This window comes from Micromonospora sp. NPDC005174 (genome assembly GCF_040608495.1).
GTDB lineage: Bacteria > Actinomycetota > Actinomycetes > Mycobacteriales > Micromonosporaceae > Micromonospora.
Window position 1 is genome coordinate 1 of sequence record NZ_JBEXIJ010000029.1, and the last position, 55,986, is coordinate 55,986.

Genomic DNA, 55,986 nt, shown 5'->3' on the forward strand with positions numbered 1-55,986 from the left:
GATCACCGCCCAAGCCTCGTCAGTCAGCTCACCACGACGTACCACCGGCACATCGTCAACGATCAACCACTACAAGATCGGCAGGACACGCCCTAGGCTGGCGATCATGCGGATTGGCATCGTGATCCTGCCGGACCAGCGCTGGGCGGAGTCGCAGCACCGCTGGCGGCAGGTCGACGAGTGGGGCTTCGACCACGCGTGGACGTACGACCACCTGGGCTGGCGGGACCTGGTCGACGGCCCCTGGTTCGACTCCATGTCCACACTGACCGCCGCTGCCACGGTGACCAGCCGGATTCGGCTGGGCACGCTCGTGGCGTCGCCCAACTTCCGGCATCCGGCGGCGTTCGTCCGCCAGGTCACCACGGTGGACGACGTCTCGGGAGGTCGGTTGCTGCTCGGCCTGGGCGCGGGGGGCATCGGCTTCGACTCGGCGGTGCTGGGCGGCGAGACGCTGCCGCCGCGTCAGCGGGTCGACCGGTTCGCCGAGTTCACCGAACTACTCGACCTGATCCTGCGCGAGGACGGCACCACCTGGCGTGGTGACTGGTTCGCCGCGGTGGACGCCCGCAACAACCCCGGCTGTGTGCAGCAGCCCCGGGTGCCGTTCGTGGTGGCCGCCAACGGGCCGCGCTCGATGCGGCTGGTGGCCCGCTTCGGGCAGGGCTGGGTGACCACCGGCACCGGCGACGACAACGACCTGGCGAGCTGGTGGGCCAGTGTGTCGAAGCTGTCGGCGCGGATGGACCGGACGCTGGCCGAGGCTGGCCGTGACCCGGCGACGCTGGACCGCTACCTCTCGCTGGACTCCGCGCCGGTGTTCTCGCTGAGCAGCGCGCAGTTCTTCGCCGACCAGGTCGGCCGGGCCGCAGAGCTGGGCTTCACCGACGTGGTGACGCACTGGCCGCGCGCGAGCAGTTGGTACGCCGGCGACGAGGCCGTCCTGGCCGACGTGGCGACCCGACTGCTGCCCGAGCTGCGCCGATGACGCCGGCTCAGGTGCCCAGGTCGCCGGTGGCCACGCCGCCCGCGCCGCCGGACACCAGTCGCAGGCGCAGGCAGACGATCGGGGTGTCGTCGTCGACGGGTGTGCCCAGCCGCGCCCAGTAGGCCGAGTGTCCGGCCCGCCACTCCTCGATCGAACGGTCGCCCTCGCCCTCGGCCCGGGCGAAATCCCAGGGCACGTCGCCGAAGCGGACCACCTCCACGCCGGTGATCTCCACGACACCGGCCAGCGCGTCGTCGTCGTCGACGAGCGCCAACCGTTCGCCGACCCGCTCCAACTCCTCGCCCCCCTGCGCGTACTCGGCAAGCCGACCGGCGGTCGCGGTCTTCACGCCGGCCAACACCAGCGTGTTCAGGGTCGTCCGCAGTTCGCCCGGTGTGCCGAGGGCGAGCGTGCGCAGGTCACCGATCCGAGGCCACATCCTGCCGAGGCTAGGCCAGCGCGGCTGGGCGCGCCGCGGTAATTCGTCCGCGTGGCTCAGATCAGCTGCACGGCGTAGCCAGCGGCGTCGAGCAGCCGTCGGTCACCGGTCGCCGCGTGGGCGTCGAGGACCGCGTCGGCCAGCTTGACCACGTGCGCGTCGCCGTGCCGTGCCGCCCGGGCGAAGACCTCCTCCGGTGTCGCGTCGGTCACCGACGGCGGCGCCACCGCGTCGCTCGGGGCGTACACCGAGGTCACGGCCGCCGTCGCGGCCCAGGCCGCGGCGAGGCTCGGCGCCCAGAGCGCCCGGTCAAGTGCCGGCAGGGTACGCAGCACGGCCGTCGGCGCCGTCACCGCGTGCACCAGCATGACCGGCTCGGCGTGCCCGAAGCGCAGGTAGTCGAGGCCGGCGTGGTGCACGAGCGTGTGGAGCCCACGCTCCGCCTCGGTCGGCGTCCGCGCGGGGCGCAGCGCCGCGAGCGCCGGTTCCCATCGGGGTACGCCCACCAGCCGCCCCAGCCGCTCCCGGATGCCCCCGGTCCGGTCGTCGATCCGGGGCAGCCCGGCCAGCGCGGCGACAACATCCGGGGCGTCGTGGTCAGCGTCGGTGACCGACGGGGCCGGGGCGAGCAGTCGGTCCGCGCCGGTTACCTGCTGCCAACGGGCCGCCCAGTACCCGAGGGCCTGGCCCAGTTCGGTGAGCCGGGGCGGGTTCGCACCGTGCAGGTGCAGGGCGCGTACGGCGTGCCCGACCCGGATCACCCCGTGGGTGGCCCCGGCGGCGATGCCGGGCAGCAGTCGTGGCCACCAGGTGCCGAGCACGTCCCGCCACGGCTGCTCGCGCAGGTGCTGGTCGAAGTACGTCAGCCAGTCTCCGGTCCGCTTCGCGTCGCCCAGCGCCGCCCGCCAGTCGTCGATCGGGCGCAGCCCACGGGGAAGCTCGTCGAGCCGGCCGAGGTAGTCGTCCAGCCAGCGGTGGACCTGTCGCTCGTGCCCGTGCCGGGCCAGCGCCTCGACCGCCATCGGGCCGTGGTTGGAGAGCCAGCCCTCGTATTCGGGGCCGGTGCGGTGGAGCCGTTCGTACGCCTCGTCGAGGATCCCGTCGCTCATCCGTCGATCGTCGAAGATGAAGTGGACTTCAGGTCAACCCGGCAGATCCGTCCCCGCGATCAGGCCGGTGATCCGCAGCGCGGTGGTGGTTTCGGGCGGGCAGTCGACGGCCACCACCGCGGCACCGAGAACCTGTGCGCCGCGCCGGGCGCAGATGTCGTAGAGGGCGTGGATCTGGGCGCCGGTGCGTACCCAGTCGTCCACCACGAGGACCCGGTCCTCGGGGCCGAGGTGCCGGTCCCGTACGGCCAGGTCGACCTGTCGGCCCCGGTAGTCCGGCGGGCTCTGTGCCCAGGTCAGCGGGCCGGCCGGCAACCTACCGTCGCCGGGCTTGTGTGCGGCCACGAAGCCGACCCCGAGGGCGGTCGCGGCCAGTGGTCCGAGCAGCAGGCCGGTGACCGCCGGGGCGAGTACCACCGTCGGCTCGGCTTCCCGGTACGGAGCTACCAGGGCCGGTCCCAGTTCGGCCAGCACGCCCGGATCGCGCCACCAACCGGAGATGTCGCTGACGAGGTGGCTGGCGCCCGGTCCGGGGTCGATCCAGCGGAACAGGGCGGCCAGGCGGCCGGTCAGCTCAGCGGGCATTCGTCCATCGTGCGACACGGGCGCTCGGCGCGTTCGCACCTGGGCCGCTCGACCCACCCCACCTCGGATGATCGGCTATAGCTACCGGGGCAAATACTGGCATACCACCATGATCACGTTGACTTCGGAAGTGCTTCTCTCGTTACGGTCCGACCGGTTTGTTCAGTCGACGAAAGGAACCGGACCGGTGACAGGTAGGCACTCCCGTACCCGCTTCTTCTCCTCTCCGGCGGGCATCGCGGCCACCGCGGCGGTCGGCGTCGCCCTGGCCGTCGGTGGCACGGTCGGTGCCGTCCAGCTCACGTCCGGCTCCGGGCAGTCGGGGCAGGCGGCCCTGGACTTCACCCCGACCACTGCCGGCAGCCCCACCCCCAGCTCCCCGACCGCCTCCCCGAGCGCCAGTGCCACCGCGACGCCGAGCGTGACGGCCAGCCCGTCCGCCAGCCGCTCGCCGCAGGCCGCCTCCCGGGGCAAGGCCCGTACCGCGTCGCCCAAGCCGAGCCCCACCCGGGCGAAGAAGACCACGCCCGCGGTGAAGGTGCTCGACAGCGGTTCGTGCGGCGCGTCCTTCTACTCCGACGGGCAGCTCACCGCCAACGGCGAGTCGTTCAACCCGAACGAGCTGACCGCGGCGCACAAGACCCTGCCGTTCAACACCAAGGTCCGGGTGACCAACCCGAGCAACGGCAAGTCGGTCGTCGTGCGGATCAACGACCGTGGCCCGTTCATCGACGGCCGCTGCCTCGACCTCTCCCGTGCCGCGTTCGCGACGATCGCCTCGGTGGACGTCGGCGCGCTCACCGTGCGCTACGAGGTGCTTGGCTGAGTACATTCGGGAACGCCGATCCGGCCGGAAGCGTGGGCCGGCCGGACAGAACATCCTCGGACGACGGGCCAGGTTCATTCACCCGTTCACGTCGATCAGGCATGCTGTCCCTCGTACCCACGCGACTCCTCCAGTCGGGCCGTAGCCCGCTGAGCCCCGGATCCCGCGCCGGCCTCGGCGCGGCCGTCGTCCTGCTCGCGATCGTCTCGATGCTGGAGCTGGCCGACGGTCGCCGTGCCCACTACGTCGCGCTCCTGGTGGCCGCCCCGCTCCTCGCCGCTGCCCTGGCCGCCTGGCGGGTGGTGCTGGGTGTGGGTGCCGCAGCGACCCTCATCGGGATCGGCTTCGCCCTGACCGACCCGAGAATGGTGCTGGTGACCTCGGTCAACGTGGTCGCCGTCGGGCTGGCGAGCGGGCTGGCCGTGGCGGTGGCCTCGGTACGACAGCGGCAGGCGGAGCAGATCGCCGAGCTGACCAAGCTCGCGTCGGTTGCCCAGCAGGCGGTGCTGCGTCCGCTCGGGCCGCAGGTCGGCATGCTCTCGGTGGCCGGTCGCTACATCTCCTCCACCGCCACGGCCGAGATCGGCGGCGACCTGTACGAGGCGATCGACACGCCGTACGGCGTCCGCATGATCATCGGCGACGTACGTGGCAAGGGGCTGGACGCGGTCCGCCTGGCCAGCATCGTCCTGGGCTCGTATCGGCACGTGGCCTACGAGCGGGCCGACCTGCGTGCCATCGTCGCCGACCTGGACCGCGCGGTGGCCCGCAACGTCGGCGACGAGGATTTCGTGACCGCCGCGCTGGTCGAGGAACGGGGCGGGACGCTCACGATCGTCAACTGCGGCCACCCGTCGCCGCTGCTGCTGCGCCGGGGCGCGGTGATCCCGCTGGAACCGCCCGCGCCGGCCCCGCCGCTCGGGTTCATGCCGGTGGTCCGTCCCCGGGTCGAGCGCCTGGAGCCCGGCGACCGGCTGTTGCTGTTCACCGACGGTCTCGGTGAGGCCCGGCGGGACGGTGAGTTCTTCCCGACCGCCGACCGGGCGTGGCGGCTGCTCGGGCACGGCACGGTCGCCGACGGGCTCGCCTCGCTAGAAACGGCCCTCGTCGAGTGGGTGCACGGACGCCTGGACGACGACATCGCGCTGGTCCTCATGGAGTACGTCGGTTCGCGCACGGGAGTGACGCCGGCCGTGCCGAGCTGGGAAGTCGGCGCCGCCGAGAGCTGAGCGGGGCCAACGCGCGGAAACTGTGTAATCGCCGTCACTCGGGTGATCGGCTTGTCGCTGCCTACCCGCGAGTAATACAGTCGGGGTTACTGATCGGTAACACCTGTCCGGAAGCGGGGCCAGCGAGCATGACCCACTACAAGAGCAACCTTCGGGACCTCGAGTTCAACCTGTTCGAGGTCTTCGGGGCGGACCGGGCGTTCGGCCAGGAGCCGTACTCGGAACTCGACACCGACACGGCCCGGAGTTTCCTCGCCGAGGTGGACCGCCTCGCCCGCGAAGATCTGGCCGCCAGCTACACGGACAGTGACCGCAATCCTCCGGTCTTCGACCCGACCACGCACACCGCGCCGCTGCCGGAGTCGTTCAAGAAGTCCTACCAGGCATTCATGGACTCCGAGTTCTGGCGGCTGGACCTGCCGCCGGCCCTGGGTGGCACCAACGCCCCGCGCGCCCTCTGGTGGGCCCTCGCCGAGTTGGTGCTCGGCGCGAACGCGCCGGTCTGGATGTACTCCTCCGGCCCCTCCTTCGCGCACGTGCTGCACGTCGAGGGCAACGAGCGGCAGAAGGGCTGGGCCAAGCTCTTCATCGACAAGCAGTGGGGCTCCACGATGGTGCTCACCGAGCCGGACGCCGGCTCGGACGTGGGCGCCGGCCGCGCCCGCGCCGTGCAGCAGCCGGACGGTACCTGGCACATCGAGGGCGTCAAGCGTTTCATCACCTCGGCCGAGCACGACCTCAGCGACAACATCGTGCACTATGTGCTGGCCCGCCCGGTGGGTGTGGAGGGCGTGGGCGGTCCCGGCACCAAGGGCCTGTCCCTCTTCGTGGTGCCGAAGTTCCACTTCGACGAGACCACCGGCGAGCTGGGCGAGCGCAACGGCGTCTACGCGACCAACGTCGAGCACAAGATGGGCCTGAAGGTCTCCAACACCTGCGAGGTGACCTTCGGCGAGCACGGCGTACCGGCCAAGGGCTGGCTGCTGGGCGACAGGCACGACGGCATCCGTCAGATGTTCATGATCATCGAGTACGCCCGGATGATGGTCGGCACCAAGGCGATCGCCACGCTCTCGACCGGCTACCTCAACGCCCTGGAGTACGCGAAGAACCGGGTGCAGGGCGCCGACCTGGTCCAGCAGGCCGACAAGACCGCCCCGCGGGTCACCATCACCCACCACCCGGACGTACGGCGCTCGCTGCTGCTGCAGAAGTCGTACGCCGAGGGTCTTCGCGCGCTGGTCCTCTACACGGCCAGTTGGCAGGATCGGGTCGCCATCGCCGAGGCGGCCGGCGACGAGAAGGCCACCAAGCTGGCCAAGCGGGTCAACGACCTGTTGCTGCCGCTGGTCAAGGGCGTCGGCTCGGAGCGGGCGTACGAGCTGCTCGGGCACGAGGCTCTGCAGACCTTCGGCGGCTCCGGCTTCCTCCAGGACTACCCGCTGGAGCAGTACGTCCGGGACGCCAAGATCGACACCCTGTACGAGGGCACGACCGCCATCCAGAGCCTGGACCTGATCTTCCGCAAGATCGTGCGGGACAACGGCAAGGCGCTGATGGCGGTGTCCGGCGAGATCCAGGAGTTCATCTCCAGCGAGGCGGGCAACGGCCAGCTCAAGGAGGAGCGGCAGGCGCTCGGCAAGGCGCTGGCCGAGATCCAGAACATCCTCGGCGTGTTGACCGGCTGGCTTGGCGAGGCGCAGGCCGGTGACGCTCGTGCGCTCTACAAGGTCGGCCTGAGCAGCCGGCGGTTCCTGCTGGCGATCGGTGACCTGGTGGTCGGCTGGCTGCTGCAGAAGCAGGCCGACGTCGCACTCAAGGCCCTCGCCGGCGAGGTCTCCGCCACCGACAAGGCGTTCTACACCGGCAAGGTGGCCGCTGCCCGGTTCTTCGCCCGTGAGGTGCTGCCGCGCCTCGGCGCCGACCGGCGGATCATCGAGGGTGCCGACCTCGACATCATGGACCTCCCGGAGGAGGCCTTCTGACCGTGCCACGGCACGCCTGAGCGGTTCCGGGTCGCACCACCCGGCACCCTCTCGACGGCCGGCGAGGGTTTGCGCCCGCGCCGGCCGTCGTCACGTCTGCGGGCTCTCACGGTCAGCGGTATTCACCAGCCCCGGTCGGGTATGCCGCCGCCGTGGCGGGTAACCCGCCTCGACCACGAAGGGGAACGCCCAGAGCCACCGCACGGGGGAGTGCAGCGCACATGGGTGTAGGAAGCGGCATCTTTCTCATCGCGCTCGGCGCGATCATGACCTTTGCGATCCGGGCCAACGTCTGGTGGATCGACCTGCGCGCGGTCGGCTGGGTGTTCATCCTGGCCGGGCTGGCCGTGCTGCTGACCACCCTCTGGTTCTGGCAGGACCGGCGCAAGCGGGCCCGGACCCTCATCGTCGAGGAGAACCGGCTGTCCCATCCAACGGCGATGATGCCTCCGCCGCCGGACCCTCCGCCGCCGACCGCGCCACCGTCCTGAGCAGGTACGCCTGAGCCACCCGTCGCCGTCCGGCGGGTGGCTCAGCCGCGTGCCGTGTGCCGGTGGGCGATCGGTGCCCCGCCCCGGCCCCACTGGCTCCAGATGGTCGCGCCGCGGTGTACCGCCAGCTCGGCGGTCCGCAGTCCCTCCTCGTCGGCCGTCTCCGGGTCGAGGAACGCGGACAGCAGCGAGACGCCCGGATTGTGGGCGATCAGCAGTACGACCCGAGCCGCCGGATCGGCCGTCCGGACCAGCGCCAACAACTCCTCGGGGTGGGCGTCGTACGCGCCGGGTTCGTAGCGCACGGTCGGGCGGGGACCGGTCGGCCCGCCCTCCGGCGGCGTGCCGGCCATCCCCATCGCCACGCCGTGCCAGGTCTGGCGGGTACGCCGGGCGGTCGAGCAGAGCACCACGTCGGGCAGCAGGTCGTGGTGCGCCAGCCAGGCACCTGCCGCCGCCGCGTCGGCCTCCCCGCGGGCGCTGAGCGGGCGCTGCGCGTCGTCCGTACCCTCGCTGCCCGGCTCGGCCTTCGCGTGCCGGAGCAACACCAGTGTCCGTGTCTCGGCGTGGCTGTCCGTCATGCTCCCAGCTTGCCCGATTGGCGATCTTCCTGCCGGGGTAAGTCGAGGGATGCCGCACCCGCTACCAACGGCCGCGGCGGGCCGTACGCCAGGTTGAGAGCCGAGGAGCGAGACATGGGTATTGGTGCCAGCATCTTCCTGATCGCGCTGGGCGCGATCTTCGCATTTGCCGTGGAGGCCGACCTGGGATGGCTGAACCTGGCCGTGGTCGGCTGGGTGCTGATGCTCGCCGGTGTCGCCGGCCTGCTCACCACCCTCTACTTCTGGAACAGCCGGCGTCGTCCCGTGGTCGCCCCGCCGGTCCGCGAGGACGCCGTGGTGGTCGACCGGGTGGTGCCGGTCCAGGGCGACCAGGTCGTGCAGGAGTACCGCGAGGTGCGTCGGCCGGGTCGCCCGGTCTGACCTGTACCGCGCGAGAGCCGGGGTCCGCAGCGTGGCGGTGCCCCGGCTCTCGCGTCTGCGCGGCGCGACAGAGTCGCGGCATCGGTGGCAGCAGCGGCGCGTCGGGCGGGTCGGGCGGGTCGGGCGGCAGGGCGACACTGCCGCAGGCGTCCTTTGCTCTGCTTCAACAGAGGAAACAGGCGGTGTCCGATTATCGGACGCCGAGCGCTTCCTGGGTTGAAGCAGAGCAAAGGACGCACCAACCATCCTGCGGTGCCCCGGCAGCCCCGGTCGCCCCGGCAGCCGGGCGCAGTTGGGTCGCTGTCCGACGGCTCGCCGGAACGGACTGGCTCAGGCGAACAGCGCGAAGTAGATCGCGACGTGGTGGCACAGCGCGGCCAGCAGCGTGCACGCGTGGAAGAACTCGTGGTGGCCGAACACCGTCGGCCACGGGTTGGGTCGGCGTAGGGCGTAGAACACCGCGCCGACGCTGTAGATGGCACCACCGACGATCAGCAGGACCAACGCCGCGACGCCGCCGCCGTGCAGGATGTCCGGCAGCATGGCCACCGCGACCCACCCGAGCGCCAGGTAGAGCGGCGCGGACACCCAGCGCGGCGCGTGGGGCCAGACGAGCTTCAGCGCCACACCGCCCAGGGCCCCACCCCAGACCAGGGCCAGCATGACGGTGGCCTGCCGGGTCGAGAGCAGCATGGCGCAGAGCGGGGTGTACGTGCCGGCGATGAACACGAAGATCATGCAGTGGTCCATGCGACGCATCACCTGGTAGCCGCGCTCCGACCACACCCGACGGTGGTAGAGGGCGCTGGTGCCGAACAGCCCGCAGACCGTCAGGCTGTAGATGCCGCAGCTCACGAGGGGTGCCCAGCCCGGTCGGCTGGCAGCGATCGAGCAGAGCACGATGCCGGCAACCAGGGCGACGAAGAAGGCGTACGTGTGCAGCCAGCCGCGCATCCGGGGCTTGCCGATGTCGACCGGCTTCAGGCGAAGCGGGGCGGAAGTCGTCACGACCTCAGGTTACGGCACCGTAGGTTACTTTCAAGTAGTCCCGTCGGTGACGCATGGCACGCGCCGATCTTGCAGTTTCGGTGGCTGAGATGAGTGGATAGCTCCTTTTGCCGCCACAGAAAGTGCAAGATCGCGAGGGGTGGAAACGACGTCTGTCGGTGAAGATGAGGCGATGCGGATTCGGCCCGTTGGGGCGCACGCCCTTCTGATCGAGTGCGACGCCTCCACCGGACTGCCCGCGGCTCACCTGGTCGAGGCCTGGCGGGCCGAGTTGTGGCAGCGCCGCGAACGCGGAGACCTGACGGCGGTCGAGATCGTCCCGGCTGCCAACACCGTCCTGCTCGACGGGCTACCAAACCCCGCCGCCACCGCCACCCTGCTGTCCCGCTGGGCACCCACGGTCACCGCCGCCGCGCGCGAAACCACCCGCGCCCACTCCGCCGATCTTGCACTTTCTGTCCCGACAAAACGGCCTGATCGGGTCATGTCGACGGCAGAAACTGCAAGATCGACGCACGGGGCAGGCGCGGAGATCTTCGTGGAGGTTGCGTTCGACGGGCCGGACCTGCCGGTCGTCGCCGAGCACTGGGGCGTCGACGTGCCGGCGGTGCTGCGCCGCCTGACCGGCACCCCGTTCCGGGTCGCGTTCTGCGGCTTCGCCCCCGGCTTCCCCTACCTGACCGGGCTCCCCGCCGAGCTGGCGCTGCCCCGGCTGCCCACCCCGCGCCCCCGGGTGCCGGCCGGCTCGGTCGCCCTGGCCGGCCCGTACGCCGGCATCTATCCCAGCCCGTCCCCCGGCGGCTGGCTGCTGGTCGGCCGGACCGACCTGGCCCTCTTCGACGTCGACGAGGACCCGCCCGCCCGGCTCGGTCCCGGCACCCGCGTGCGGATGGTGGCGGCATGACAGGTGACGCCGAGATCGAGGTGCTGCGTGCCGGGGCGCTCACCACTGTGCAGGACCTCGGCCGGCCCGGCTGGGCGCACCTCGGCGTACCCCGGTCCGGCGCTCTCGACCTGGCCGCCCTGCGGCTCGCCAACCGGCTGGTCGGCAACACCGAGGAGGCCGCCGGCCTGGAGATCACACTGACCGGCTGCGCGCTGCGGCTGACCCGCGCCACCACCGTCGCCATCACCGGCGCGGAGGTGGCCGTCCGGGCCGGGGAGCGGGTGGGTGACACCGGACGCCCGCTCAGCGTGCCCGCCGGCACGGTGCTGCGCGTCGGTCCGGCGCGTCGGGGCGTACGGAGTTGGCTGGCCGTGGCCGGTGGCATCGACGTACCAGCGGTGCTCGGCAGCCGGGCCACCGACACCCTCTCCGGGCTCGGCCCAGCCCCGCTGCGCGACGGCGACCGTCTTCCGCTCGGCTCACCGACCGGAGAGCCCGCGCCGGTGGACGTGACCATCGGCGTGCCACCCGCGCCGGAACTGCGCCTGGCCGTACGCCTCGGTCCCCGCGACGACTGGTTCACTCCGACCGCGCTCGACCGGCTGTTCGGCAGCGCGTACACCGTGAGCCCGGTCAGCAACCGGGTCGGCGCGCGGCTCGCCGGCGCGGCTCTGCCCCGCGCGGTGGCCGGCGAACTGCCCAGCGAGGGCATCGTGCTCGGCGCGGTGCAGGTGCCGGCGGACGGCCAACCGCTGATCTTCCTCGCCGATCATCCGACCACCGGCGGATACCCGGTCATCGGGGTGGTCACCGACGTGACCCCGCTCGCGCAGGCCCGGCCAGGTACTACCGTCAGATTTTATGGACCTCAACGCTGACCTCGGCGAAGGATTCGGCATCTGGCGGCTCGGCGACGACGACGCGCTGCTGGCCCTGGTGACCAGCGCCAACGTGGCCTGCGGTTTCCACGGCGGTGACCCGTCGACGATGCGGCGGGTCTGCGAGGGCGCGGTACGGCACGGCGTCGCGGTGGGCGCGCAGGTCGGCTACCGGGACCTGGCCGGCTTCGGCCGGCGGCGGATCGCGTACGACTTCGCCGAGCTACGCGACGAGATCACCTACCAGTTGGGTGCCCTGGACGCGTTCTGCCGGCTCTTTCGCACCCGGGTGCGATACCTCAAGCCGCACGGCGCGCTGTACCACGCCGCCGCCACCGACGAGTCCCAGGCGGCGGCGGTGGTCGCCGCCGTCAGCGGCCACAATCCCGACCTGCCGGTGCTGTGCCTGCCCGGCTCGACACTCGCTCAACTCGCCGTCGGCGCGGGCCTGCCGGTGGTCGCCGAAGCCTTCGCCGACCGCGGTTACCTGCCCAACGGGTCGCTGGTGCCGCGCGGCACGCCCGGGGCGCTGATCAGCGACCCGGAGGAGGTGGCCACCCGGGCGGTACGGATGGCCACCGAACGGACCGTCGTGGCAGTGGACGGCACCGTGATCCCCTGCCCGGTCGAGTCGATCTGCGTCCACGGCGACACTCCGGGCGCGGTGTCCGCCACCGAGCTGGTACGCGCCAGCCTGATCGACGCCGGCGTCACGGTGGCGCCGTTCGCCTGAGCGCCGGGCGTCGAGCCCGCTGCCCTATGCGTCGAGGCCGCGCAGCACCAGGGGCAGCCGGGTCGCGGCACCGTCGACCACGCGCACCGGAATTCCCCAGTCCTGCCGGGTCAGATGGCAGGCCGCGTGCTCGACGTCCGCGTCGCAGGTCGCCGCCTGGGCCGTGACCTGGAGTACCCCGGCGGTCACGTCGCCGTTGAGCACCAGCCGACGGGACAGCTCGGTGCCCGTGCCACCGCCGTCGAGCAGCAGCTCCGGCGGGGACGCCGACACCACCAGCCGGGTCGACGGCCCGAACGTCTCGTCGAGCTTCTGCCCCGGCGCGGGGGTGAAGACGATGTCCAGCGTGACGTCGCCCGCCGCCACGTCGGTCGGCTTGCGCTCGGTACGGTGCCGAGGGCCGTCCACCGTGCTCGCACCAGCCGCAGACAGCGCGCCGGGTGCGAGTCGGGTCAGCCGGTGCGCGGCCGACTCCACCACCAGCACCTCACCGGACGGGGTGAGCACCAGGTCGCTCGGCTCGGCCAACCCGTCCGCGACCGTGGACACCTGGTTGCTGGCCGGGTCGAAGCGGCGCACCGCGCCGTTGTACGTGTCCGCGATCAGCACCGAGCCGTCCGGCAGCGCACAGACGCCCAGCGGGTGCTGGAGCAGTGCCGACTCGGCCGGCCCGTCCACGTGCCCGAAGTCGAACAGGCCCTGCCCGACGGCGGTTCCCAGCACCCCGTTCTGGACGTACCGGATCGCGCTGGTCTCGCTGTCGGCCACCCAGAGCCGGGAGCCGTCGGCCGAGACGGAGAGCCCCGACGGCTGCGCCATCCAGGCCTCGGCCAGCGGCCCGTCACGCAGCGCCTCGACGGTGGTGCCCGCGTACATGCCGGCGGTCCGCTTGATCGGGTCGAACCACCAGAGCTGGTGGATACCCGCCATCGCGATGATCAGTTTGTCGTCGTACCAGGCCAGGTCCCACGGGGACGAGAGGTCCACCGAGAGCGCGTCGTGGGCGTGGTCGTCGACCGAGGCGCGCCACTGCCGCCCGCTGCCGGCCACGGTGACCACCTCGCCGGACTCCAGCCGTACGCCGCGCAGGAGGTGGTTGACGGTGTCGGCGACCACCAGGTCGTAACCGGCCACCTCGGCGACGTGCGTGGGCAGCAGGCACAGGCCCTGCGGCTCGGAGAAGGTCGCCGAGCCGACCGGCCCGTCGGCCCGACCCCGCTCGCCCGAGCCGATCCGACGCACCAGCGTCTCGCCGTCCGGGGACACCTCGACCAGTGAGTGCCGCGCCGAGTCGGACACCAGCAGGTTGCCGTCCGGCAGCAGCGCCGCCTTGCCCGGGAAGCGCAGTGCCGTCTCCGGCGCCGGCGGCGGAACGTACGGCCCGTCACCCCGGTGCAGGGTGCCCTTGGCCTCGTGGGTCGCGATCAGCTCGTCGATCAGCCGGGCCAGACCCTCGGCGTGACCCTCGCCGGCCATCGTGGCCACCACGTACCCCTCGGGGTCGATCACCGAGAGGGTCGGCCAGGCGCGGGCCGCGTACTGCTGCCACATGTCCAGGTCGGGATCGTCGAGTACGGGGTGGTGCACGCCGTACCGCTCGACGGCGGCGACCAGCGCGTCGGCGTCCTTCTCGTGCTCGAACTTCGGCGAGTGCACGCCGATCACGACGAGCACGTCGCCGTACTTCTCCTCCAGCGGGCGGAGCTCGTCGAGTACGTGCAGGCAGTTGATGCAGCAGAAGGTCCAGAAATCGGCAAGGACGATCTTGCCGCGCAGGTCCTGCAGGGTCAGGTCCTTGCCGCCGGTGTTGAGCCACTGCCGGCCCCGAAGCTCAGGTGCCCGTACGCGCGCTGTCGTTCCCATGCCTGCCAGCCTGCCACGCCCCGCAGCCCCGGCCACGGGCACCGCCCCAAACCGCTCAGCGCCAGCGGATCATGCGTTGGGCCCCGGACGCGGAGCGGCGGGGCCACGGTTGTCCGTGACCCCGCCGTCGGCGGTCCTACTTGGTTGCCGGCTTGAGGCAGAGCACCCGGTTGGTGCCCTCGCCGGGCAGCACCACGTGGGGCTGAGCCGGGTCGGCGCACTTGTCCTTCGCGTCCACCTTGGAGACGATCGTGAACGCCCCCGCCTCGGTGCAGTTCACCGCCGAGGCGCCCTGGCCGACCTGCTTGACGCAGGTGCCGACCGCAGGGTCGAAGGCCGGCGTTTTGTCCGCCCCACCGAACTTGCCGAGCAGCATCAGCAGGCCGAGCGGCACCGCCAGGATGAGCACGGCGGCGATCAGCACCGCGGCCAGAACCCGTCCGTTGCGCACCTTCGGCACGGGCGGCTCGGCCTTGGGCTCCTCCTCCGCGTCCGGCTTGAACGCGTCGAACCGTCCCTGGTCCGATCCGGTGGCCTCCTGACCCCAGGCCGGCGCGGACTGCGGCGGCGGGAAGGCCGGGAACTGCGCGCCCGGTGCCTGCTCGCCGGCCGGCCCGCCGAAGCCCGCAGCGCCGCTCACCGCAGCGACCCCGGAGGCCGGTGCACCCGGGCCGAACGGGTCGGCCGGACGTTCACCGCCGGACTGCGGTCGAACCCCGTTCATCGGCCGGTTGTTGCCCGGTGCGTCGACGAAGGAGGGCACACCGGGCGGGAACGCCGGCGGCGCGGCGGCGGCCGCGGAGGGCTCACCGAAGGCGTTGGGCGCGGACGACCGGTCGGACTGCGAGTCGTCGCCCCAACCGGGGAAGCCTTGCCGCTCCGACCCGTTCTGCCAGTCCGGCGGACCCTGACGCTCCGGCGCCTGCTGCCAGTCCGGTGCGCTCGGGCGACCGGCGTCCTGCTGCCAGTCAGGCATGCTCGGGCGCTCCGGCGCCTGCTGCCAGTCCGGTGCGGCCGGGCGGCCGGCATCTTGCTGCCAGTCGGGGGTGCTCGGGCGGCCGGCGTCCTGCTGCCAGTCCGGTGCGCTCGAACGGCCGGCGTCCTGCTGCCAGTCGGGCATGCCCGGGTGCTCGGGGCTCGGGTCGGCCTGGAACGCCTCCGGGCCCGCCTGCTCCGGCTCGTCGTCCTCGGGCCGGGCCGGACGGCCGTACACCCGGGGTTGGGGCGTGGCGGCGCTGGCCGGCCGCATGGCCTGGTCGGTCGGGGGCATCACCCGGCTGGCCAGCGGCACCGAGGCGCTCGCGGAGGCACGGCCCGCCGCTCCGGCGGCCGATTCGGCGTCCGACACCGGTACGACCGCGCGGCCCGCGCCGGCCTCCGGGGACGTACGCGGAGAAGGCACCACGGCGGCACCCGCCGACGCCTCCTCGGCGCGGCCCCAGGCGGCGGGCTCGGCGGCGTCCGGGGTGTCCCGCTCGGGGTATGCCGGCTGCTCAGGGATCGGGGCGTACGGCGTCGAGGGCACGAAGTCGGCCGGCGGGGCGGCGGCGAGGCTGGCACCCGGTACGCGCTGCTCCTGCGGGGGCAGCGGCACGGCGTTGGCGGGTGAGATGCCGGGTGCGGGTGCGGGCTGGTAGACCGGCGGCTCGTCGCCCCGGTCGGCGTCCCAGCCGCCGCGTGCCTGTGCGGAGGCCTCCGCCTCGGCGCGGCCCCACACCTCGCCCGGTGACCACGGCTCGATTGCCGCGACGCCAGGGCTGGCCTGCGGCGGGTTGTCCGGGCCGGCGGCGGCCCACCCGGGCGTCGGGTCGCTGCTGGGCACGCTGACGCTGGCCCGGGCGGACGCGGGGCCGGACTGCTCGGCCTGGGGCCATGCGGTCGGTTCCGGACGCTCGGCGGGCTGGTCCTGGGGCGGGAGCACCCAGTCCGGCTGCTGCGGACGGCTCTCCGCGCCGCCCCACGTCGTGGGCTGCGGGGCATCGTCCTGCGCCGGCCAGTTGGCGGCCGGGACCTGGGCCGCGCCGCGCGCCCCGGCCGACTCGGCCTGCGCCCAGCCAGGAGACGCCTGCTCGGCGGGCTGGCCCCAGGTCTGGGGTGCCTGCTCGGCCGGCGTCCACACGGGCTGGTCCTCCCGTGCCGCGGCCGCTCCGACGGCCCAGCCGCCCGACCCCGACGGGTCGTCCTGCTGGGCGGGTACGCCAGCGCGGCCGGCGGGCTGCGCCGGCTCGGGGTGCCACTCCGGGGCCGGCGGGCTGGCCTGGCCTGCGCCGGCTGCCCATCCGCCGGAGCGGGACGGGTCGTCCTGGGCGGGCCACGCGGTGGTGGCCGGGGGCACCTGGGCTGCGCCTCGCGCGGCCGGCTGGGCCTGCGCCCAGTCGGGCTGCTGCTCGGCAGAGGCGGCGGGCCAGGCGGGGGCGGCCTGCTCGGGCGGCGTCCAGCCCTGCTGCGGCGGAGTCCACTGGGCGGGTTGGGCCGGCTCGGATGGACCACCGGCGGCCCACGCGGGCTGCGCGGGATCGCTGAGCTGAGGTGCGGCGGCCGCATCCCAGGCGGGATTCGGCTGCTGCTCGGCCTGGGTGGCCCAGGACGGGTTCGGCCGGGCGGGTGGCGGGGGTGGTGCCCAGCCCAGGTCGGGGCCGGTGGCGTTGTAGCCGTTGTCCGGCTGCGCCGGGCGGTCGCCGTACGGCGCCGGTCCGCCGGCGCCCGGCGACACCTCGTCCGGCTCCTGGCCGGGACGGTGCGGGCCCTCGGACGTCATGGGTGCGCCTCCTCCATCACATGTCGGCCGCCGGTGCCGATCGTCTCCTCGGCATGGTTGCCGGCGTCACCGGCGTACCGCCGTGCCGGCTCCCCGCACCGTATCCGGTGGCCCCTTGGGGCGTCCAAGGAGCACCGGTCGTCACTGCCCGTCGCCGGCTGGCGTCGAGCAGCTTCTATCGGCTCGGCGTCGGCCGGGCCGGCGGGCGGCGACCGAAGCCCACCGTACCGGGCGCTGCGGCAGGGCGGAATCCCGGTGTCACGTGCTGGCGTCCCGGTGTGAACTGCGGGCGGAATGCCGATGGCCCACCCGGTGAGCCGGGTGGGCCATCGATCTGGAGGAGGTGAGGAAAGTCGTGGAGCGTCAGCTCATGTGACGCTGGGCGATGACGAGAAGCTCCTCGCGAACGGCCGGCGAAGTCGCCGAGCGCAGCGCGTGCTCGATGGCACGCGCGCGGCGGTTGGCGTCGCGGTGGTTGCGGATTCGCTCGATCATGCTGCTCATTGCTGGGTCCCCCTGGCTATTCGGTTGTCGGCCCCTGATGTGTCTATTCAACAGCAGAAGCCGGCCAACTTCCATCGATTATTAGGTGAGCTGAGACACTTGCCTAACAATCAAAGGTCAACAGGGCTCGCGGCCGACGGTTCCGTCGCCCAACAGACACGGCCGGTGTGCCGGGCGTTAACCCGTGGCACACCGGCCGTGGCTGGCGTTGCGGACCGGTCAGGTCCAGGCGAGCAGCGCCGCCTCGGGGTCGGCGAGGAAGTCCCCGATGTCGCGCAGGAACTTCGAGCCCAGCTCACCGTCGATGATCCGGTGGTCGAAGCTCAGCCCCAGCGTGGTGACCTGACGGGGCTTGACCTTGCCCTTGTGCACCCAGGGCATCTCCCGCACCGCGCCGAAGGCGAGGATCGCCGACTCACCAGGCGGCAGGATCGGCGTCCCGGTGTCCACCCCGAACACCCCGACGTTGGTGATGGTCAGGGTGCCGCCCGACATGTCCGCGGGCGAGGTGCGGCCGGACTTCGCCGTCTGCACCAGGTTGTTCAGCGCGTCCGCCAACTCCCGCAGGGGGAGCCGGCCGGCGTCCTTGACGTTCGGCACGATCAGACCGCGCTCGGTGGCCGCCGCGATGCCGAGGTTCACGTACTCCTTGACCACGATCTCGTCGCCCGCCCAGGTCGAGTTGACCATGGGGTGACGCTTGACGGCCAGCAGCACGGCCTTCGCCACCAGGAGCAACGGCGAGACCCGTACCTCGCGCCACTCCCGCCGGCCCCGCAGGCGCTCCAGGGCCTTCATCGCCCGGGTCACGTCGACGGTCAGGAACTCCGTCACGTGTGGGGCGGTGAACGCCGAGCGGGACATGTTCTCGGCGGTGAGCTTGCGGACCCCCTTGACCGGGATGCGCTGCTCACGGTCCGCGCCGAAGCTCGCGGCGCTCGTCGCGGTCGAGGTGGCGATGATCGGCTCGGCCGCCGCCGTGGCCCCGCTCAGCGCCTGCTGTACGTCCTCCCGGGTGATCGAGCCCAACGGCCCCGACCCGGTCAGCGTCCGCAGGTCGACCCCGAGATCCTTGGCAAGCTTGCGCACCGGCGGCTTGGCCAACACCCCCGCCGCGACTGCCCCGACCGCCCCGCCGCGTCGATCATGGACGTGTGGTGCCGGAATCGTGGGAGTACCAGCCGGCTTGTCACCCACCACAACTCCATGATCGACCCCAGCGGGGGCCACGGTGGTCGCGGTCTGCGCCGGAACGGCGCCCTTGCGGGGGCGGCGCTTCGCGCTGGTCGTACGCGGGCCGTAGCCGACCAGCACCGCCGTCCGCCCGCCCGGGGCCGCACCGCCGATCAGGCCGGGCTCGATCATGCCCTCGGCCGGTGCCACCTCCACCGCCGCCAGCGACGCCGCCGACGGAGTGGGCAGGTCACCGTCGGGCGTGGCCGTGGTGGACGGGGTGTCCAGCGGGCCCGCGCCCGGGTCGGTGTCGATCGCGATGATCGGCGTACCGACCTCGACCGTGGTGCCCTCCGGGTGGTGGATGGCCTGCACCTGCCCGGCCCACTTCGCCGGGATCTCCACCGCCGCCTTGGCCGTCTCGACCTCGACGATCGGCTGGTTCAGCTCGATCGTGTCGCCGACCTTGACCAGCCAGGCCAGGATCTCGCCCTCGGTCAGCCCCTCGCCCAGGTCGGGCAGGTTGAACGTCTTGATCCGGGACATGTCACTCACCAGCCGAAGGTGCGGTCGACAGCGTCGAGCACCCGGTCGAGGTCGGGCAGGTATTCCTCTTCCACCCGAGCGGCCGGGTAGGGGGTGTCGAACCCGGTAACCCGTAGCACCGGCGACTCCAGCGAGTAGAAGCACTCCTCGGTGATCCGCGCGGCCAGCTCGGCGCCCAGACCGATGTTCGACGGCGCTTCGTGCACCACCACCGCGCGTCCGGTGCGCTTCACCGACTCGTACACCGCGCCCAGGTCCAGCGGCGACAGCGTGCGCAGGTCGATGACCTCCAACTCCCGGCCGTCCTCGGCGGCGGCCGTCGCCGCCTCCAGGCACGTGCGGACCATCGGGCCGTACGCCAGCACCGTCGCGTCCGTGCCGGGCCGCACCACCCGGGCCGAATGCAGGGGGTACGCGTCGGACAGCGGCGCGTCCAGGTCGACCTGGCCCTTCTCCCAGTAGCGCCGCTTGGGCTCCAGGAAGACGATCGGGTCGTCCGAGGCGATGGCCTGCTGGATCATCACGTACGCGTCCTGCGGGTTGGCGCAGGACACCACCTTCAGGCCGGCGGTGTGCGCGAAGTACGCCTCCGGCGACTCGGAGTGGTGCTCCACCGCGCCGATGCCGCCACCGAACGGAATTCGGATGACCATCGGGATGCTGAGCTTGCCGCCCGACCGGTAGTGCATCTTCGCCACCTGCGACACGATCTGGTCGTACGCGGGGTAGACGAAGCCGTCGAACTGGATCTCGCAGACCGGCCGGTAGCCGCGGATGGCCAGGCCGACGGCGGTGCCGATGATGCCGGACTCGGCCAACGGGGTGTCGATCACCCGCTGGTCACCGAAGTCCTTCTGGAGCCCGTCGGTGATCCGGAAGACGCCGCCGAGCTTGCCGACGTCCTCGCCCATGATGATGACCTTGGGGTCGGTCTCCAGGGCGCGGCGCAGGCCGGTGTTGAGGGCCTTGCCGAGGGTGAGCGTCTCCGTGGCCATCAGTGGGCGCTCCCCTCGAACGACTCCATGTAGCGGTTGAACTGCGCACGCTGCTCGTCGAGCAGCGGCGACCCGTTGGGGTAGACGTGGTCGAACATCGTCACCGGCTCCGGGTCGGGCATGGTGAGTACGCGCTCGCGCAGGTGTACCGCCTCGCGGCGGGCCTGCTCGTCGACCTCGGCGAAGAAGGCCGCGTCGGCGATCTGCTGCCTCTCCAGGAAGGTCCGGACCCGGAGGATCGGGTCCTTCGCCTGCCACGACTCCACCTCGCTGGCGATCCGGTAGCGGGTCGGATCGTCGGAGGTGGTGTGCGCGCCCATCCGGTAGGTGTACGCCTCGATCAGGCTCGGCCCCTGCCCGTGCCGGGCGTTGTCCAGCGCCGTGCGGGTGACCGCGTACGACGCCAGCACGTCGTTGCCGTCCACCCGTACGCCGGGGAAGCCGAAGCCGGCGGCCCGCTGGTAGAGCGGGACGCGGGTCTGCCGCTCCAGCGGCTCGGAGATCGCGTACTGGTTGTTCTGGCAGAAGAAGACCAGCGGCGCGTTGAACACGCTGGCCCAGACGAACGCCTCGTTGACGTCGCCCTGGCTGGTCGCCCCGTCGCCGAAGTAGGCGATCGCGGCCTCGCCGTCGTCGGTGCCGACCTTGCCGTCCATGGTGATGCCCATGGCGTACCCGGTCGCGTGCAGGGTCTGCGCGCCGATGACGATCGTGTACATGTTGAACTTGAACTCGTTCGGGTCCCAGCCGCCCTGGTCGACGCCGCGGAACAGGCCGAGCGGCATGATCGGATCGATGCCCCGGCAGTAGAGGACCCCGTGCTCCCGGTACGTCGGGAAGGCCATGTCCTGGGTCCGCAGCGCGCGTCCGGAGCCGACCTGCGCGGCCTCCTGGCCGAGCAGGCTGGCCCAGAGGCCCAGCTCGCCCTGCCGCTGGAGCGCGGTCGCCTCGGCGTCCAACTTGCGGACCAGCACCAGGTCGCGGTAGAGCCCGCGGTACTCCTCGTCGGAGAAGTCGACGCGGTACTCGGTGCCGTCCGGCCCGGTGGCGCTGTCGATCCGCTCGCCTTCGGGGGTGAGCAGCTGCACCAGCTCGGGATCGCCGGTCGCGCCCTTCTTGGAGCGGGAAGCTGCCCGCCTGCTGCGGGTGGTGCCCCCGGGGTCGCCCTTTGCCATCGGTCTCTCCCTGTCGTGTCTGCGTCGGCACCGGGGGGTCACCCGGCCACGCAACTCGTGCGCCTGTCCGGCTGCTGCCGGACCGGTTCCTGGCGGCCGCGCCTAGCCCGGGTGGGGGTTGCCGCGCGGCGTGAGCCGGGTTCTGGCCGAACCCGGATCGGGAGCGCCGGCGCCGGGCCGCGTCTGCCGCAGGGGTGCGCGGAGGTCGCGGCTGCGTTGCCGTCGTGTTCCATATTCGCAGAGCAGGTGAGCGCGCCCACAGTACGCCCGGCCCGCATTCCGACCGTCCACGGTTTGCTGGCGTTTGTCGTCATCGTGCCGTAGCGCGTCCACCGGGAGTTCCGGTACTGATTCGTCACCGTTCGGTCAGTGTCGCGTGTCGACACGCGGTGGGTGTTGGCTGACGGACGGTAACTGGACGAGGCTGATTACCGCAGGATCGTGCCGATCGGGTGATTGGCCGGGATTGACCCCCGGCCGTCACCCCGTGCGACCTCCGACAGTGACCGCAGGGGCCGACGACAAGGGGTGTGTGGTGGACGAGTCAGGTGACGGCCCCGGCACACCCGCGCTCGGCCGCCACCGCTCGCCGGGCGGCTACCGCCGGGTGATCGGTGCGCACCGGGCACCGGGTGCGGGCGGCCCCTCCCGGGGCTACCTGCTCACCGTCGCGCTGCTGGCCGGCACCGCGTCGATGCCCGTCCTGGCGGCGATCAGCGCCGGCTCGGCCACCCCGGGTACCTCCGCGTTGCCGGACACCAGCACCCCGTTCATCCCGACCCCGTCGGTCGGGCCGGTGGTCATCCCGATGCCGGTGACCAGTCAGCCGCCGCCCGTGCTCCCGACACCCGACACACCCAGTGCCGGCCCGACAGCGACCGCCGACTGGCTGCCCGCCGCGCCCCGGCGTGTCCCGGACGACTCGTGGTACGGCCCGAGGGTGGACGACCGGGTGCCCACCCGCCGGGTCGTTTCCGCGCCGCCAGCCCCCCGACCCACGCGGAGCACGCCGCCCGCCGCGCCACCGCCCAGCCCGTCGCCGGTGCCGTCGCCGACCGGCCCACCGGACCCGACCGAGACGTCGTCCACACCGAGCCCGTCGCCAACCGATCCGGCGACACCCACCACGACCGACCCGTCGACACCCACCACGACCGACCCGTCGACACCCACCACGACCGACCCGTCGACACCCACCACGACCGACCCGTCGACACCCACCACGACCGACCCCTCGACCGCCACCGCAGTCCCCACCAGCACCCTCTCCGCGCCGGCAAGCACACCTCCCCCGTCGCCCACCCCACGACCGTCCGCCACCCCACGCCCGTCGCCCACCCCACGCCCGTCGCCCACCCCACCCGAGCCCACAACGGCGCCGCCACCAACGCTCGCGCCCAGCCCCACCGCCGCGCCCGAGCCCGCCGCGCCCGAGCCCGCCGCGCCCGCGCCCGAGCCCGCCGAGCCCCGAGTCCGCCGCGATCTTGCACTTTCTGTCGAGACATAAGGTTCGATCCGCCTATAACGACAACAGAAACCGCAAGATCGGCGCGATCGTGGAGGCCGCCACCCGGAACCGACGACGCCAGGGTTCCCTCGGGCAGGCGCCAACCCCGCGCAGCCACGGGCCTTCGGTGATCAAGAGGTTTGCGTCAAGAATCGTGGTCGCGGTGACGCGAACTTCTTGATCACCGCGAGCGACCGTAGGGGGGTGGGTGCGCGGGGGGCGTGGGGGGCGACCGTTGGGATGGCGTGTCGGTCCGTCGGTCGGCGGCCGGACCCGTGCATTCGAGGGCCTTCCCGGCGGTACGGTGACGGGCAGGTGTCGCCGAGGCGGCGCTGGTCGGTGGTGGGCGCGTACCAGAGGGGGTGGCGTGGGCGGCGGTGCGGAACCCCGCCCGGTCGCTGCCCGCCCCGGACCGGGGCTGCGGGTGGCCCGACTCGTCACCGAGCTGACCGCCCCGGCCGTGCTGGTGTCGCTGCTGATCGTCACGGTGAGCTGGCACAGCACCCGGGGCAGTGCCCGGGGCCTGGTGTGGGGCCTGCTCGCGACGGTCTTCGTCACCGGCATCCCGTTCGCCTACATCGTCGGAGGGGTTCGTCGAGGACGGCTCACCGACCACCACATCGGTCGTCGGGAGCAGCGGCGGGTACCCCTGCTGGTCGGTCTCGGCTCGGTCGCCGCCGGCCTCGCGCTGCTCCTCGTCCTCGGCGCGCCGCGGCCGTTGCTGGCGCTGGCGGTGGCGGGGCTGGTCGGACTGGTGGTCGCCGTATCGGTGAGCCACTGGTGGAAGATGTCGATCCACTCGGCGGTGTCCGCCGGCACCCTGGTCATCCTGGCGCTGACCTTCGGGCGTGGGTTCCTGGTCGCCGCGCCGCTGTTGGGCGTGGTCGGCTGGTCCCGCGTACGTCTGCGGGACCACACCATCTCTCAGGTGCTCGCCGGCGGAGTGCTCGGCGCGTTGATCGCCGCGATCGTCTTCGGCCTCCTGCGCTGAGCGACCGCGCCGACTGCGCTGGGCGACCGCGCCGACCGTGCCGAGTGAAGGACCGCGCCGACTGCGACTCCACCTCGCCCCGCTGCGCCCGGCTTACAGGGCCGCGCCGCACCGGACCGCGCCGCACCGGACCGGACCGCTCACAGCACCGGACCGCTCACAGCACCGGACCGCTCACAGCACCGGACCAGACCGGGCGGGCGGCTCTGCGCCACCCGCCCGGTTGCCGTCAGGCGCCGTCGTCGGCGAGGCGGTGCCGGTTCGCCTCGATCCAGGCGTCCAGCGCGGCCGGGTCGTCCGGGTCCACGCCGTCGGCCATCAGTTGAGCGACCGCCGCGGTGGCCGGGCTGCGCCGCTCGCCGGTCGAGTAGAGCCGGGCGAACTCCGCGACCATCTCCTCGATGGCCTCGTCGGTCCGCTCGGCGGCGGCCTCGGGAAGCCCTCGCTGGCGCGACGCGTACCGGGCCCAGGCGCGCAGGACCCGGGGCAGCATCGCCGCGTCGTCCATGTCGAGCACGGCACGACGGTGCACCCAGTCGAGCAGGAAGAGGCCGGACACCGCCGGGCTCCACCGCATCGGGTCCGAGTCGGGGAAGGACGCGGCGTGGTCCAGCAACAGGCTCAGGCAGAAGTGCAGCGACGCGAGCTCGGGACCGTCGACGCTGTCGAGCCCGAACCGGGCGGCCTCCGGCGACGCCAGGAAACGCCGGACCAGGTCGGTGCGCTCGGCGGCGGAGAGCGGTTCGACCTCGGCCGGGCCGGTCGGCACGGCGGCCATGGGCAGCACCGCGAGCCGGGCGCCCACCAGCGCGCGGTCGGTGGCGAGTGAGCCCTCGCCGGGCAGCTCGCTCAGGTCGTCGGTGACGGAGAGGTGACGGGCCACCTCGCCCCGCAGCCGGGCCGGGTCCTCGGTACGGAACCAGGTCAGCTCGTCGTCGGCGCACATCTGCCGGACCTGGTCCAGGATCCGCTCGGCGGGCCCGCCGACGAAGATGTCCTTGGTGATCCCGATGTTGTGGTCGATGAGGGCCACCAGTGCGTGCTCCGAGCCCCCGGCCGCGTCGTCGTACGCGAAGGTGGCGAGGTAGGAGGTCTGGTCGCCGTACACGTCCCCGTACGCCCAACTGCCGGTGAGGTGCACCCGGCCGAGCTGACCGGACCAGGCGGGCGCCTGGCTGCCGGGGCGTACCCGATCGGCGCCCTCGGCGCTCGGGACGAGCGTGGCGAAGACCTGCCGGATGGTGGTCGCCGCCGCGATCCGACGGCGGGCGGTGGCGGCGAGGAATCCGGTGACGAACTCCCGCACGGCGGTGTCGCGGTCGGTTTCCGCGATGGCGTAGACACTGCCCAGCAGCGCGCTGCCGAGCATCTCGGCGTCGAGGGCGGACTCCAGCTTGGTCACGTCGCGTGCGGCGTACAGCACCGCGTCGTAGGGGGTCTGAGGCGTGGCCATGCTTCGACCCTACGCCGCTCGGGGCGTACGCAGAGGCGTCAGCGGCGGGCAGCCTCGCGGAGCGCGTCGCGCGCCTGCGCGTACGAGGCGAGCACGACCCGTACCGGAGCGAGCACGTATTCCTCGCCGACCTCGGCGACGCGGACTGTCAGCCGCTGCCGGGCGCGGGCCCGCGCCCGGCGGGCCGCCCAGCGCACCACCGGCCGGGTCAGCGCCGCCACCAGCAGCCCGGCCAGCAGACCACCGAGCAGCAGCACGGTCGGCACCGGCACCTGCCCGACCATCGGGTTGTCCAGCGCCGGCAGGCCGAGCGCCCGCAGGGCGTAGCCGAGCGCCAGCCAGCCCAGGCCGACCACGGCAGCCAGGGTGACCAGCCACTGCACACCGCCGACGACGCGCCACCACACCGGCTGGCGGTCCAGGCCGAGGTCGGTGCCGGCGATCGCCCGGTCCAACGCGTCCGGCAGGTCGTCGAGGCGGGACCGGGCCGCCGAGGTCACGGCCGTCGGCCAGGCGGCGGGCAGGTCGCCGGCGGCCCGGTCGGCCACCGCACGGATCGCCAGGCCGAGCGCGGATCGCTGGGCGGCCGTCGGGTCGGGCACCGAGGTCGCCGCGACCAGGCTCTCCGCCGGGTCGGCGTCCGCGCCGGCCGGACCGGGCAGGTGCAGTCGGCGCAGCGGGTCGGGCCGGAAACGCCGCCAGCCCCGAACCACCGGCCAGCCGGTGGCCGCTACGGCCCGATGCCGGTACGCCCGCTCGACCGCCTCGCTCACCGTCGGCACACCGGCGGTGTCGGCCAACGCCCGTTTCAGCGCGGCGACGGTCGCGTCGTCCGGACCACCCGCCGGCCGGGCCGAGCCGATCATTCCGTCCAGCCCGGCGACCACCGTGTCGACGTCGCCGGCCAGTCGACGCAGGGCAGCCTGCCGTTCGGCGACCGTACGTTCCAGCGCGGTGCGCAGCCCGACCATCCCGGCCGGGTCGATGGCGGTGGTGGCGAGCAGTGGCACGCCGGTCAGCCCGTCGGAGTCGAGCAGTCGGCGCAGGTCGTCCAGGACGCGGGGCAGCTCGGCCGCCGGCAGTCGGTCGGCCTGGTTGAGCACGACCAGGGTGACGTCCCGGTGCCGGTGGAACTCGCGCAGGTAGCTGTCGTGGATGACCCGGTCGGCGTACTTCTGCGGGTCGACCACCCAGACCACCTGGTCGACCAGGCCGAGCAGCCGGTCGACCTCGAGGCGGTGGGACCGCTGTACCGAGTCGAAGTCCGGCAGGTCGAGCAGGATCAGCCCGTGCAGGGGCGTCTCGTCGTCGCCGTCGAGCGCGCTCTCGCGTACGAAGCGGTGCCGGGGCAGCACCCCGATCCAGTCGAGCAGGCGGTTGGCGTCCTCCAGCGGGCCCCACACGCACGCGTGCGTCACGCCGGTGGTCGGTCGGCGGACACCGACGGGCGAGAGTTCCAGTTGGGCCAGCGCGTTGAACAGGCTGGACTTGCCGCTGCCGGTCGCGCCGGCGAGGGCGACGACGGTGTGGTCGCGGGACAGCGCGAGCCGGGTGCCGGCCCGCTCGACCAGGGTGTGCGCGGGCACCAGCTCGGCGTCGGGCAGCAGGCCGTCGACGGCGGTCAGGAGCCGGCGTACGGCGCCCAGGCGGGTGATCAGCGCGTCAGGGTCGATCCGCTGGTCGCCGCGGAAGACCTCGCGTACCCGGCCGGCGATGTTGCTCACCGTGAACCCTCCTCGTCGCCGGCCGGCAGGGTGTCGGTGGCCAGGCCGCTGTGGTGCCGGGCCAGCTCGACCCGTCCGGCCGCCCGGCGTAGCGCCTCGCCGGCCGCGTCGGCGGGCCGGGCGTCGGCGGTGCGGGCCAGGAAGCGGTCGGCCTCCGCGTCCAGCAGCGTCCGCACCCGGGCCAGGAGGTCGACCCGGGCCTTGGCAGCGAGGGTACGCACCGCCTGGTCGCCGAAGATCGCCTGGAGTACGGCTTGCGCGGCGACGGTCGTGCCGGCCCCCGTGGCCACCTCCAGCCCGGTGGGGATGAACGCGGTCGAGGCGAATACGGCGATCATGACGGCCAGCCCGGTGGCGTTCACCGCGTACGCGGCGGTACGGGCGACGAACCTCTTGTCGGCGCCCTCGACCCGAACCAGCTCCAGCACGGCGCGTTGCCAGTCCCGGACCATCCGTTCGGCGCGCTCGGGCAGGTCGTCGCTCGGATAGGCGAGCCCCGGTTCGAGCAGATCCGCGCCCGCCGGGTGCGCCTTCCACCCGGTGTACGCGGATTCGGCGGCCTCGGACGCCACACCCCGCAGCAGGGTGACGAGCTGCGACTCGATGGCATTGCGCAGTTCGGAGGAGGGCGCGGGACGGCCGGTGACGGCTGCCACCATCCGGTCCCGGAGACGCCCGATGCGGGCCTCCAGCGTGCGGAAGAACTCGCCGGTGCCGACGAACTCCTGCCAGCGGGCCAGCACCTCGCCGCGCAGCAGCCGCCCGTCCCGCAGACCCTGCTCGACGGTCCGCTCGGCTCCGCGGTACGCGGCCCGGACCCGTTCGTCCAACCCGTCGGCGGCGGTCACCTGCTCGTCGGCGGCGTCGGCCAGTTCCTCGACGGCGGGGTGCAGGGCGGCCAGCGCACCGTCGAGCGTCTGGCGGACCACGGCGGCGCGGGCGTCGGCGTCGGCGGCCAGCCGGGCGAACCATTCGGCCAGCGGAGCCGTAACCCCCTCGGGGAGCAGTCCCTGACCGTCGACCCAGGTCTCGGGCAGGACGAACAGCGGCGCGCGGCCCAGATCCTGGGCGGCGAGCATCTCGGCGAGGTGCGCGGCGATCTCGTCGCTGGCCTCGGCGGGGACCCGGTCGAGCACCATGGCGATCACGGCCCCCCGGCTCCGCGCGCTGCGCAGCAGCTCCCACGGCACCGCGTCGGCGTACCGGGCGGCGGTGGTGACGAAGAGCCACAGGTCGGCGGCGGCGAGCAGTTGGCTCGCGAGTGCGCGGTTGGCGTCGACCACCGAGTCGATGTCCGGTGCGTCGAGGAAGGCCAGCCCCGGGGGTAGCGCCGGGGCGGTCACCAGGTGCAGGGAGCGCGGGTCGTCGCTCGGCTCGGTGGTACGCGTCAACCCGGGCAGCAGGTCGCCCTGCCGGAACCAGGCCGCGTCGGCCGGGTTGCACACCAGCACCGGGGACCGGGTGGTGGGCCGCAACACACCGGCGGCGCTGACGCGGGCCTTGACCAGGCTGTTGACCAGGGTCGACTTGCCCGCGCCGGTGGAGCCGCCGACCACCACCAGCAGCGGGGCGTCCAGCCGGGCCAGCCGGGGCAGCAGGTAGTCGTCGAGCTGGTCGGTCAGGGCGCCGGCGGCGTGCCGGGCGGAGCTGGCCGAGGGCAGCGCGAGCGGATAGCGGGTGGCACCGATCGCGGCCCTCAGGCCCGACAGCGCGCCGGGGAGGCTGTCGTCCCCGGTCGTGACGGACGGCTCCTCCGCGGCGTCCGGAGGGACGGTGCGGGCGGCGACGGCGGGCGCGCCGGAACGGGTGGCGGAATCGCCGTGCGTCGTCACCGCTAAAGCGTGCCCGACCGATGCAAGGGAAGACAACCGGACGGTAATAACGTCTGGGTTGCGTCGGGTCGGCTCAACTCGACTTGACGATTGGCGAGTGCGTGGCACTATTGAGTCAAGTTCACTCAACTTGTGGTGGGGCCCGCTGCGGGCGGTGCCCGCCGAGCAGCCGCGGGCGGTGCCCGTCACCTGCACAACCTTACGAAGCGAGGAAGCGAAGATGGCACGTGCGGTCGGTATCGACCTCGGCACGACGAACTCCTGCGTCAGCGTTCTCGAGGGCGGTGAGCCCACCGTCATCGCCAACGCTGAGGGCTCGCGGACGACCCCGTCGATCGTCGCGTTCGCCCGCAACGGCGAGGTGCTCGTCGGTGAGGTCGCGAAGCGCCAGGCGGTGACCAACCCGGACCGGACGATCCGTTCGGTCAAGCGTGAGGTCGGCACGAACTGGTCCGTCGACATCGACGGCAAGAAGTACACCCCGCAGGAGATCTCGGCCCGGACCCTGATGAAGCTCAAGCGGGACGCCGAGGCGTACCTGGGTGAGCAGATCACCGACGCGGTGATCACCGTCCCGGCCTACTTCAACGACAGCCAGCGTCAGGCCACCAAGGAGGCCGGTGAGATCGCCGGCTTCAACGTGCTGCGGATCGTCAACGAGCCGACCGCGGCCGCCCTGGCGTACGGGCTGGACAAGGGCTCCAAGGAGCAGACCGTCCTGGTCTTCGACCTCGGTGGCGGCACCTTCGACGTGTCGCTGCTGGAGCTGGCCGAGGGCGTCATCGAGGTCAAGTCGACGAGCGGTGACAACCACCTCGGCGGCGACGACTGGGACCAGCGGATCATCGACCACCTGGTCAAGACGTTCCGCGGTGAGCACGGCATCGACCTCGGTCAGGACAAGATGGCTCTCCAGCGCCTCCGTGAGGCCGCCGAGAAGGCCAAGATCGAGCTGTCCGCCGCCACCACCACCAACATCAACCTGCCGTACATCACCGCCGGCTCCGCCGGCCCGCTGCACCTCGACGTGACGCTCAGCCGCGCAGAGTTCCAGCGGATGACGCAGGACCTGCTGGACCGTTGCAAGGGCCCGTTCGAGCAGGCCGTGAAGGACGCCGGCATCAAGATCTCCGACGTCGAGCACGTGATCCTGGTCGGTGGTTCGACCCGGATGCCCGCCGTGACCGACCTGGTCAAGCAGCTCACCGGCCGCGACCCCAACAAGGGCGTCAACCCGGACGAGGTCGTCGCCGTCGGCGCGGCCCTGCAGGCCGGCGTGCTCAAGGGCGAGGTCAAGGATGTCCTGCTGCTCGACGTGACGCCGCTGAGCCTGGGCATCGAGACCAAGGGCGGCATCTTCACCAAGCTCATCGAGCGCAACACCACCATCCCGACCAAGCGCTCCGAGGTGTTCACCACCGCGGACGACAACCAGCCGTCGGTGCTGATCCAGGTGTTCCAGGGTGAGCGGGAGATCGCGGCCTACAACAAGAAGCTCGGCACCTTCGAGCTGACCGGCCTCCCGCCGGCGCCGCGCGGCGTGCCGCAGATCGAGGTCGCCTTCGACATCGACGCCAACGGCATCGTCAACGTGCACGCCAAGGACCTGGGCACCGGCAAGGAACAGAAGATGACGATCACCGGCGGCTCCTCGCTGCCGAAGGACGACATCGAGCGCATGCGCCGCGACGCCGAGGAGCACGCGGAGGAGGACAAGCGCCGCCGCGACGACGCCGAGACCCGCAACGTGGCCGAGGCGCTCCAGTGGCAGACCGAGAAGTTCCTCGCCGAGAGCGGTGACAAGCTGCCCAGCGAGAACCGCGAGCAGCTCAACGAGGCGCTCGGCGAGCTGCGGGGTGCCCTGGGCGGCCAGGACATCGAGAAGATCAAGTCGGCGCACGAGAAGCTGGCGCAGGTGTCCCAGCAGGCCGGCTCGCTGCTCTACGCGCAGCAGGCCGAGCAGGGTCAGCCCGGCGGCGAGGCCGGCCCGGGTGCGACCGGTGCGACCGGTGCGCCGGGTGGCGCGCAGGCCGGCGGGGCCGACGACGTGGTCGACGCGGAGATCGTGGACGAGGACGGCAAGAAGTGACTGCCCACCTCCGACACGTGTCCACGGCAGGGATGAGGTAGCCCCATGACGCAGAAGCCACGAGCCGCCGACCCGGGCGACACCGGGTCGACGCCGGGTGGCTCCGCGCCCACGGAGTCGACCACCGGCGCCGAGGAGCGGGTCGTCATCCGCAACAACCGCAAGCTCAGTGACGCGACGGAGCCGGAGGGCACCGCCGCCGACGCGGAGACCGGCGTACCGGCCGAGGGTCTGGTCGAGGACGCCGAGATCGTGGTCGACGAGATCGAGGCCGAGGTCAACGCCACCGATGGTCCGGAGCCCTCCGGTCCGCCGGTGGTGGACGCCCCGGCGCAGCCGGTGGACGGCGGTGGCCCGGGCACCTCGCTCGGCGCCGAGCTGACGGCCCTCCGGTCGGAGCTCGACGAGCGGACCAGGGATCTGCAGCGGGTGTCGGCGGAGTACGCCAACTACCGCAAGCGGGTCGACCGCGACCGTGCCCTGGTGCAGGAGCAGGCGACCGGCTCGGTGCTGGCCGCGCTGCTGCCGATCCTCGACGACCTGGACCGGGCACGGGAACACGGCGACCTGGTCGGACCGTTCGGAACGGTGGCGGACCAGCTCACCGCCGCGCTGGGCAAGTTCGGTCTGACCGCCTTCGGCGAGCAGGGCGACCCGTTCGACCCGACCCGGCACGAGGCGGTCGCGCACCAGACCTCGGCCGAGGTCAGCGAGCCGACCTGCGTGCAGGTCATGCGGCGCGGCTACCAGCTCGGTGAGCGGCTGCTGCGCCCCGCGCTGGTCGCGGTCGCGGATCCGGAATAGTGCGAGACGGTGACCGGGCCGTCCCGTCCCCCCTCAAGGGGTGGACGGGGCGGCCGGGCCACGACGGTCGGAAGGAGGTGGACCGGTGAGTTCGAAGGACTGGCTCGAGAAGGACTTCTACGCCGTGCTCGGCGTGGACAAGGCCGCCTCCGCGGATGACATCAAGAAGACCTACCGCAAGCTGGCGCGGGAATCGCACCCGGATCACAATCCGGGCGACCCGAAGGCCGAGGAGCGGTTCAAGGCCGTGTCCGAGGCGTACAACGTGTTGTCGGACGCCGGCCGTCGCCGGGAGTACGACGAGATGCGTTCGCTGTTCGGTTCGGGTGCGTTCCGGCGCAACGCCCGGGCCGGCGGTCAGCCGGGCGGGATGCCGTTCGACGTCTCCGACCTGTTCGGCGGTGGCGCCGGTGGCGGTGACCGTCGTTTCGGCGGTGGGGCCGGCTTCCAGGACCTGTTCAGCTCGATCTTCTCGGGCGGGCAGGCCGGTGGTCAGGCCGCGGCGCGCGGTCCGGCCCGTGGCCGGGACGTCGAGACCGAGGTGGCACTGGACTTCGGCGACGCGGTGCGCGGGGTGACCCTGCCACTGACGTTGCGCGCTCCCGGTGTCTGCGACACCTGTCACGGCAACGGCGCCAAACCCGGCACCCAGCCACGTACCTGCCCGGTCTGCCACGGGGCCGGTGTGACGAACCGCAACCAGGGGTCGTTCAGCTTCTCCGAGCCGTGCGGTAACTGCCAGGGCGTCGGAACCGTGGTGGAGGAGAAGTGCCCGGAGTGCCACGGCAGCGGCGGAGTCACCAAGACCCGCACGATGAACGTGCGCTTCCCGGCCGGGGTGGCCGACGGCCAACGCATCCGGTTGGCCGGGCGCGGTGAGCCGGGTGAGCGCGGTGGCCCGACCGGCGATCTGTTCGTGCACGTCAAGGTCCGGCCGGACGAGTTGTTCGGGCGTACCGGAGACGACCTGACGTTGACCGTGCCGGTGACCTTCGCGGAGGCCGTGCTCGGCACGGACCTGCGAGTGCCCACGCTCGACGGCGCGGTGACGCTGCGGGTGCCGCCGGGTACGCCCAGCGGCCGGGTGCTGCGGGCCCGGGGCAAGGGCGTGGTCCGTCGCGACGGGCAGGCCGGCGACCTGCTGGTCACCCTGGACGTGGTGGTGCCCGCCCGGCTGACGGACGAGGCGCGGGCCGCTCTTGAGGCGTTCGCCGAGCAGAGTCCTCCGGCGGCGCGGGAACATCTCGACGCGCGGGTGCGTCGGGTCGGTTAGTCCGGTGGGATGGACGCGGAGGTGAGCGGGATGTCGGGCGAGTTCCTCGGTTCGGGTGACCCTGCCTACGAGGCCAAGGTGCTCATGATCTCGGTGGCGGCACGGATGGCGGGGATGCACCCGCAGACCCTGCGCCAGTACGACCGGCTGGGGCTGGTGCAGCCCGGCCGGGCGGCCGGCGGTGGTCGTCGCTACAGCGTCCGGGACGTGGTGCTGCTGCGCGAGGTGCAGCGGCTCAGCCAGGACGACGGGATCAACCTGGCCGGCGTCAAGCGGATCATCGGGCTGGAACGGCTGCTGGAGCAGGCGCAGCAGCGGGTCGCGCGGTTGGAGGCGGAGTTGGACGCCGCGTACCGCCGGGTGGCCGAGTTGGAGTCGCTGGCCCGCTTCCCGGGTCGGGATCTGGTGCCGACCAACCGCACGTCCACCGCGCTGGTGGTCTGGCGTCCCCGCCGTACGACCGACCGCTGACCCACGTACCGCCCTCGGCCCGGCCCGCGCTCCGATTTTCCGGCGCGGACCGGGCCGCTTCCGTTAACCTGTCGATACGGGGTCCAAACGGCTTAATTCGGGCCTACCGGCATGGCGAGGGGGAGCGATGGCGGAGCCGGCGAAGAAAGTCGCTCAGCAGACGGAGGAACGGCTGGAAGGCTTGGCCGACACCGTCCGCGAGAAGTTCGACAAGGTCACCGAGGGAACCTTCCGCGACCGGATCAAGGAAGGGCGGTTCGCCGACCAGAGCGACCAGGCCCGACCAGAGACGGACCGCGAGCACTGAACCGGTGACCGACGTGCGGGCCGGGACCCACGGGGGGTCCCGGCCCGTTCGCCCTGCTGTGTGGCCCCGCGCCGAGCGCCTACCCCCGCGCCGATCTTGCACTTTCGCACGGTGAAATGTTCCGGTTCGTGCAGTAAGTCGGCGCAGAAAGTGCAAGATCGGCGCAACGGGAGGGCGGGGTGACGCGCGGCGTGGTTCAGCCGAGGCGGCGGTTCTCGCGGACCAGGCCGCCTTCGCACCAGTCCCGGTAGACGAAGAGATCCGGCCGGGCCAGCAGCACGCGGCCGTTGTGCGCCCAGATCTTCATCAGCTCGTCGCCGTCGCGCTCCGCCTGCTCGACGAGCTTGCGGAAGCGGCGCTTGGGGTGAGCCCGGAAGTTCGTCCGGATGCCGTCGGCGGCGTAGATGTAGAGGCAGTGCAACGCGAAGCGTCGGGCCGGGCAGGTCGGGTCCATCGCCAACTCGAAGAGCGTCAGCACCAGCCGGTCACCGGAGACCAGCAGGTCCCAGTCGGGTGGCATGGACGCCAACGGCACCGAATCCGGTTGGTACGCCCAAGCTCGCAACTCCGCCGGCGTCGGATCGACGGGGTTCGCGAAGCCGTGAAACGTCGACTCCTGCACGCTCACCGGCCAACCTTCCGCTCTCGCCCGCGGGTGGCAACGCTGCCTGCGGACCGTGGCTGCTGGGGCGAAACGGTAACCCGCCGTCGGTTACGGCGGTAGTACCCGCAGGGCGCAATTCGGCATCCGTCGGCCGGCCAGCCCGAACGGCCGTTCGGGTGTCCTGGCCACCGCCGTTGCCCTGCCTCCCATCAGCAGGACAACGGCGGTGAGCGTCAGTCGTGGACCGGGACAGCTTCCCGCCGCTGGGCCAGCGCGCGGGTGCGCAACCACCGCTTGAACCACGGGAAGTCGGGCAGCCGGGCCAGGATCGGGCCGGTCACCACGGTGATCAGGACGTACGTCGCGGCGAGCGCGGCCAACCGCGGCTCGACGCTGCCGGCGGCGACGGCGAGCCCGGCGATGACGATGGAGAACTCACCCCGGGGTACGAGCGCCAGACCGGCCCGCCAGCGACCGGGTTCGGCGATGCCGACCCGACGGGCCGCCAGGTAGCCGGTGAGCGTCTTCGTGCCCATGGTGACCACGGCCAGCGCGAGCGCCGGCAGCAGCACCGGCGGGATGTCCTGCGGGCTGGTGGTCAGGCCGAAGAACACGAAGAACACGGCCGCGAACAGATCCCGCAGTGGGGACAGCAACTCGGTGGCGTGGTGGGCCACCGGACCGGAGAGCGCGATGCCGACCAGGAACGCGCCGACCGCCGCCGACACCTGGAGCGACGCCGCGATGCCCGCGATCAGCAAGGTCAGGCCGAGTACGCCGAGCAGCAGCGCCTCCGGGTCCTTCGCCGACAGGGCGGACGAGATCAGGTGGCCGTACCGGATGGCGACCACCAGCACGATCAGCACCGTGCCCACCGCGACGGTGAGCGCGATCCCGCCGCCGAGCAGGCCGGTGCCGGCCAGTACGGCGGTGACCAGGGGCAGGTAGAGCGCCATCGCCAGGTCTTCGATGACGAGCACCGAGAGGATCACCGGCGTTTCCCGGTTACCGAGCCGACCCAGGTCGGCGAGGACCTTGGCGATCACCCCGGACGAGGAGACCCAGGTGATGCCGCCGAGCACCAGGGCGGCCACCCAGTCCCAGCCGAGCAGCAGGGCGAACCCCGCGCCGGGCAGCGCGTTGAGCACCCCGTCGATCAGGCCGGCCGGCGCCGCCGAGCGCAGGTTGCCGACGAGTTCGTTGGCCGAGTACTCCAGGCCGAGCATCACCAGCAGGAGGATCACGCCGATCTCGGCGCCGACCGCGAAGAACTCCTCGCTGGCGTCCAGCGGCAGCAGCCCACCGTGCCCGAACGCGAGCCCGGCGAGCAGGTAGAGGGGGATGGGAGAGAGGCCGAAGCGTCGACTGAGCCGGCTCAGGAGCCCGAGCAGCAGCAGCAGCGCACCGACTTCGATGAGCAGAGTGGTGAAATCGTGCATCCGCCTCAGCCGTCCGGGTCACTGTCGGCGAGGATGGCGGACACACCGTCGAGACCTCTGCGGGTCCCGACGACGACCACCACGTCACCGGCGGCGAAGCGGAACGAGGGGAGCGGCGAGACGATGACCTCGCCGTCGCGCAGCACCGCCACGATGGAGGCACTGGTGCGGGTACGCGCCTTGGTGTCGGCGAGCGGCCGGTTGACGTACCGCGACCCCGCCGGAATGGCGATCTGCTCGGTGAGCAGCCCAGCGGCCTGCTCGCGCAGCCCGGAGAGCTGACCGAGCATCAGCGACGCGCCGAGGATGTCGGCCAGCGCCTCCGCCTCGTCGTCCGTCAGCGGTATGTCCGCCTGGCAGGCGTCGGGATCGTCGGGGTCGTAGAGGACAAGATCACGGCGGCCATTGCGGTGGGAGACGACACCTAGGCGGCGTCCGGACTCCGTCACCAGATCGTGGCGTACCCCGATCCCGGGTAGGGCGGTCTGCTCGACACGTACTCGCACCCGACCAAGGCTACCGCCACGTGAACAGCGCGCAGATCTTGGACGCAGAGACAGCGGTTGCGGCCTTTGATCGACACGACATCGCCGAAGTGGGGGCATCCAGCGAGCGGGACACCCCCACGTCGGCGATCCGGTGTGGATCAAAGTCGGCGGCCCGCCAGTCGAGCCCGTCCCGCCAGCGGTCGACGGGCGCGCGGACCCGGGCGGTGCTCAGTAGCAGACCGGAACGATCCGTTCCAGTGCTAGTCTCAGGTCGTGTCGACGAAACCCCTGGCTGGTCGCCGGGCACAGGCCGCCCGCAACGACGAGGTGATCCTCGAAGCCGCCCGCGCGGTCTTCCTCGACGATCCGAAGGCGCCGATCGCCGCCGTCGCGGACCGCGCCGGCGTCGGCATCAGCGCGCTCTACCGGCGGTACGCGGGCAAGGAGGCCCTGCTGCGCCAGCTCTGCCACGACGGGCTGCGCCGCTACGTCGCCGTCGCCGAGGAGGCGCTCGCGGAGCCGGACGACTGGGCCGCCTTCGCCGGGTTCCTGGCCCGGGTTGTCGACGCCGACGTGCACTCGCTCACCGTGCACCTGGCCGGCACCTTCACGCCGACCGAGGAGATGGGCCGGGACGCGGTACGCGCCGGCGAGCTGGCCGCCACGCTCGTCGAGCGGGCGCACGCCAGCGGGCGGCTGCGCCCCGACGTGGTCGTACAGGATCTGGGGTTGGTGTTGGAGGCGTGCGCGGCGGTGCGCGTACCCGATGGGGAGCGGACGCGTGAGCTGCGCCGCCGGCAGCTTGCGGTGCTGTTGGGTGGTCTGTCGACGGTGTCGGAGGCCGACCCGCTGCCCGGCCCGGCCCCGGCGGCCGGGGAGTTCGACTGGCGGTGGCGACGCAGGGAGTGACGGGCGTCACAGGCTAAGGTTGAGTGGAATACGCTCAACTCTGGTGGTGTCCAACCCAATGGACATCGCCGATCCGGGGGAGCCCATGAACACTGAGAAACTCACCACCAAGAGCCGCGAGACCATCACCGGCGCTGTCACCCTGGCCAACCAGCGTGGCCACGCGACAGTCGAGCCCTGGCACCTGCTGCTCTCCCTGCTCGACACCGACGGCTCGACCGCCGCCGGCCTGCTGCGCGCCGTCGGGGCCGACCCCGCCGAGCTGCGCCGGGTCGCCGAGCGCGCGGTCGACGCTCTGCCGGCCGCGCGGGGCTCCAGCATCGCCGAGCCCACGCTGGCCCGCGAATTCGTCAACGCCATCGGGGCCGCCGAGCAGATCGCCCGGCCGCTGGGCGACGAGTACACCTCCACCGAACACCTGCTCGCCGGGCTGGCCCGCGTGGGCGGTGCCGTGTCGGCCGCCCTGAAGTCGGCCGGGGCCACCGAGGAGGCTCTGATCGCCGCCTTCCCGACCGTCCGGGGCGGAGACCGGCGGGTCACCACCGCCGACCCGGAGCAGACCTACCAGGCGCTCAGCAAGTACGGCGTCGACCTGACCGCCAGCGCCCGGGACGGCAAGATCGACCCGGTCATCGGCCGGGACTCCGAGATCCGCCGCGTCATCCAGGTGCTCTCCCGGCGTACGAAGAACAACCCCGTGCTGATCGGTGAGCCCGGCGTCGGCAAGACCGCCATCGTGGAGGGCCTGGCCCAGCGGATCGTGGCCGGTGACGTGCCCGAGTCACTGCGCGACAAGAAGCTGGTCTCGCTGGACCTCGGCGCGATGGTCGCCGGCGCGCAGTACCGGGGCCAGTTCGAGGAGCGGCTGAAGTCCGTCCTGGGGGAAATCAAGAACTCCAACGGCCAGGTCATCACGTTCCTCGACGAGCTGCACACCGTCGTCGGCGCCGGCAAGGGCGAGGGCTCGATGGACGCCGGCAACATGCTCAAGCCGATGCTCGCCCGCGGCGAGCTGCGGATGGTCGGCGCGACCACGCTGGACGAGTACCGCGAGCACATCGAGAAGGACCCGGCGTTGGAGCGGCGCTTCCAGCCGGTGCTGGTCGGCGAGCCGACCATCGAGGACACGATCGGCATCCTGCGCGGGCTCAAGGAGCGCTACGAGGTGCACCACGGCGTACGGATCACCGACGCCGCGCTGGTCGCCGCCGCCACGCTCTCCGACCGGTACATCACCGACCGGTTCCTGCCGGACAAGGCGATCGACCTGGTCGACGAGTCCGCGTCCCGACTCCGGATGGAGATCGACTCCCGGCCGGTCGAGGTGGACGAGATCGAGCGGGCGGTCCGCCGGCTGGAGATCGAGGAGATGGCGCTGGCCAAGGAGCCGGACGCGGCCTCCGCCGAGCGGCTGGCGCGGTTGCGCCAGGAGCTGGCCGACAAGCGCGAGCAGCTCACCGTGCTCTCCGAGCGCTGGCAGACCGAGAAGAGCCACATCACCAAGCTCTCCACCGCCAAGGAGGAGTTGGAGCGCCTGGGCGGCGAGGCCGAGCGGGCCGAGCGCGACGGCGAGCTGGAGCGTGCCGCCGAGCTGCGGTACGGCCGCATCCCCGCCCTCAAGGTCGAGCTGACGCAGGCCGAGGAGGAGTTGGCGCAGCTCCAGGCCGACGGCGCGATGCTCAAGGAGGAGGTCGGCTCGGACGACATCGCCGCGGTCGTCGCCTCCTGGACCGGCATCCCGGCGGGCCGCCTGCTGGAGGGCGAGACGGCGAAGCTGCTGCGGATGGAGGAGTCGCTCGGCGGCCGGGTGGTCGGCCAGGCCGAGGCCGTGAGCGCGGTCTCCGACGCGGTACGCCGGGCTCGGGCCGGTGTCGCTGACCCGGACCGCCCGACGGGCAGCTTCCTCTTCCTCGGCCCGACCGGTGTCGGCAAGACGGAGCTGGCCAAGGCGCTCGCCGAGTTCCTCTTCGACGACGAGCGGGCGATGGTCCGCATCGACATGAGCGAGTACGGGGAGAAGCACTCCGTCGCCCGTCTCGTCGGTGCCCCGCCCGGCTACGTCGGTTACGAGGAGGGCGGCCAGCTCACCGAGGCCGTACGCCGCCGGCCGTACTCGGTGATCCTGCTGGACGAGGTGGAGAAGGCGCACCCGGACGTCTTCGACGTGCTGCTCCAGGTGCTCGACGACGGTCGGCTCACCGATGGTCAGGGCCGCACGGTGGATTTCCGCAACGCCATCCTGATCCTCACCTCCAACCTCGGATCGTCGGTGATCAGTGACCTGACGTTCTCCGAGGAGCAGCGCCGGGAGGGTGTCCTCGCCGTCGTCCGGTCGCACTTCAAGCCCGAGTTCCTCAACCGGCTCGACGACATCGTGGTGTTCGCCGCGCTGCGCGGGGACGACCTGCGGTCCATCGCGGACATCCAGCTCGACCGGATGCGACGCCGTCTCGCGGATCGTCGGCTCGGCCTGGACATCACCGAGTCCGCCCGTGGGTGGCTGGCCGAGCACGGCTACGACCCGATCTACGGTGCCCGTCCGCTGCGCCGCCTGGTCCAGACGGCCATCGGCGACCAGCTGGCGAAGGCGCTGCTGTCCGGAACGATCCGGGACGGCAACACGGTCAAGGTCGACCTCGACCCCGCCGGTAACGCCCTGACGGTGACAGCCGCCTGACGTTGACGATCAAGAGGTTCGCGTCATCGGGATGTCTTCTGATGACGCAAACCTTTTGATCAACAGGGTGAGAGGCGTGCCGACGGGGAAAGGATGAGGACATGTTTGGGATGTCCAGGTGGGAGCGGGACCTTCGTGCCGCGGCGGACGAGTTGATGGCCGCCGACACGTTGGCCCTCGGTGGTGTGGGATTCGCCGGTGAGGTGCTGCCGGTGACCGAGGCGTACCGCCGCGTCGAGACCGCACTCGACGACCACCCCGAGGAGGTACGCCGGCAACTCGACCGCGTGCTCGCCGAGGGCTCGCCGGCCGGCCGGGCGTACGCGGCGACGCTGCTGGAACGGGCCGACCCGACGGCCGCCCAGGCGGCCTGGGCGTCGCTGCGCGACGATCCCACCGAGTTCACCACCTTCGTCGGCTGCGTCATGGGCCGCTCCACCCTCGGCGACTACGCCACCCAGCGACTCGCGGCGGCCTGACGATCCCGCCTCCTGGACACTGGCAACTGTCGATAGCCGCACCCGGCCATCCGCTGGCTGCCGTCGGTAGCTGAGCTTTCGGTCACGACGCGACTCATTTCGGTGCGCCAGGTTGTTACCGTCTGCGCCGACGTACCTGGGGAGGTGGTCGGGTGGACGGGTCGCTGGCGTTCCTGGTGGGGGCCGTCGTCGTACTCATGGCGGTCGTGCTCGTGGTCGTCGTGCGCGCCCGGCGGCGGGCCGCGGCCCGGCCCACCGACCTGCCGCCGACCCGCCAGCTGGCACCGGGTCATCGCGTCCGGATCCACCAACGGGAGTACGTCGTGAGCGGCACCATCCGTCTGGTCGAGGGGGACTGGACCTGGGTGCAGCATCTCCTCGACGACGCCTCCGGCACGCCGCACCGGCTTTCCGTGGAGGGCGACGGTGGCCCCGAGTTGGAGGTGGTGCTCTGGACCGCCGAGTCCGGAGCGACCGTCACCCCCGGCGCGCCGACAATCGACCTCGGCGGCCTGCGGTACACCTGGGCCGAGACCGGCCAGGCGCGTTACACCGCCATCGGCGAGACCGGCCTGCCGGCCGAGGGCACGATGCGCTACCACGACTACCAGTCGGGTGGGAACGCCCGGCTCTCCTTCGAGGCGTACGGCGAGGAGGGTTGGCGGGTCGCGCGCGGTGACCTGGTCGACCCGGCCGACCTGGCGATCCGACCCGCCGACGACCCTCGCTGAACGACCCGACGGGCGCGCCGCTTTCGTCACGGCATGCCGGAGTGGCCGGTTGCCGATACGGTGTGGGCCCGCTCTAGGAAAGGAGAATCGTGGTCGACTCCCCGAGCACGCCGGCCCGCCAACGGCCCTCCACCGTGACGATTTCCAGCTACCTGCTCTACCTGTTCCTGGCGTGCCAGGTGATCAGTCTCATCATCACCCTCTCCACCATCGGCAAGACGCGAGACGTGCTGCGCGACGCGTACGCGAGCAGCACCGCCGAGGGGGCCGATCAGGTCGCCGACTTCTTCTTCGCCTTCGGCCTCGGCAGCGCGATCCTCGTCCTCCTGCTGGCGGTCGTGCTGGGCGTGCTGGCCATGTTCAACAACCAGGGCCGTAACGGTGCCCGGATCACCACCTGGATCGTCGGCGGCATCATGGTCTGCTGCACGGGTGGCACCCTGCTCAGCGGTGCGGCCGGCGGCTTCACCACCGGTGGTAACAGCGGCAGCGACATGCCGAGCGCCGACGAGGTCCAGCGACGCCTCGACGAGGCGCTGCCCGGCTGGATCACCCCGGTCAGCCTCCTGCTCGGCGTGATCAGCCTGCTGGCGCTGCTGGCGGCACTGATCCTGCTGGCCCTGCCCAAGTCGAACGAGTTTTTCCGCAAGCCCGCCGCGGCCTGGGAGCCGCCGACCCCGGGCGCCAGCTACCCGGCGTACCCGCAGGCCTCCGGCCAGCCCGGCTACCCGCCGGCTCCCGGCCAGCCCGCCTACCCGTCGACCCCCGGCCAGCCGTCGGGCGGGGAGCCGGCCTACCCGTCGACCCCCGGCCAGGGGTCCGCGCCGGAGCAGCCGACCACGCCGCCGGCGAACCCGTCCAACCCGGACCGGCCGGACGACACGCCGCCGGCGGACCGCCCCGGCACGACCCCGCCGTCGACGAGTTGACCCACCGATAAGCACGACGCCGACGATCCCTCCGAGTAGGTTGCAACCCGACGCCTACCGGAGGGATTCGTCGTGTCGTACCCCGAATCGGCACCGCCCCGCCGGCCCGCCGTGGTCCTGCTGGCCACGGCCGTGTTGCTGCTGATGGCGGTCGGCGCGCTCGCGTACACCGTCGTCGACCTGACGGTGCTGGGTCGGACGGTGGACGCGTTCCGCGCCGCCGCCCGGGACACCTCGGCCAGCCCGCAGCAGATCGACGACATCGTGACCCTGCTGCGCGCGTCGGCGGCGCTGACCGCGGTGGTGGCCGCGCTGTCCGCACCCGTGCTTGCCGGGCTGGCCCTCGGACTGTCGACGGGTAGACGCGGAGCGCGAATGGCCACCTGGGTGATCTGCGGGCTCGGCCTGCTCGCGGGCTGTTGCAGTGTGGCGGTGCTCGTCGGCGAACGTGCCGCGCCGCTGCGGCTGGGGGCGGACGAGCGGGCCGCCGCCGAGCTGCTGGGCCTGATCTCGGACGCGTACCCGTCCTGGTGGATACCGCTGAATGCCGGACTTTCGGTCGGGCAGGCCCTCGGTTACCTTGTGGTAGCCACGCTGCTGGCCCTGCCGGCGGCGAACGCCTGGTTCGGTCGACACCGTCGCACGACACCCACCGCGCCATCCGTCCCACCCGCGTTTCCGCAGGCGCCGGCCGCGCCCCCGTACCCACCCAGGTGAGGACCGCCCGTGACGCTCGAATCCACGACCCCCGAGCGGCGGGCCCTGGTCACCGGTGCGACCTCCGGTATTGGCGCGGCGTTCGTCCGGCGTCTGGCGGCCGACGGATGGCACCTGGTGCTCGTCGCGCGGGACGCGGATCGACTGGCCGGGATGGCCGAGGAGCTGCGCACCCGACACAGCCACGACGTCGAGACGCTGTCGGCGGATCTGTCGACCGATGACGGCTGCGCCATCGTCGAGCAGCGGCTGGCGTCCGACAGTCCCATTCACCTTGTGGTCAACAACGCCGGCATCAGCCTGAACAAGCCGTTCCTGCGCTCCACTGCGGAGGACGAGGCGCGGCTGCTGCGACTCAACGTGCACGCAGTCATGCGATTGACCCTGGCCGCGCTGCGCCCGATGACCGAACGGCGCGATGGGGCAGTGATAAATGTCTCTTCGGTTGCCGGGTTCGGCGCGGTGATGCCTGGCTCGACCTACTCGGCCAGCAAGGCGTGGGTCACCAATTTCAGTGAGTCCGTGGGGCAGTCGGCACGCCCTTTCGGCGTCCGGGTGATGGCTCTGTGCCCCGGTTACACGCGCACCGAATTCCACGAACGGGCTGGCATCAACATGTCCAAGACGCCCGAGTGGATGTGGCTGCAAGCCGAGGACGTCGTCGACGAAGCCCTGCGTGACCTGCGTAAAGGCAAGTTGGTAAGCGTTCCGGCGTGGAAGTACAAGGTGGCCGTCGCCGGTCTGCGGCACGCGCCCCGCCGGCTCCTCGAAGTGGTCTCCCGCGACACCCGTGGCCGGATCGGTCGCGAGGAGCGCTGAGCCGACGGCGCCTCGTCGCGCCGTGGAGGCTGCCGTCGGACGCTGGCGCACCGCTCTCGTGCCGGTAGCGGAGCGTAGTCGAACATCGCCAGCCATCGGTGTCTCGCCGGGCCGATGGGGTAGGGCCGTCCACACGACGTTCAGAGTTGCGCAGTAACCTCTATCGCCATGGGGGACCACGACGACCTGCGTAAATTCATTACCGACCTGGCTGTGGTCCACGGCCGGGTGGTGCTCTCATCGGGGCGCGAGGCAGACTGGTACGTCGATTTGCGACGTGTCACGCTCCATCACCGTGCCGCTCCGTTGGTCGGTCGGGCGCTGCTCGACCTCACCGCCGACTGGGAGTACGAGGCCGTCGGTGGCCTCACCCTGGGCGCGGACCCTGTCGCGCTCTCGATGCTGCACGCCGCCGCTCCGACCGGCCGCGCCCTGGACGCCTTTGTGGTGCGCAAGGCGGGCAAGGCCCACGGTCTACAGCGACGGATCGAGGGACCGGAGGTGGCCGGCCGCCGGGTGTTGGCGGTCGAAGATACGTCCACAACGGGCGGAAGTGTGTTGACCGCTGTCGAGGCACTGCGCGAGGCCGGAGCCGAAGTCGTGGGCGTGGCGGTTATTGTTGATCGAGGCGCCGGCGACGCGGTGCGAGCCGCCGGATTGCCGTACAGGGCGGCCTATACGTTGGCTGACCTCGGCCTTGTGGCGTAAAAGTTTACCGATTCGGATCTGCTGATATGCAGGCGGATCGATGCTGCTGGTGGAAGGATGGAATACGTGGGAACTGCGTTGGCCGAAATGACTATGCCTCAGATCTCGCCGCTTGCCGGTGAGCCGATCGAACGTGCCGATGCCGAGCGTCTGGCGGGGGTCCTCAAGGCCCTCGCCGATCCCGCTCGGTTGCGGCTGCTCAGCCTGATCCAGTCGGCCCCCGAGGGCGAGGCGTGCGTCTGTGACCTGACCGCGCCGCTCGGCCTCTCTCAGCCGACGGTCAGTCACCACCTGCGTATCCTCACCGAGGCCGGCTTGCTGGAGCGGGAGAAGCGCGGTGTCTGGGCGTACTACCGGCTGGTCCCGAGTGCGATCGCGACGATCGCCGACCTGCTGACCCCGCCGCGCAAGCGAGCCACCAAGAAGGCTCGCTGACGCAGGCTGCGCACCGTCTCGTTCCGAGGCGGTGTCCGGTGGCGAACCAGGGGTGGCGCCACCGGTAGCTGATACCTGCTCGTCCTCGGCCGCACCGCCGGAGGTCGGGTCCGACATGCCGACGGCCGACCCCCTCACCAGGGGGCCGGCCGTCGTCGTACCTCGGATCAGTGCTCTTGGCCGTGGCCCCGACGGTCGTGCGGGTGCTCGTCGTGGTCGAACTTCTCGCGTACCGCGTCGACCGCACCCGCCGCGCTGGCCGCCGCGACGACAGCGACCGCCTCGCCGCGCTTGCGGGCCCGCCGGTCGCGGAGGAACTCGAAGAAGATCGGCAGCACCGAGATCGCGATGATCAGGGCGACCACCGGCAGGATGTAGCGGTCGATCTTGTCGCCGATGGCCTGGTAGATCCGATCGGCCAGCAGGTAGCCGATCAGCAGGATGCCGTCCACCCAGAGCACGCCGCCGACGATGTTCCACAGCAGGAACTGTCGGGCCGGCATGCCCAGCGCCCCGGCGACCGGGTTGAGGAACGTCCGCACGATCGGGATGAAGCGCGCCAGCACGACGGCCTTGGCCGGGCCGAACTTCTGGAAGTAGTACTCGGCCTTCTCCACGTACTCCTTCTTGAAGAGCCGCGAATTGGGCCGCTCGAACATCCGCCGGCCGTACCGTGCGCCGAGCCAGTGCCCCAGCTGCGCACCGATGATCGCGCAGATCGGCCCGCCGATCAGCAGGCCGGCCAGTGAGAGCCGGGTGCCGTCGCCGAAGATGGCGTCCGCCACCGGCGAGGCTGCCACACCGGCGAGGAACAGCAGGGAGTCACCGGGGAAGAAGAAGCCCACCAGCAGGCCGGTCTCGGCGAAGAGGATCACCCACACGCCGACCAGCCCGAAGGTCTGCAACAGATCCTTGGGATCGAGCGGGTTCAGGGCGACGCTCTCCGTGAGAGCGCGGGTCTTCTCAGCTGTGTCCACGGCCACAAAGGGTACCGAAGCCCGGTGCCATCGCCGCGCCGGACCGGTGCCTACCACCCGCTGGCCGTATACGACGGTGCCCCGCCGACCTGCGTGGTCGGCGGGGCACCCGTACTGCTGGGATGGATCAGGCGACGAAGCGGGTCCGGCGGCGCTTGGCCACCAGGTAGCCGCCGACGCCCGCGGCGAGCAGCAGCGCGCCGAGGCCGGCGACCAGGCCGGTCGACTGACCGGTGATCGGCAGGGTGCCGCCGTCACCGCCGCCCTGACCGTCGGTCGCACCCTTGATGGTGAACGCGGCGGTGTCGTTCTTCGGGTCGAGGTCGGCGATGGTCGACCCCTCGCCGTCCAGGTTGAAGTGCAGCAGGTGCACGGAGCCCGGCGCGCCGGCCAGACTGTCGATCCGCAGCCCGAACTCGAACACGGCGGTGTCGCCCTTGTGCAGGGTCTCGTACCAGAGGCAGAGGTAGGCGCGAGCGCCCGGATCGCCGTACCAGCCGACCACCTCACCGTCCTTGAACGGCGAGCACTCGTCCGGCGCGGTCACGACGGTCGCGCCGGCCGGAATGGTGATCTCGGCGACGGTGGTCAACTGGTTCGGCGAGTACGTGTTGATCGCGGCTGGCCCGTCGTTGACGAAGCCGACCTTGGTGTTGACGGTCTTGCCGACGGCACCGGCAACTTCGGCCCCGTTGGCAGCCACGTCGGCCCGCTGGTTGCCGGTCACGGTCGCCGCGATCATCGTGATGTTGTTGCTCGGGTCCTTGTCGGTCTGCTTGAGCTGACGTGCCTGCGCGGTCGGCGCCGGAACCAGGGTCAGCGCTGGTCCGGTGCCCTTGCGCCACTCGCCGTCCGGGAACGGGGACTCCGCGAGGTAGGCGGCCCAGTCGCCATCGGCGAACCACTCGGCCGAGCCGTACTGCTCGCTCGGCGCCCAGGCGTCCGAGGCGATCGTGAGCGCGGAGGACGGGTCCAACTGGACGACGGCACCCGGCTCGATCTTCTGGTCCATCGTGCACTGCGCGAAGCTCGTGCCGAACGCGTAGAGGTAGGAGCAGTTCGAGTGCTGGGCCGCGGTGAGACCGGTGCCGGTCAGCAGGAGAACGGCGCCGTTGGTGGTCTTGTCACCCACGTTCGCGACCCGCAGGGGCGCCTTCACCGTCGCTCCTGGCGCGCCCGAGACCTCAAGGACGTCGTCCGCCTTGAGGTCCACACCCTCGCCCACCTCGATCGTGGAGGTGGCGGTGACGTTCGCCTTGCCCTTGGTGGCCATCGTCAGGGTGAGGTCACCCCTCTTGCCGACCGCCGCGGTGTCCTTGGCCTTGACCGTGAGGTCGAGGACGTAGTCGATGGTGTTGGCACCCCGGAGATTGCAGGTGATGAGCGCCCCCTTCTCCGAGCAGCCGGGCACGGCGTCGGTCAGGGTGACGGTGGCGAAGTCGGACACCGCAGTGCGGTCGACCGTGACGGTGAAGTAGTCAGGCAGGGCCTCGGCGAACGCCTGGAGCATGACGGACTTGGCCTCGCCGCCGGCGGCGAGGAGAGCGTTGTTCGCGTACAGGAAGACCTCGTTCGAGGGCTCCTCGGCGGCGGCCGGGCTGGCGGAGGCGGCGACGAACGCGCCTGCGACGCCCAGTCCGGCGAGCCAGCGCCGGGTGGAGTGCGTGAGCATGAGGGGGATTCCTCCAGTAGGGGGATTCAGGTGCAGCCTGCGGATCTTAAGGAATCGCTAAGGTTCACCGCCGTCCCTGATCACCGCTCAGTCGGCAGGTCGAACCGAAAGGCTGATCACCGCCGCAACGTTCCGCCCGCCCGCTCCCGTCATCTGAGGCAGGACCCCGGGAGGTGCAGTGACGTACGAGGAGTTCGCGGACGCGCGACTTGCCCCGCTGCTGCGGTACGCGGTGATGCTCACCGGTGATCCGCACCAGGCGCAGGATCTGGTGCAGGAGACGATGGTCCGGGTCCAACTGAACTGGCGGCGGGTCGCCCGCGCGGACTCGCCCGAGCGGTACGTGCGCCGGATGCTCACCAACCAGTACGTCGACTGGAAGCGCGGCTCGTGGATGCGTCGGGTGCTGCTGCGCGGGGAACCCGACGAGTCCCTGCCCGCACCGGCCGACCACGCCCAGTCCGCCGTGGACCGGGACCAGATCTGGACCTGGCTGTCCCGGTTGCCGCGTCGGCAGCGCGCCACCCTCGTGCTGCGCTACTACGAGGACCTGCCCGACGCCGAGATCGCCGACATTCTCGGCTGTGCCGTCGGGACCGTCCGTTCGTCCATCTCCCGGGCCCTCGCCACGCTCCGGGCCGAGTACGTGGAGGTTCGCTCATGATCGAGGATGACCTGCGTGCCGCCTTCGCCCGGCACGAGCCGCTGACCCCGCCGACCGGTCCGCTGCGCGCCGCGATCGACCGACTGACCATCCGACGTCGCCGCCGCCGTCGACGCTGGCAGGCCGGCGGCACCGCGCTGGCCCTGCTCGGGGTGCTGGGGCTCGGGGTGCCGCTGCTGACCCCGGAGCGCGGGGGGCCGCCGCCGGCCGCCGAACTGCTCGGTGAGTCCGCCCGGCCGGTACCGCCCGGCGCCCTGAACATACTGCTGCTCGGCCTCGACGGCGACGGTCCGGCGGCGACGCGGGCCGACGCGGTGCTGTTGGTACACATCCCGGCCGACCGCAGTCGCCCCTACCTGGTGTCGCTGCCCCGCGACCTGGGGGTGTCGGTCCCGGGCCACGGCACCGACAAACTCAACTCCGCGTTCCCGTCCGGCGTCGGGTCGTCCCGGCCGGAGATGACCAAGGGGTACGACCTGACCCGGCGTACGGTGGCCGAACTGACCGGGGTCCAGGTGGATGCCGGCGTGGTGCTGACGTACCGCGTCCTGAGCACGCTTACCGATGCCGTGGGAGGTGTGCCGGTCTGCCTGCCCGACCAGGTGCGTTCCGTCCACACCAGGCGGGTCTTCCCGGCCGGCTGTCACCGTCTCGACGGTGCCGCGTCGGTCGACCTGCTCCGCCAACGCTACGGTCTGCCCGAGGGCAGTCAGGACCGCGACCGGAACGCTCGGCTCTTTGCCGCCGGTCTCGTCCGCCAGGCCACCGACCGGGGCATACTCACCGATCCGGTACGCCTCGCGAAACTGCTGACCGTCGTCGGCCCGGACCTCGTGGTGTCACCCGATCGGGCGGCCGTGCTGAACCTGCTGCGGCTCGTTCCCACGCTGCGAACGGTCGAGCCGGTCGGGCTCGGTCTGCCGGTCGTCGGGCCGACGGCGAGGGACCGTCACCTGCGCGTCGACCCGACGTTCGCCCCGGAGTTCCTGCGAGCGCTGCGGGAGGATCGACTCGGCGAGTGGGCGGACCGTCACCCGGCGTTGGTCGACGTCGCTCGGTGAGCTGTCAGCGGTAGTCGTCCTCGTCCCCGGTGACCACCCGGGCCTGCTCCATGGCGTCCCAGTCGTCGACCTCCATGCCGCGCTGCGGCTCGACGTCGGCGTGGACCGGGTCGACCGTGGTGGCCTGTTCGACCGCGTCGGCCGGCTCCGCCTCCGGATCGCGTTCGTCCGCGGCGAGGTGGTCGCCGGGGGTGAAGTCCTCATCGGGCTGACCCATGGTCCCTCCCGGGGTCTCGGGGCACGGCTCCCACCACCGTACGGGCTGCGTCGGCTTCCCGCCGGCAAGCCGACTCGGCCGAATCACCCCGGGACGATGCGCGCCGGTGCCAGGATGGTGCCGTGGGCTTCCTCATCCGACTGGCGATCACCGCTGTCGCGTTGTGGGTGACCACGCTGATCGTGCCCGGCGTCGACGTGCACGGCCGTTCGGGTGGCAACACCGTGCTCACGCTGATCGTGGTGGCGCTCATCTTCGGCGTGATCAACGCGGTGCTCAAGCCGATCATCCGGGTGGTCGGCTGTGTGTTCTACCTGCTGACGCTCGGCCTGTTCGCCCTGGTGGTCAACGCGCTGCTCTTCCTGCTCACCGACCGGATCGCCCGCGGGCTCGACCTGCCGTTCCAGGTGGACGGTTTCTGGGCGGCGTTCTGGGGAGCGATCGTGATGACCGTGGTCACCTGGCTGATCAGCGTCATCGTGCCGGACCGTCTGGACACCCGGTGAGCGGCTGACACCCCCTCGGTTGGTCCTGCGCACCTCACCTGCGGGATACTGCCGGGCGGAGGACAGCGCGGTCCGGCGCACAGACGAACAACAGCGGCCAGCACGGCCGAGAGTGGTAAGTAAGGAGCACATCACATGCCCATCGCTTCCCCCGAGGCCTACGCGGAGATGCTGGACCGCGCCAAGGCTGGCCGGTACGCGTACCCCGCGATCAACGTGACCTCCTCCCAGACGCTGAACGCGGCGCTCAAGGGCTTCGCCGACGCGGAGAGCGACGGCATCATCCAGGTCTCCACCGGTGGTGCCGAGTACCTGTCCGGTCCGTCGATCAAGGACATGGTCACCGGCGCGGTGGCGTTCGCCGCGTACGCGCACGAGGTGGCCAAGAAGTACTCGGTCAACATCGCCCTGCACACGGACCACTGCCCGAAGGACAAGCTGGACAAGTTCGTGCGTCCGCTCATGGCCGTCTCGCAGGAGCGCGTGAAGCGCGGCGAGGAGCCGCTGTACCAGTCGCACATGTGGGACGGCTCGGCCGTGCCGGTCGCCGAGAACCTGCAGATCGCCTCCCAGCTCCTCGACGAGGCCGCCAAGGCCAAGATCGTCCTTGAGATCGAGGTCGGCGTCGTCGGTGGCGAGGAGGACGGCGTCGAGAACGCCATCAACGACAAGCTCTACACCACCACCGATGACGGTCTGGCCATGGTCGAGGCGCTCGGCCTCGGCGAGAAGGGCCGCTACATGGCGGCGCTGACCTTCGGCAACGTGCACGGCGTCTACAAGCCGGGCAACGTCAAGCTCCGCCCGGAGATCCTCAACCAGATCCAGGAGGCGGTCGGCGCCAAGTACGGCAAGGACAAGCCGCTGAGCCTGGTCTTCCACGGTGGCTCGGGCTCCCTGCTCAGCGAGATCCGTGAGGCTCTCGACTACGGCGTGGTGAAGATGAACATCGACACCGACACCCAGTACGCCTTCACCCGGCCCGTCGCCGACCACATGCTCCGCAACTACGACGGCGTGCTGAAGATCGACGGCGAGGTCGGCAACAAGAAGCAGTACGACCCGCGCGCCTGGGGCAAGGCCGCCGAGGCCGGCCTGGCAGCCCGTGTCGTGCAGGCCTGCGAGGACCTGCGCTCCACCGGCACCACGATGACCAAGTAACGACGTACGCAGCGACGGCCGGCCTCCCGCGGGGGCCGGCCGTCGTCGTTCAGGTCGTCAACAGGTGGACGGCCTCGCGGACGTCGTCGGTGAGGTGGATCGTCGACGACAGGTCACCGAACGGCGAGGCGGCCAGCAGCGGTCGCAACAGCGCCTCCACCGGAAGCTCCCGCGTCCAGTAGTCACGGTCCAGGAAGATGTACGCGCCGCTGGCCCCGTCGGTGCCGTAGTAGGTCTTGGTGGCCGCCTGGAACACCTCCTGCACCGTGCCCGCCCGCCCCGGCGCGAACACGATGCCGCCCCGGGCGAGGCGCAGGATGGTGTCCTCCCGGATCGCGTTCGAGAAGTACTTCGCGATCCGTCCCGCGAACAGGTTCGCCGGCTCGTGCCCGTACAACCAGGTCGGGATGGCCAGTCCGCCGCTGCGCGCCCAGCCGAGATCGTCGCCCCGCTGGCGGGGCACGCCCGCGTACCGCTGTCGGACCGTCAACGCGACCCCCGTGTACCGGTGGTGGTCGGTGAAGTCGGGCGCGGTGGCCAGCAGGTCGATCGCCGCCGTCAGGTCCGCCGCCGGGCGGTCCGCCAGGTACGCGCCGAGGTTCGCGGCCTCCATCACCCCCGGACCACCGCCGGTGACCACCAGCCGGTCGGCCCGCGCCAGCTCCCGACCCAGCACTGCCGCCATCCGGTACGCCGGACTGCCGCGCCGCACCGCGTGCCCGCCCATGATGCCCACCACCGACTGCGACCCGTGCGCCGCCAGCCAGGCCCGGGTGGCATCGCCCAGCGCGTTGTCCACGCCATGGTCGTGCAGCCGCTGGCCGAGCGCCTCCTTCACGTCCGGCAGCGCGCCGCCGTGCGCCCGGTAGTGCTCGTACACCCGGGTGTCGTACATCCCGGCGAACCCGCCCTCGACGAACCCGGCGGCGAGGTCGTCCGGGGTGTAGAGGTGCGCCGGCTGGGTCGGGTACGGCAGCCCAGAGAACGGCGGCACCACGTTCGCGCCGCGCCGGACCAGGTCGGCGCCGACGTCCCGGGAGGCGAACCGGCAGCCGACGAAGAGGGTGCCGGTGACCTCGATGCCGGTCAGGTCGGGCACCGGAGCGAGGTCGAGGCGCAGCCCCTGCACGGTCAGCCCGGTCAGGCGACCGGTCGTCAACTGCCGGTCGAACTCGTCCCGGGTCTGGATCTCGTTTGCGTGCAGCTGGGGTTCGATGACGTCCGTGGGTGGTGGGGTCGGCACCCGGCCATCCTGCCCCTTCGGCGGGGTCGGCCAAACCCCGGGCGGTCCAGGACGCGACAGGAGCCCGGCGGTCGTGGCCACCGGGCTCCTGCGTAACCGGTTCCTGGGGAGGCTCCGGACCATTAGTTGTAGTGGAAAACACCTGGCGGCGGCATAGGCCGCAGGCGTGATGAACTCCTCAGCCGTTCAGCGGAACGCGTCGGCCGACCCGCTCGCGTGTCGCCCTGTCCAGCGGGTTGAATGGGGCGATGCAGAACCTTTTGCCGGAGCCACCGGCCACCCTCCTGCCCGCGAACGACGAGGCCGACGCCGCCCTGGCCGCCGCCCAGGAGGCCGGCACCGACGAGGCGTACGCCGAGGTCGCGGCCCGCTTTCCGACCTACAGCGCGGCCTGGGGCGCGCTCGCGGCCCGGGCGTTCGCGGCCGGCGCGGTGGTGACGGCGTACGCGTACGCCCGCACCGGCTACCACCGTGGCCTGGACCAGCTCCGCCGCAACGGCTGGAAGGGCCACGGGCCCGTGCCGTGGTCGAACGAGCCCAACCGGGGCTTCCTGCGCTGCCTGTACGTGCTCTCCCGGGCCGCCGACGAGATCGGCGAGGCCGACGAGGCGGCCCGCTGCGCCCAGTTCCTGCGCGACTGCGACCCGGCAGCGGCGGACGCGCTCGCCAGCAACTGACCCGCTTCGACGGCCGGCCCGACACCGGGCCGGCCGTCGGCTGGTCAGAGCCCTTCGGCGACCGCTGCGGCGATCTTCAGCCAGGCGTCCCGGGTGGCCGAGGACAGACCGCCGTACCGGATCGGCTCGCCGCTGTCGATGAGCCGCTCGTACGGCGCCAGCAGCACCGCCCTGGTCCGGGCCGCGAAGTGCTCCTGGATGGCCGGCAGGTCGATCTCCTTGCGGGACGGCGGCATCGAGACCACGGTGACCGCCTGCCGGACCAGCCGCTGCCGGCCGCTCTGCTCCAGGTGGTCGAGCATCCGGGCAGCGGTCTCCGCGGAGTCGTTACGCGCGGACATGGTGACCACGAGTTGGTCGGTGGCATCCATCGACGCCTGCCAGTTCTGCGCCCGGACGTTGTTCCCGGTGTCCACGAAAATCAACTTGTAGAACCGGCTGACCACCTCGCGGATCTCGGCGAACGCGGCAGCGGTCAGCATCTCGCCACCGGTGGCCGACTCGTCCGAGGCGAGCACGTCGAACATGCCCTCGCCCTGCGAGCGAACGTACTGCGACAGGTCGCCGACCCGCCCATGCGCGCCCTGGAACTGCCCGAGGTCACGCAGCATGTCCCGCACCGTGCGGGAGTGGAAGTCCTGCTGGGCGCGCATCCCGAGGGTGCCCTGGGTCTCGTTGTTGTCCCACGCCAGCACGTAGCCGCCGCGCTTCTGCCCGAACGTCATCGCGAGCAGCAGGATGGCCACCGTCTTACCGGCACCGCCCTTCGGGTTGACGACTGTCACCTGCCGCAGCCCACCGAAGTTGCGGCGCACCATCTCGATGTCCCGCTTGAGCTCCTGCTCGTGCCGTCCCGGCGAGAGCCGGAGCAGACCCATCTTGTTGACCACCGCGCGTACGCCCATGGTGGCCACCGGATCGGCGGGCCGTACCTGCCGGCGGCGGGCGAAGTCCTCGGCGGTCGGTGCGGCAGTGGTCTCCGGCGTCCACGTGGCGTCCGGGTAGCCCGTGGCCGGCACGCGCGCCACCGGGTCGGTCTCCTGGTACTGCTGCGGCGGGGCCGGCGACACCGCGGCCGTGCCCTGCTGCCACGGTGGCGGATACCAGCCCGGCGACGGTGGGAACGGCCCGGGCGGCGGGGCCGGCACCGCGTCCTGCTGCGGCGGGTCGACCGGTGCCGGGCCGGCCTGACCAGGGATCGCCGTCGAGTACGTCTGCCCGGTGTAGGCCTGCCCGGCGTACGTCTGCCCCACCGCACCACCATTGTCGACGGCGGGCGTCGGCGGTGGCGGAACAGGCGGGGCGGGAATCGGCGGCGGCGGGATGCTGGCCTGGTCCTCTGCCGACGGGTGCGGGCTGGCCGGCCGCTGCGGTGGATACGCCCAGGGCGATTCGGCCGCCGGCCGCGCAGCCCCGACGGCAGGCACGCTCTCCCCGCCACTCGGAGACGCCGGTTCCGCTCCCGGCCCTGCGGCGGTCGGGTTCGCCGTTCCTGGGCCTGGGCCTGCGGTGCCTGAACCTGCGGGGGCCGGGCCTGCCGTGCCTGGGGTTGCCGTGCCTGGGTCTGGGGTGGCCGCTCGGTCGGCGGCTGCGACTGCTGCCGGCGGGTGGTCCAGGGAGAAGGGCAGGTCCAGGTCGACGCCGCCCGACACGGCCGACGGCCCGGGGACCGCGCCCGGGCCGGGCTCGTCCGCAGGCACCGCCCCGGTCGCGGCTCCGGCTGGTCCGGGCGCGGCACCTGTGGCCCCGGTGCCTGCTGCTCCGCCCGCACCACCCGACGACGCGGAGGTGCTCGCCGAGGCCGCGGGGGCGGGGTTCGGCGTGGCGCTGTCGGTGGTTGGCGTACCGGTGGTCGACGGCGACGAGTCCTTGCCGGGACCGACGAGTCCGCCAACGGCAGGCGGAAGCGGTGCCGTCGACGGAGCGGGGGCGGTGGGCGACGCCGTCGAAGCGGGTGGAGTGGCCGGCGGGTCGGCCGGCGGCCAGCTCGGCTGCGCCGGTGCCCAGCCCGTGCCCGGCGCGCCCGGTCCGCCTGGGCCGTTGGTTCCCCAGCCGCTCGGTGGCGGCACCGCCCCGGTCAGCGACGGGTAATCCGACGGAGACGGCGGGGGCAGGGCCGTAGCGCCCGGCTGCCCGGGGACCGGTGGACGCCCGACCGGCGGCGCGGCGATCGGCGGTGCGGTGACCGGCGGCGAGATGGCCGATGGCGCGGACGGCGACGGGTTGCTCCGCTGTTTGGCGACCGCCGCCCACGGCGGCACCACCTCACCCGCGCCCTGCTCGGTCGGATCGGGTGGCCAGAGTGGTTCGATGTCCCGCTCCGGCACCGGCTGCTGGCCGGGCACCTGCGCCCGGTCGGCGTTCTTGTCCATTACGGTTCCTCCCCAGTCCTCCTGCGAGGATAGGCCCACCGGCCGACCAGTGACGGTCGGCGCAACCGGGGTCAGACCACCCAGACCGCCCAGGCACCCGGCTCGACCCACCACGAGCGCTTGCGGGTCAGCTCACCCTCGACACCATCGTCGAGGTAAGGCACCTTTCCCTCACGGGGCAGCACCGACACCGCCCGTCCACGGGCCCGCCGCACTTCGAGGCGTACCCGCTTGCGACCCAGGGCCGAGCGGACGACCACCGGCACGGCCACCGCGACCTCGACCTGACCGTCCGTCGGGTCCGGCGCGGCCAGCAACGTCACGTCGTCGAGCGACGCGTACCCGCCGGCGTTGCCGACCGCGCAGGCCAGCAGCGGTTCGTCACCGTCGGTGAGGATGGTGTCGTCGACCTCCACCCGGGCTCGCCAGTACAGCGGGCGGCCCGCCTCGTCGGCGGCCCCGAGCAGTGCGCCGTCCAGGGTCACCGAGCCGCCGTCGTTACGCAGCAGGTCCAGCCGCCGGGGCGTGCCGTCCAGCACCGCGGCGGCCACGGCAGCCGGATCACGGGGCAACCCGAGCTGCGCGGCCAGGTCCCGCTGCGTGCCGCCGCGCGCCGGGTCGAGAGGGAGTACGGCGACCGGGGGCAGGTCGGGCAGGGTGCGGTCGTCACGCAGGTCCGCCGGGCGGCGACTCGGCGCTGGCGCGTACCGGCGGACCAGCCGGCGCAGCACGGCGCGCAACTGACCGTCGCTGGCCGTGGCGACGACCAGCCGGGTCTTGCCGTCCGTGTCCGGCCAGGTGAGGCCGTCCGGACGGGGTGGTCCGTCGAGCTGAGCGAGCACGGCGTCGATCTCCGCGTCCGAGCGGGCGGTGACCGTCTGCACGCGCGCGCCCCG

The 55,986-nt window shown here is 72.1% G+C and carries 54 protein-coding genes (1 of these 54 only partly in view); 29 read left to right on the forward strand and 25 right to left on the reverse strand.

The features are described from left to right. The first annotated feature begins 106 nt into the window (after positions 1-106). Positions 107-988 carry an LLM class flavin-dependent oxidoreductase gene (locus ABZU91_RS25725; RefSeq protein WP_355245393.1) on the forward strand — a complete coding sequence of 294 codons (882 nt, stop codon included), beginning with the start codon at positions 107-109 and terminating at the stop codon, positions 986-988. A 7-nt stretch (positions 989-995) separates the two neighbouring features. Here the strand turns inward: ABZU91_RS25725 and ABZU91_RS25730 are convergent, their stop codons facing one another. Genes ABZU91_RS25730 through ABZU91_RS25740 form a run of 3 tightly spaced genes read right to left on the reverse strand, consistent with a single transcriptional unit; the run spans position 996 to position 3,121 of the window. Continuing rightward, on the reverse strand, positions 996-1,427 hold the full coding sequence (locus ABZU91_RS25730) for an ASCH domain-containing protein (RefSeq protein WP_355245396.1): 432 nt from the start codon (positions 1,425-1,427) through the stop codon (positions 996-998). Between the two features lie 56 nt (positions 1,428-1,483). Further along, complete coding sequence (locus ABZU91_RS25735; protein ID WP_355245399.1) at positions 1,484-2,536, reverse strand: hypothetical protein; 1,053 nt, start codon at positions 2,534-2,536, stop codon at positions 1,484-1,486. A 33-nt stretch (positions 2,537-2,569) separates the two neighbouring features. Next, on the reverse strand, positions 2,570-3,121 hold the full coding sequence (locus ABZU91_RS25740; protein WP_355245402.1) for a phosphoribosyltransferase family protein: 552 nt from the start codon (positions 3,119-3,121) through the stop codon (positions 2,570-2,572). A 187-nt stretch (positions 3,122-3,308) separates the two neighbouring features. Between ABZU91_RS25740 and ABZU91_RS25745 the strand changes: the two genes are divergently transcribed. The 4 genes from ABZU91_RS25745 (at position 3,309) to ABZU91_RS25760 (ending at position 7,652) form a co-directional block, all read left to right on the forward strand. After that, on the forward strand, positions 3,309-3,947 hold the full coding sequence (locus ABZU91_RS25745) for a septal ring lytic transglycosylase RlpA family protein (RefSeq protein ID WP_355245405.1): 639 nt from the start codon (positions 3,309-3,311) through the stop codon (positions 3,945-3,947). A 101-nt stretch (positions 3,948-4,048) separates the two neighbouring features. Further along, positions 4,049-5,176, forward strand: coding sequence for a PP2C family protein-serine/threonine phosphatase (locus tag ABZU91_RS25750; RefSeq protein ID WP_355245408.1), 1,128 nt, complete (start codon positions 4,049-4,051; stop codon positions 5,174-5,176). 128 nt (positions 5,177-5,304) lie between these two features. Further along, positions 5,305-7,161, forward strand: coding sequence for an acyl-CoA dehydrogenase (locus tag ABZU91_RS25755; RefSeq protein WP_355245411.1), 1,857 nt, complete (start codon positions 5,305-5,307; stop codon positions 7,159-7,161). A gap of 221 nt (positions 7,162-7,382) precedes the next feature. Beyond that, positions 7,383-7,652 (forward strand): DUF6458 family protein, encoded by a 270-nt coding sequence (locus ABZU91_RS25760; protein WP_007454197.1) that lies wholly within the window; start codon positions 7,383-7,385, stop codon positions 7,650-7,652. A gap of 41 nt (positions 7,653-7,693) precedes the next feature. Here the strand turns inward: ABZU91_RS25760 and ABZU91_RS25765 are convergent, their stop codons facing one another. Beyond that, positions 7,694-8,233, reverse strand: a complete 540-nt coding sequence (locus ABZU91_RS25765; RefSeq protein ID WP_355245414.1) for a histidine phosphatase family protein — start codon at positions 8,231-8,233, stop codon at positions 7,694-7,696. A 114-nt stretch (positions 8,234-8,347) separates the two neighbouring features. Between ABZU91_RS25765 and ABZU91_RS25770 the strand changes: the two genes are divergently transcribed. After that, positions 8,348-8,635, forward strand: a complete 288-nt coding sequence (locus ABZU91_RS25770) for a DUF6458 family protein (RefSeq protein WP_355245417.1) — start codon at positions 8,348-8,350, stop codon at positions 8,633-8,635. 330 nt (positions 8,636-8,965) lie between these two features. Here the strand turns inward: ABZU91_RS25770 and ABZU91_RS25775 are convergent, their stop codons facing one another. After that, positions 8,966-9,643 (reverse strand): hemolysin III family protein, encoded by a 678-nt coding sequence (locus ABZU91_RS25775; protein ID WP_355245420.1) that lies wholly within the window; start codon positions 9,641-9,643, stop codon positions 8,966-8,968. A 172-nt stretch (positions 9,644-9,815) separates the two neighbouring features. Between ABZU91_RS25775 and ABZU91_RS25780 the strand changes: the two genes are divergently transcribed. Genes ABZU91_RS25780 through ABZU91_RS25790 form a run of 3 tightly spaced genes read left to right on the forward strand, consistent with a single transcriptional unit; the run spans position 9,816 to position 12,140 of the window. After that, entirely contained in the window at positions 9,816-10,547 is a 732-nt protein-coding gene (locus tag ABZU91_RS25780) for an allophanate hydrolase subunit 1 (RefSeq protein WP_355245423.1), read from the forward strand. Then, entirely contained in the window at positions 10,544-11,407 is an 864-nt protein-coding gene (locus ABZU91_RS25785) for a biotin-dependent carboxyltransferase family protein (protein ID WP_355245426.1), read from the forward strand. Before ABZU91_RS25780 ends, ABZU91_RS25785 begins: the two co-directional genes overlap by 4 nt. Then, positions 11,391-12,140 (forward strand): 5-oxoprolinase subunit PxpA, encoded by a 750-nt coding sequence (locus ABZU91_RS25790; protein ID WP_355245429.1) that lies wholly within the window; start codon positions 11,391-11,393, stop codon positions 12,138-12,140. The genes ABZU91_RS25785 and ABZU91_RS25790 overlap by 17 nt, the downstream gene beginning before the upstream one ends. Before the next feature lie 24 nt (positions 12,141-12,164). Here the strand turns inward: ABZU91_RS25790 and ABZU91_RS25795 are convergent, their stop codons facing one another. The 8 genes from ABZU91_RS25795 to ABZU91_RS25830 form a co-directional block, all read right to left on the reverse strand. After that, a complete protein-coding gene (locus tag ABZU91_RS25795; protein ID WP_355245432.1) occupies positions 12,165-14,003 on the reverse strand; it encodes an NHL domain-containing thioredoxin family protein in 1,839 nt (612 codons plus the stop codon). A gap of 136 nt (positions 14,004-14,139) precedes the next feature. After that, positions 14,140-16,761: a hypothetical protein gene (locus tag ABZU91_RS25800; protein ID WP_355245435.1), complete on the reverse strand. Its 2,622-nt coding sequence runs from the start codon at positions 16,759-16,761 to the stop codon at positions 14,140-14,142. Between the two features lie 363 nt (positions 16,762-17,124). After that, on the reverse strand, positions 17,125-17,265 hold the full coding sequence (locus ABZU91_RS25805) for a hypothetical protein (RefSeq protein WP_355245438.1): 141 nt from the start codon (positions 17,263-17,265) through the stop codon (positions 17,125-17,127). Positions 17,266-17,484: 219 nt separating this feature from the next. Beyond that, complete coding sequence (locus ABZU91_RS25810) at positions 17,485-18,993, reverse strand: dihydrolipoamide acetyltransferase family protein (protein ID WP_355245441.1); 1,509 nt, start codon at positions 18,991-18,993, stop codon at positions 17,485-17,487. Next, positions 18,990-19,979 (reverse strand): alpha-ketoacid dehydrogenase subunit beta, encoded by a 990-nt coding sequence (locus ABZU91_RS25815; protein WP_355245444.1) that lies wholly within the window; start codon positions 19,977-19,979, stop codon positions 18,990-18,992. The genes ABZU91_RS25810 and ABZU91_RS25815 overlap by 4 nt, the downstream gene beginning before the upstream one ends. Next, on the reverse strand, positions 19,979-21,154 hold the full coding sequence (pdhA, locus tag ABZU91_RS25820; RefSeq protein WP_355245447.1) for a pyruvate dehydrogenase (acetyl-transferring) E1 component subunit alpha: 1,176 nt from the start codon (positions 21,152-21,154) through the stop codon (positions 19,979-19,981). Before pdhA ends, ABZU91_RS25815 begins: the two co-directional genes overlap by 1 nt. Positions 21,155-21,808: 654 nt before the next feature. Then, a complete protein-coding gene (locus ABZU91_RS25825) occupies positions 21,809-21,958 on the reverse strand; it encodes a hypothetical protein (RefSeq protein ID WP_355245450.1) in 150 nt (49 codons plus the stop codon). An 18-nt stretch (positions 21,959-21,976) separates the two neighbouring features. After that, positions 21,977-22,456: a hypothetical protein gene (locus ABZU91_RS25830; RefSeq protein WP_355245453.1), complete on the reverse strand. Its 480-nt coding sequence runs from the start codon at positions 22,454-22,456 to the stop codon at positions 21,977-21,979. 572 nt (positions 22,457-23,028) lie between these two features. Here ABZU91_RS25830 and ABZU91_RS25835 point away from each other — a divergent pair. Next, complete coding sequence (locus ABZU91_RS25835; protein ID WP_355245456.1) at positions 23,029-23,652, forward strand: phosphatase PAP2 family protein; 624 nt, start codon at positions 23,029-23,031, stop codon at positions 23,650-23,652. Positions 23,653-23,881: 229 nt separating this feature from the next. Here ABZU91_RS25835 and ABZU91_RS25840 read toward each other — a convergent pair whose 3' ends face one another. The 3 genes from ABZU91_RS25840 to ABZU91_RS25850 are packed head-to-tail and all read right to left on the reverse strand — an operon-like array spanning position 23,882 to position 28,661. Further along, complete coding sequence (locus ABZU91_RS25840) at positions 23,882-25,105, reverse strand: hypothetical protein (protein WP_355245459.1); 1,224 nt, start codon at positions 25,103-25,105, stop codon at positions 23,882-23,884. 38 nt (positions 25,106-25,143) lie between these two features. Further along, a complete protein-coding gene (locus ABZU91_RS25845; protein WP_355245462.1) occupies positions 25,144-26,829 on the reverse strand; it encodes a GTPase in 1,686 nt (561 codons plus the stop codon). Continuing rightward, on the reverse strand, positions 26,826-28,661 hold the full coding sequence (locus ABZU91_RS25850; RefSeq protein ID WP_355245465.1) for an ABC transporter: 1,836 nt from the start codon (positions 28,659-28,661) through the stop codon (positions 26,826-26,828). The genes ABZU91_RS25845 and ABZU91_RS25850 overlap by 4 nt, the downstream gene beginning before the upstream one ends. Positions 28,662-28,881: 220 nt before the next feature. Between ABZU91_RS25850 and dnaK the strand changes: the two genes are divergently transcribed. The 5 genes from dnaK to ABZU91_RS25875 all read left to right on the forward strand — a co-directional run bounded on the left by dnaK (position 28,882) and on the right by ABZU91_RS25875 (position 33,605). After that, complete coding sequence (gene dnaK, locus ABZU91_RS25855; protein WP_355048468.1) at positions 28,882-30,750, forward strand: molecular chaperone DnaK; 1,869 nt, start codon at positions 28,882-28,884, stop codon at positions 30,748-30,750. 45 nt (positions 30,751-30,795) lie between these two features. Further along, the gene (gene grpE / locus ABZU91_RS25860; RefSeq protein ID WP_355245469.1) at positions 30,796-31,554 is read left to right on the forward strand and encodes a nucleotide exchange factor GrpE; all 759 of its coding nucleotides are present in this window, start codon (positions 30,796-30,798) and stop codon (positions 31,552-31,554) included. 85 nt (positions 31,555-31,639) lie between these two features. Next, entirely contained in the window at positions 31,640-32,827 is a 1,188-nt protein-coding gene (gene dnaJ / locus ABZU91_RS25865; protein ID WP_355245472.1) for a molecular chaperone DnaJ, read from the forward strand. Between the two features lie 30 nt (positions 32,828-32,857). Beyond that, the gene (locus tag ABZU91_RS25870; RefSeq protein WP_007454237.1) at positions 32,858-33,298 is read left to right on the forward strand and encodes a helix-turn-helix transcriptional regulator; all 441 of its coding nucleotides are present in this window, start codon (positions 32,858-32,860) and stop codon (positions 33,296-33,298) included. Positions 33,299-33,425: 127 nt separating this feature from the next. Beyond that, positions 33,426-33,605 carry a hypothetical protein gene (locus tag ABZU91_RS25875; protein WP_355245475.1) on the forward strand — a complete coding sequence of 60 codons (180 nt, stop codon included), beginning with the start codon at positions 33,426-33,428 and terminating at the stop codon, positions 33,603-33,605. Positions 33,606-33,801: 196 nt separating this feature from the next. Here the strand turns inward: ABZU91_RS25875 and ABZU91_RS25880 are convergent, their stop codons facing one another. The 3 genes from ABZU91_RS25880 to ABZU91_RS25890 form a co-directional block, all read right to left on the reverse strand. Further along, positions 33,802-34,233, reverse strand: coding sequence for a hypothetical protein (locus ABZU91_RS25880; RefSeq protein ID WP_074315768.1), 432 nt, complete (start codon positions 34,231-34,233; stop codon positions 33,802-33,804). Between the two features lie 209 nt (positions 34,234-34,442). Next, positions 34,443-35,648, reverse strand: a complete 1,206-nt coding sequence (locus ABZU91_RS25885) for a cation:proton antiporter (protein WP_355245479.1) — start codon at positions 35,646-35,648, stop codon at positions 34,443-34,445. 5 nt (positions 35,649-35,653) lie between these two features. Beyond that, positions 35,654-36,154, reverse strand: a complete 501-nt coding sequence (locus tag ABZU91_RS25890; RefSeq protein ID WP_355048462.1) for a TrkA C-terminal domain-containing protein — start codon at positions 36,152-36,154, stop codon at positions 35,654-35,656. A gap of 255 nt (positions 36,155-36,409) precedes the next feature. On the opposite strand from ABZU91_RS25890, the gene ABZU91_RS25895 reads away from it, so the two are divergent. The 9 genes from ABZU91_RS25895 to ABZU91_RS25935 all read left to right on the forward strand — a co-directional run bounded on the left by ABZU91_RS25895 (position 36,410) and on the right by ABZU91_RS25935 (position 44,540). Next, positions 36,410-37,045 carry a helix-turn-helix domain-containing protein gene (locus tag ABZU91_RS25895; protein ID WP_355245482.1) on the forward strand — a complete coding sequence of 212 codons (636 nt, stop codon included), beginning with the start codon at positions 36,410-36,412 and terminating at the stop codon, positions 37,043-37,045. Between the two features lie 85 nt (positions 37,046-37,130). Then, on the forward strand, positions 37,131-39,722 hold the full coding sequence (gene clpB, locus ABZU91_RS25900) for an ATP-dependent chaperone ClpB (RefSeq protein ID WP_355245485.1): 2,592 nt from the start codon (positions 37,131-37,133) through the stop codon (positions 39,720-39,722). 101 nt (positions 39,723-39,823) lie between these two features. Continuing rightward, positions 39,824-40,201, forward strand: coding sequence for a hypothetical protein (locus tag ABZU91_RS25905; RefSeq protein WP_355245488.1), 378 nt, complete (start codon positions 39,824-39,826; stop codon positions 40,199-40,201). Positions 40,202-40,353: 152 nt separating this feature from the next. Continuing rightward, positions 40,354-40,932, forward strand: coding sequence for a DUF4178 domain-containing protein (locus ABZU91_RS25910; protein ID WP_355245490.1), 579 nt, complete (start codon positions 40,354-40,356; stop codon positions 40,930-40,932). An 89-nt stretch (positions 40,933-41,021) separates the two neighbouring features. Then, positions 41,022-41,861 (forward strand): hypothetical protein, encoded by an 840-nt coding sequence (locus ABZU91_RS25915; RefSeq protein ID WP_355245493.1) that lies wholly within the window; start codon positions 41,022-41,024, stop codon positions 41,859-41,861. Positions 41,862-41,933: 72 nt separating this feature from the next. Then, positions 41,934-42,578 (forward strand): hypothetical protein, encoded by a 645-nt coding sequence (locus ABZU91_RS25920; RefSeq protein WP_355245496.1) that lies wholly within the window; start codon positions 41,934-41,936, stop codon positions 42,576-42,578. Between the two features lie 9 nt (positions 42,579-42,587). Further along, a complete protein-coding gene (locus ABZU91_RS25925; RefSeq protein ID WP_355245499.1) occupies positions 42,588-43,397 on the forward strand; it encodes an SDR family oxidoreductase in 810 nt (269 codons plus the stop codon). A 168-nt stretch (positions 43,398-43,565) separates the two neighbouring features. Next, positions 43,566-44,105: an orotate phosphoribosyltransferase gene (pyrE, locus tag ABZU91_RS25930; protein WP_355245502.1), complete on the forward strand. Its 540-nt coding sequence runs from the start codon at positions 43,566-43,568 to the stop codon at positions 44,103-44,105. A gap of 57 nt (positions 44,106-44,162) precedes the next feature. Continuing rightward, entirely contained in the window at positions 44,163-44,540 is a 378-nt protein-coding gene (locus tag ABZU91_RS25935; protein ID WP_007454255.1) for a metalloregulator ArsR/SmtB family transcription factor, read from the forward strand. Between the two features lie 167 nt (positions 44,541-44,707). On the opposite strand, the gene ABZU91_RS25940 is transcribed toward ABZU91_RS25935, so the two are convergent. Both ABZU91_RS25940 and ABZU91_RS25945 read right to left on the reverse strand, forming a co-directional pair. Continuing rightward, positions 44,708-45,523, reverse strand: a complete 816-nt coding sequence (locus ABZU91_RS25940) for a DedA family protein (RefSeq protein WP_355245506.1) — start codon at positions 45,521-45,523, stop codon at positions 44,708-44,710. A 121-nt stretch (positions 45,524-45,644) separates the two neighbouring features. Continuing rightward, entirely contained in the window at positions 45,645-47,189 is a 1,545-nt protein-coding gene (locus ABZU91_RS25945; protein ID WP_355245509.1) for an LPXTG cell wall anchor domain-containing protein, read from the reverse strand. Positions 47,190-47,367: 178 nt separating this feature from the next. Here ABZU91_RS25945 and ABZU91_RS25950 point away from each other — a divergent pair, with 178 nt between their 5' ends. Continuing rightward, entirely contained in the window at positions 47,368-47,853 is a 486-nt protein-coding gene (locus ABZU91_RS25950; protein ID WP_355245512.1) for a SigE family RNA polymerase sigma factor, read from the forward strand. Then, a complete protein-coding gene (locus tag ABZU91_RS25955; protein WP_355245515.1) occupies positions 47,850-48,914 on the forward strand; it encodes an LCP family protein in 1,065 nt (354 codons plus the stop codon). Before ABZU91_RS25950 ends, ABZU91_RS25955 begins: the two co-directional genes overlap by 4 nt. A 4-nt stretch (positions 48,915-48,918) precedes the next feature. Here the strand turns inward: ABZU91_RS25955 and ABZU91_RS25960 are convergent, their stop codons facing one another. Then, positions 48,919-49,131, reverse strand: a complete 213-nt coding sequence (locus tag ABZU91_RS25960) for a hypothetical protein (RefSeq protein ID WP_355245518.1) — start codon at positions 49,129-49,131, stop codon at positions 48,919-48,921. A 122-nt stretch (positions 49,132-49,253) separates the two neighbouring features. Between ABZU91_RS25960 and ABZU91_RS25965 the strand changes: the two genes are divergently transcribed. Beyond that, complete coding sequence (locus ABZU91_RS25965; protein WP_354860252.1) at positions 49,254-49,637, forward strand: phage holin family protein; 384 nt, start codon at positions 49,254-49,256, stop codon at positions 49,635-49,637. Between the two features lie 135 nt (positions 49,638-49,772). Then, positions 49,773-50,798: a class II fructose-bisphosphate aldolase gene (gene fbaA, locus ABZU91_RS25970; RefSeq protein WP_355245521.1), complete on the forward strand. Its 1,026-nt coding sequence runs from the start codon at positions 49,773-49,775 to the stop codon at positions 50,796-50,798. A 49-nt stretch (positions 50,799-50,847) separates the two neighbouring features. Here fbaA and ABZU91_RS25975 read toward each other — a convergent pair whose 3' ends face one another. Then, entirely contained in the window at positions 50,848-52,041 is a 1,194-nt protein-coding gene (locus tag ABZU91_RS25975; RefSeq protein WP_355245524.1) for a hypothetical protein, read from the reverse strand. 248 nt (positions 52,042-52,289) lie between these two features. On the opposite strand from ABZU91_RS25975, the gene ABZU91_RS25980 reads away from it, so the two are divergent. Next, a complete protein-coding gene (locus ABZU91_RS25980; RefSeq protein ID WP_355245527.1) occupies positions 52,290-52,718 on the forward strand; it encodes a DUF3151 domain-containing protein in 429 nt (142 codons plus the stop codon). Positions 52,719-52,762: 44 nt separating this feature from the next. Here ABZU91_RS25980 and ABZU91_RS25985 read toward each other — a convergent pair whose 3' ends face one another. Next, complete coding sequence (locus ABZU91_RS25985; protein WP_355245530.1) at positions 52,763-55,090, reverse strand: chromosome partitioning protein; 2,328 nt, start codon at positions 55,088-55,090, stop codon at positions 52,763-52,765. 71 nt (positions 55,091-55,161) lie between these two features. Next, positions 55,162-55,986 carry the 3' portion of a hypothetical protein gene (locus ABZU91_RS25990; protein WP_355245533.1) on the reverse strand. The gene runs 261 nt beyond the window's last position, so 825 of the gene's 1,086 nt are visible here — the last part of the coding sequence; its start codon lies beyond the right edge, outside the window; its stop codon occupies positions 55,162-55,164.

Bases quoted from the DNA above. Each gene is read 5' to 3' on its own strand.
- ABZU91_RS25905 (WP_355245488.1), top strand. From the start codon at position 39,824: ATGTTTGGGATGTCCAGGTGGGAGCGGGACCTTCGTGCCGCGGCGGAC.
- ABZU91_RS25725 (WP_355245393.1), top strand. From the start codon at position 107: ATGCGGATTGGCATCGTGATCCTGCCGGACCAGCGCTGGGCGGAGTCG.
- ABZU91_RS25945 (WP_355245509.1), bottom strand. From the start codon at position 47,189: ATGCTCACGCACTCCACCCGGCGCTGGCTCGCCGGACTGGGCGTCGCA.
- fbaA (WP_355245521.1), top strand. From the start codon at position 49,773: ATGCCCATCGCTTCCCCCGAGGCCTACGCGGAGATGCTGGACCGCGCC.
- ABZU91_RS25770 (WP_355245417.1), top strand. From the start codon at position 8,348: ATGGGTATTGGTGCCAGCATCTTCCTGATCGCGCTGGGCGCGATCTTC.
- ABZU91_RS25750 (WP_355245408.1), top strand. From the start codon at position 4,049: ATGCTGTCCCTCGTACCCACGCGACTCCTCCAGTCGGGCCGTAGCCCG.
- clpB (WP_355245485.1), top strand. From the start codon at position 37,131: ATGAACACTGAGAAACTCACCACCAAGAGCCGCGAGACCATCACCGGC.
- dnaK (WP_355048468.1), top strand. From the start codon at position 28,882: ATGGCACGTGCGGTCGGTATCGACCTCGGCACGACGAACTCCTGCGTC.
- ABZU91_RS25840 (WP_355245459.1), bottom strand. From the start codon at position 25,105: ATGGCCACGCCTCAGACCCCCTACGACGCGGTGCTGTACGCCGCACGC.
- ABZU91_RS25980 (WP_355245527.1), top strand. From the start codon at position 52,290: ATGCAGAACCTTTTGCCGGAGCCACCGGCCACCCTCCTGCCCGCGAAC.
- ABZU91_RS25760 (WP_007454197.1), top strand. From the start codon at position 7,383: ATGGGTGTAGGAAGCGGCATCTTTCTCATCGCGCTCGGCGCGATCATG.
- ABZU91_RS25885 (WP_355245479.1), bottom strand. From the start codon at position 35,648: ATGCACGATTTCACCACTCTGCTCATCGAAGTCGGTGCGCTGCTGCTG.
- ABZU91_RS25800 (WP_355245435.1), bottom strand. From the start codon at position 16,761: ATGACGTCCGAGGGCCCGCACCGTCCCGGCCAGGAGCCGGACGAGGTG.
- ABZU91_RS25935 (WP_007454255.1), top strand. From the start codon at position 44,163: ATGGAATACGTGGGAACTGCGTTGGCCGAAATGACTATGCCTCAGATC.
- ABZU91_RS25955 (WP_355245515.1), top strand. From the start codon at position 47,850: ATGATCGAGGATGACCTGCGTGCCGCCTTCGCCCGGCACGAGCCGCTG.
- ABZU91_RS25805 (WP_355245438.1), bottom strand. From the start codon at position 17,265: ATGAGCAGCATGATCGAGCGAATCCGCAACCACCGCGACGCCAACCGC.
- ABZU91_RS25785 (WP_355245426.1), top strand. From the start codon at position 10,544: ATGACAGGTGACGCCGAGATCGAGGTGCTGCGTGCCGGGGCGCTCACC.
- pyrE (WP_355245502.1), top strand. From the start codon at position 43,566: ATGGGGGACCACGACGACCTGCGTAAATTCATTACCGACCTGGCTGTG.
- ABZU91_RS25815 (WP_355245444.1), bottom strand. From the start codon at position 19,979: ATGGCCACGGAGACGCTCACCCTCGGCAAGGCCCTCAACACCGGCCTG.
- ABZU91_RS25870 (WP_007454237.1), top strand. From the start codon at position 32,858: ATGTCGGGCGAGTTCCTCGGTTCGGGTGACCCTGCCTACGAGGCCAAG.
- ABZU91_RS25790 (WP_355245429.1), top strand. From the start codon at position 11,391: ATGGACCTCAACGCTGACCTCGGCGAAGGATTCGGCATCTGGCGGCTC.
- ABZU91_RS25755 (WP_355245411.1), top strand. From the start codon at position 5,305: ATGACCCACTACAAGAGCAACCTTCGGGACCTCGAGTTCAACCTGTTC.
- ABZU91_RS25985 (WP_355245530.1), bottom strand. From the start codon at position 55,090: ATGGACAAGAACGCCGACCGGGCGCAGGTGCCCGGCCAGCAGCCGGTG.
- pdhA (WP_355245447.1), bottom strand. From the start codon at position 21,154: ATGGCAAAGGGCGACCCCGGGGGCACCACCCGCAGCAGGCGGGCAGCT.
- ABZU91_RS25960 (WP_355245518.1), bottom strand. From the start codon at position 49,131: ATGGGTCAGCCCGATGAGGACTTCACCCCCGGCGACCACCTCGCCGCG.
- ABZU91_RS25765 (WP_355245414.1), bottom strand. From the start codon at position 8,233: ATGACGGACAGCCACGCCGAGACACGGACACTGGTGTTGCTCCGGCAC.
- ABZU91_RS25730 (WP_355245396.1), bottom strand. From the start codon at position 1,427: ATGTGGCCTCGGATCGGTGACCTGCGCACGCTCGCCCTCGGCACACCG.
- ABZU91_RS25795 (WP_355245432.1), bottom strand. From the start codon at position 14,003: ATGGGAACGACAGCGCGCGTACGGGCACCTGAGCTTCGGGGCCGGCAG.
- ABZU91_RS25780 (WP_355245423.1), top strand. From the start codon at position 9,816: ATGCGGATTCGGCCCGTTGGGGCGCACGCCCTTCTGATCGAGTGCGAC.
- grpE (WP_355245469.1), top strand. From the start codon at position 30,796: ATGACGCAGAAGCCACGAGCCGCCGACCCGGGCGACACCGGGTCGACG.
- ABZU91_RS25825 (WP_355245450.1), bottom strand. From the start codon at position 21,958: ATGACCACCGGCCCGACCGACGGGGTCGGGATGAACGGGGTGCTGGTG.
- ABZU91_RS25740 (WP_355245402.1), bottom strand. From the start codon at position 3,121: ATGCCCGCTGAGCTGACCGGCCGCCTGGCCGCCCTGTTCCGCTGGATC.
- ABZU91_RS25735 (WP_355245399.1), bottom strand. From the start codon at position 2,536: ATGAGCGACGGGATCCTCGACGAGGCGTACGAACGGCTCCACCGCACC.
- ABZU91_RS25875 (WP_355245475.1), top strand. From the start codon at position 33,426: ATGGCGGAGCCGGCGAAGAAAGTCGCTCAGCAGACGGAGGAACGGCTG.